Below are 57,671 nucleotides of genomic sequence, written 5' to 3'. Positions count from 1 at the left end.
CAAAGCTCTTCACGTCGATGATCGTGCGTGAAGATTCCCTGACCCTGTTTGGTTTCGCCGACGACGACGAACGCGAGGTGTTCGAGGTCCTGCTCAGCGTCAGTGGCGTCGGACCTCGACTGGCCTTGGCCGTCCTGGCCGTCCATGAGCCTGAGGCCATCCGCATGGCAGCGCACACTGGTGACAACAAGGCGTTCACCAAAGTGCCGGGAATCGGGCCCAAGGTCGCGGGCAGGATCGTCCTCGAACTTGCCGGAAAGCTGGTCCCACATGGCACCGGTGCCGTTGCGTCTCCCGCCGTGGCGGCGGGACCGGACTGGAAGCCCCAGGTAGTGGCCGCCATGACCAGCCTTGGCTGGTCGGAAAAAGACGCCACGGGAAGCATCGACAAAGCCATGGCGGATTCCCCGGAGTTGGTGGACTCCGGAAACGTCGCGCAGATCCTCCGCGCAACATTGCGCTGGCTTGGGCAGGATGGCGCGCGTGCGGGCAACCGCGTAGGCAGCCGTGGCTGAGCAGTCACTCGTCGCGGGAGGCGAGGAGCCGGAAGAACGGGTCATCGAGGCGGCCCTCCGACCCAAGAATCTTCATGATTTCGTGGGGCAGCACCGGGTCAGGAAGCAACTCTCCCTGGTTCTGGAGGCCTCCCGCTTGCGTGGGCGGAGCGCCGACCATGTGCTCCTGTCCGGTCCGCCGGGCCTGGGCAAGACCACACTGGCCATGATCATCGCGGCGGAAATGAACGCACCGCTGCGGATCAGCAGCGGGCCGGCCATCCAGCACGCCGGAGACCTTGCGGCCATTCTGTCCTCATTGTCCGAGGGCGAAGTGCTTTTCCTGGACGAGATCCACCGTATGTCACGGCCTGCGGAAGAAATGCTGTACATGGCCATGGAAGATTTCCGGGTGGACATCGTGGTCGGCAAGGGTGCCGGGGCCACAGCCATTCCACTGGAACTTCCGCCGTTCACCCTTGTGGGTGCCACCACCAGGGCAGGGTTGCTCCCCGGGCCGCTGCGGGACCGTTTCGGATTCACGGGCCACCTCGAGTTCTATGCCGTGGAGGAACTGGAACTGGTTCTTCGGCGCTCTGCCGGACTTTTGGACCTGAAGGTGAACTCGGCAGGTTTTACGGAGATCGCCGGGCGTTCCCGGGGGACGCCGCGTATCGCCAACCGGCTGCTTCGGCGGGTGAGGGACTGGGCACTGGTTCACGGCATCGACCAGATCGACGCCCGTTCCGCATCGGCGGCACTGGATATGTACGAAGTCGACGAACGCGGCCTGGACCGTTTGGACCGTTCTGTGCTGGAAGCCCTCATCACCAAATTCAATGGTGGACCGGTCGGCCTTTCCACCCTGGCGATTGCGGTGGGGGAGGAGCCCGAGACCGTGGAGACTGTGGCAGAGCCCTATTTGGTCAGGGAGGGCCTGCTGGGGAGGACTCCAAGGGGCCGCATTGCCATGGCTTCTGCCTGGACCCACTTGGGCTACGCTGTGCCGGCCGGGGTCTTCGGACAGGAAACCCTCAGCCTTTTTGACGAGGACCAGACCACGCCGATCGTTTGAATCGCTCCGGTTGACATGATGCGTTCAGCTTTACCCTCTAGACTGGTATGACGCTCGGCACGTTCGAGTCCTTGATCCATGCGTGCTTGCTGGATCGTCGGGGACGTTGCCGTGGACCAGAACGTAAGTACAGAACGGAACTTCCCTGTGGATCCAATGACCATATTGCTGTTCGTCATGCTTGGACTCTTTGTCTTCATGATGTTCCGCAAAAACAAGAAGACCCAGCAGCAGCAGGCTGAGATGCAGTCGAAGTTTGCTCCTGGTGTCGACGTCATGACCAGCTTCGGTCTCTTCGGCCGCATCGTGTCCATCGATGACGCCGAGAACAAGGTTGTTCTTGAGCTTTCTCCCGGCAACGAGGCCACGGTTCACCGCCAGGCCGTCACCAAGATCCTTGACAAGGTCGAAGAAGAAGCCCCGGTGGTTCCGAACGATGCTTCTTCCCTCACGGCCGCGGGTGCCGACGCTCCTGCAGCGAACGAGACGCCGGAGGAAACCATCGCGCGCCTCAACAAAGAGGACAAGAAGGACAACTAGCACCGTCAGTCGCGGCAACACCGCGCAAGAAAACTTCTACGGCAGCGGAGAGCCGCCGGCAGGCGCTTACAGGCGTCCGCCGGCGGCTGTCCGGCGATAACAGGAAGATCGAACATGGCACGGACCGGCCCTAAAAACTCAGCCCGCAGGGTGCTGACCTGGCTAGGCGCAATATTCGTTGTACTCACCGCCGTCCTCGGTGGCGGCGTCCTGACCGGCAACGCCAGCTGGGCGCCAAAGCTTGCACTGGACCTCGAAGGCGGGACCCAGATGATCCTGGCGCCCCGGGTTGAGGGCTCCAGCGAAATCAATGAGGAGCAGCTGAACCAGGCTGTTGCCATCATCCGCCAGCGCGTGGACGGCTCCGGTGTTGCCGAAGCCGAGATCAGCACCCAGTCCGGACGCAACGTGGTGGTCAGCCTTCCCGGAACTCCGTCCAAGGAGACCCGGGACCTGATCCAGGCCTCTGCCGACATGAACTTCCGTCCTGTCATTGCTGCGGCGGACCCCTCGGCGATTCCTGAGGAATCCCGCACGCCGGATGACCAACTGCCCAAGCCAACGGCTGAGCCGGCCAATGCCAGTGACACCAACTGGGTAACACCGGAGGTCTACAAGGAATTCGAGGCGCTGGACTGCGTCAACCCGTCCACGGAAAGGCGGGAACGGTCCGACCCCGCCAAGCCCCTGGTGACGTGCGAGGCTGCCACTGCCCAGACACCGGCCATCAAGTACATTCTTGGCCCGGTGGAAGTCAAAGGCCAGGACATCGCCGACTCCGACTTCACGCAGGTCCAGGGTGCCCAGGGTTCCGTCACGAACTCCTGGGGCGTGAACATCGTCTTCAACGGCAATGCCACCGAGAAGTTCAAGCAGGTCACCGAACGCCTCAACCAGTACTACGTAGCGGCCCAGGCACAGGGCACCGAGGATCCCAAGGCGCAGTTCGCAATTGTCCTTGACGACCAGGTGATTTCAGCTCCCCGCTCCCTGGCAGTGATCACGGACGGACGTCCCCAGATCACCGGCAACTTCACGCAGGCATCTGCCAAGGCATTGTCCGACCAGCTCCGCTACGGCGCCTTGCCGATTTCCTTCGAGATCCAGTCGCAGGAGCAAATCTCGGCAACGCTCGGCAGCGACCAGCTCCGGCTGGGCCTCCTTGCCGGCGTGATCGGCCTCCTGCTGGTAGTGGTGTACTCGTTGTTCCAGTACCGTGCCCTGGGGCTGGTCACCATCGCCTCCCTGGTGGTGGCAGGTGTTTTGACGTACTTGGCAATCGCCATTCTGGGCTGGACCGAGAACTACCGCCTGTCCCTGGCAGGTGTGGCCGGCTTGATCGTGGCCATCGGCCAGACCGCCGACTCCTTCATTGTCTACTTCGAACGCATCCGCGATGAGCTTCGCGAAGGACGTGGACTGGTCTCGGCCGTGGAGAATGGCTGGAAGCGCGCCAAGCGGACGGTCCTTGCGTCCAAGGCCGTGAACCTCCTGGCTGCGTTGGTGTTGTACTTCGTGGCAGTGGGCAACGTGCGTGGCTTCGCCTTCACCTTGGGCCTGACGGCCGTGGCGGACCTGATCGTCGTCTTCATGTTCACGCACCCCACGCTCCAGCTCCTTGCCCGGACCAAGTTCTTTGGCGAAGGCCACAGGTTCTCTGGTCTTTCACCTGACCGGCTCGGCGCCGTTCCGCTCTACCGCGGGGCAGGTCGGCTGCGTACTCCTGACGAAAAGCCCGTTCCCGTGCGGACACGAAATGCCGGTGCCTCCGCCGAGGCCGAGCGGCGCATGACCATTGCCGAACGGCGCCTTGCTGCGAAGGGCCAACTGACCGGTACTTCCCAGGGCACCAAGGAGGAGAAGTAATGACCACGAGCTTTGCCACCTTCGGTTACGAGCTTTACACAGGCAAGCGGTCCTACAACTTTGTCGGCGCCAAGAAGATCTGGTTTGTCGTCGCCGCTGTGGCCGTGGCGCTGTCCATCCTGATTCCCCTGCTCAAGGGTGGATTCAACCTGGGCATCGAGTTCCGCGGCGGTTCCGAATTCACCGTCTCCAATGTCAAGACCACGGACGCCTCGCTGGGGGAGAAGGCAGTCCATGATGTGGTTGCCGGCGCGGTACCCCGTGTTGCGAATGTAGCCGGTAACACCATGCGCATCCAGACCGACCAACTCACTGACGAGGAAACCCTCCGGATCAAAGAGGGCTTGACCAGTGCGTATGGTGTCTCCGACAACGAGGTGACGTCCACCTTTGTTGGCCCCACGTGGGGCCAGGACGTAACCCGCCAGGCGCTGATCGGCCTGGCTGTGTTCGTGGGCCTTGCGGCAGTACTGATGGCCTTGTACTTCCGGACCTGGAAAATGTCGCTGTCAGCCCTGGTGGGAATGGTGGTCACCATGTTCACCACGGCGGGTGTCTACGCCCTGAGCGATTTTGAAGTGACGCCGTCGGCCATCATCGGCTTCCTGACGGTCCTCAGCTATTCCCTGTACGACACTGTGGTGGTGTTCGACAAGATCAGGGAAAACACCTCGGACATCGCTACGTCCACCCGCCGCACGTTCGGCGAGGAAGTGAATCTGGCAGTGAACCAAACCCTGGTCCGCTCCATCAACACCATGATGGTTGCCGTGCTGCCGGTGGCCGCGATTCTCTTCATCGGTGCCGGGCTCCTCGGTGCCGGAACACTCCGCGACCTTTCCCTGGCGCTGTTCGTCGGCATCCTCATCGGTACGGCCGCCACGATCTTTATTGCTGCGCCGCTGTATGCCTGGCTGCGGCAAGGAGAACCGGAACTGGTCAAGCAGGCCAAGAGGGTCCACCACCGTCGTTCCGCGGCCGCTGTCTAAAGCGGTTCCGCAGCATTCAGCGTCCCTTGGGCCGGCCTCCGTCATCACGCGGAGGCCGGCTCTTTGACTTGCCCGGTTGCCGCTGGTGTGCTCCCCGGTTGGAGAAGCATTCGGTGACAGGAATAGACTGGGATAATTAAATCGGTCGTGAGGGGTACTTCTGTGGAAGAACGTGCGACGTCGGCACCACCGGCGGGCGGGGAAGACGGTCACGGCAGCGTGACGGTTCCGGCAACCAGCGTTGCCGGGCGGGCTCTTGGTGCTGTCCCCGTGGACGCTGCGGGCTCGCGGCCCACCTTCCCGGGGCGGCGCGAGCGGACCAGGTCCCGCCTGGCCCGCCTGACAGGACGCGGTGTCGCACCGTACTCGCCCATTCTTGAACCCTTGCTGCGCACCGTCCGAGCCAATAATCCCAAAGAGGACTTCGACCTCATCCAGCGGGCGTTTACCGTCGCCGAGCGCAGCCACCAGGGACAGAAGCGCAAGAGCGGTGACCCATACATCACCCATCCGGTAGCCGTTGCCACGATTCTTGCCGAACTCGGCATGACCGGCACCACGCTGGCTGCCGCTTTGCTCCATGACACGGTGGAGGATACGCCGTACACCTTGGCTGACCTCACCCGGGATTTCGGCCCCGAAGTGGCCATGCTGGTGGACGGTGTCACCAAGCTGGACAAGGTGAGCTTCGGCGAGGCCGCCCAGTCCGAGACCGTGCGCAAGATGGTCGTGGCCATGGCCAAGGACATCCGGGTCCTCATGATCAAGCTCGCGGACCGGCTCCACAACGCCCGGACCTGGCGTTTTGTCTCGGCAGAGTCGTCCTCGCGGAAAGCGCGGGAGACGCTGGAGATTTTCGCGCCCCTCGCGCACAGGCTGGGCATGAACACCATCAAGTGGGAACTGGAAGACCTGTCCTTCGCTGCGCTCTATCCCAAGGTCTACGAGGAAATCGTGCGGATGGTGGGGGATCGCACCCCGGAGCGCGAGAAGAGCCTCAGCGTCATCCGCAACCAGATCGCAGACGACCTCCGCACCGCGCGGATCAAGGCCACCATTACGGGCCGGCCCAAGCACTACTACTCCATCTACCAGAAGATGATCGTCCGGGACAAAGACTTCGACGACATCAACGACCTCATGGGTGTCCGCGTCCTGGTTGATTCGGTCAGGGACTGTTACGCGGCGCTCGGTACCCTCCATTCGCGATGGAACCCACTGCCAGGGCGGTTCAAGGATTACATCGCCATGCCCAAGTTCAACATGTACCAATCGCTGCACACGACAGTGATTGGTCCTGGCGGTAAACCGGTGGAAATCCAGATCCGCACCCACGAGATGCATCGCCGTGCCGAGTACGGCGTGGCTGCGCACTGGAAGTACAAGGACCAGCCCAACCGTACGGCCGTGGGTCCGGGCAGTCCCCGCGACGGCGACATGGGCTGGCTGCGGTCGCTGGTGGACTGGCAGCAGGAGACCTCCGATCCCGGCGAGTTCCTCGATTCCCTCCGCTACGAGATCAACGCCCGGGAAGTCTTCGTCTTCACGCCCAAGGGCGAGGTCATGGCCCTCCCGGCGGGTTCCACCCCGGTCGACTTTGCCTATGCCGTGCACACGGAAGTGGGGCACCGGACCATTGGCGCCCGCGTCAACGGCAAGCTCGTCCCGCTCAACAGCGAGCTGAACCACGGCGACTGGGTGGAGATTTTCACGTCCAAGGCCGAAGGTGCAGGTCCCAGCCAGGACTGGCAGCATTTCGTTAAGTCCGCCCGGGCCAGGAACAAGATCCGCCAGTGGTTCTCCAAGGAACGCCGCGAGGAAGCGATCGACCGCGGCAAGGACATGCTGACCCGCGCCATGCGGAAGCAGAACCTGCCCCTTCAGCGGCTCATGACCCACGACGCCTTGTCGACAGTGGCCGAGGACTTCCACTACGTCGACATCTCCGGCCTGTATGCCGGCGTGGGCGATGGCCATACCTCGGCCCAGTCGGTCATGGAAAAGCTCATGGAGCAATTGAGCGGCCATGAGACGCCTGATGAGGACCTCGATGAGGTCAGCATTCCTACCCAGGTGGCCAAGACCAAGTTCTCCGACTCCGGTGTCATTGTGCGTGGTGTAGGTGATGTGTGGGTCAAGCTCGCCCGATGCTGTACGCCCGTGCCACCGGATCCGATCCTTGGCTTCGTCACCCGGGGCTCCGGTGTGTCGATCCACCGGACTGACTGCACCAACGTTTCCGGGCTTCGCGACCAGCCTGACAGGATCGTGGAGGTTGAGTGGGCTCCTACGCAATCCAGTGTGTTCCTGGTGGAAATCCAGGTCGAGGCACTGGACCGCAAGTCATTGCTTTCCGACGTTACCCGCGTTTTGTCCGACAACCACGTGAACATCCTCGCCGCCTCGGTGCACACGTCCAGCGACCGCGTGGCTATCTCGAAGTTCGCGTTTGAGATGGGCGACCCCAAGTATCTGCACCATGTCCTGAACGCGGTTCGCCGGATCGATGGTGTCTTTGACGTGTACCGCACTACAGGCAACCGGCGGCGCAACTAGCAACTCGCAACCAGCAACTAGGGGGACGGCCGGCCCGCCCCGGAGGAGGCAAGCCTGCCAAGGGTAGCCAGGGCGCGCTTTTTGTGCGGAACCCGTGGCGCGGACTCGACGGCAAGGAGGAGCAGCCTCAGCCGGACCCCAAGCTCCGGGTCCTGCAGCAGGCCCCTCAAGGCCGGAATAGCCTCCCGCTGGTCCACGTGCAGGGCTATGTCCGCAGCTGTCCTCAACGGGCTGCTGACCAGCATCCCCCCGATGCTGACGACGTCCATCTGACCCAGCCGGACTTCATGGAGATTGCATCCCTTGGCGCCCCGGAGGCTGGAGATGCGGTGTTTGGCATCGACAAGCAGCGACAGGTCCTTTGGTGGGCTCGCGCAGCCATAGATCCATGCGGCCGTGAGTCTCCCGGCGACCACCTTGGTACGTATTTTCCCGGGGACAGTCAGCGACGCTGCGCGGGCGCGCAGCCGGGCTGTTAGGTCAACGCCGGGGGCGGCATAGCTTTTGCCGTAGACCGGCCGGAGGACACCGTCCACCGACATGCCCTGGAGCTCATGCCACGTAAAGATGCGCCCGGGCGAATAGAGCTCCTGAAGAGTTGGTTCCTGCAGGATTTGCACCCTGGCCGAAGCGGGGTACGCCGGGGGAGGCGGGGAGATGCGGGGAAGAGCCATTCATTGATCATTCCCTGAGCACGCAGAACGGGTACAGGCCCCGCAGCGGCTATGTGGAAAACCGTTACGGGGCCTGCGGGTGTTGCTGGACCGGCGGGGATCAGGCGAGGTCGCTGGCTGAGCGCTGGATCTGGTCCAGCCAAGCCTCGCGTGCCTCCAGTGCCTCGCGTGCTGCCTTGATGCGTCGCTGGTCGCCGGCCTTCTCGGCCTTGGCGAGATCGTCCTTGAGTCCCGCGATGGCAGACTCAAGCTGGGACAAGGCGCTGTTGGTCCGGGCCTTGGTTTCCGGGTTACTGCGGCGCCACTGATCGTCTTCGGCCTCGCGGACAGCATCCTCGACCTTGCGGAGGCCGGCTTCGATGCGGCCCATGTCGGCGCGGGGAACCTTGCCTGCGTCCTCCCAGCGGTCGCGGATGGACTGCAGGGCCTTCTTGGCGGCGTTGAGATCCGTGACAGGCAGGAGCGCCTGTGCCTCGGCGACCAATTGCTCCTTCACCGTCAGGTTCGCAGCGTACTCCTGGTCAATTTGCTCGTTGGCGGCCTGGCGGTTGGTGAAGAAGACATCCTGGGCGGCGCGGAAGCGTGCCCACAGCGCGTCGTCGTCCTTGCGGCTGGCGCGCGGGGTGGCCTTCCACTGGTCCATGAGCCGGCGGTATTCTCCGGCGGCGTAGCCCCACTCCGTGGACGAGGACAGGGCCTCGGCTTCGGCGATCAGGGCCTCCTTGGCGGCCTTCGCAGCGGAGTTGTTGCTGTCCAGCTGGGAGAAGTAGGCGCGGCGGTGGCGATCAAAGACCGTACGCGCGGAACGGAACCGCTTCCAGAGGGCATCCTCATTGCTGCGACCCAAACGGACGCCGCTCTTCTGCGCGGCTTTCCAGCTCTCGAAGAGCTCGTTCATCCGGGCGCTGGAAGTCTTCCACTGGATCTGGGCAGGATCCTGGCCGGCGATGGACTCGGCTTCAGCCACGATTGCTTCCCGGGCCGCAAGCTCGTTCGCCCGGATTGCGTCATGGGCGGCCTTCTCCGACTTTTCGAGTTCAACGATCTGCCCGGAGAGGGTGTCCAGCCGGGCTTCGGCGGAACGGATGTCTCCCACCATGTTCCGCTCTGCCAGTTGCTCGCGCAGGTGGTTGACGGTTTTCTGCATGTCGGTGGCAGGCGCCTTGGATTCCACGCGGTGCTCCAACAAGACAACCTGGGCGATGACGTCGTCGAACTTGCGCGCGAAGTAGCCCAGGGCCTCGTCAGGCGTTACGCCGGGGTATTGGCCCACGGCAATCTCTTCCCCGTCCAAGGTGAGGAAAACGTGTCCATCACCCTCGGCGCGGCCCCACTTTGCGGCTTCCGCGAGTGAGGAAGCAGACACTGCCGGCGCTGCCGGCACGACGGCGGCAGGAGTTTTGGGACGGGCAGCGAAAGCTGCGGGGGAAGGAGCCGGGCGGGGCGCGGAGGGCTTGCCGGACCCGGCAGCGGTTGCTGCCTCGGTGCCGGCGCTGCCGTTTGCCGAGGCAGCTTCCTCGTTGGCCACTACTGCTGATTCGTCGGATTTCTGACTGTCTGTCACCGCTAAAAGTCTTTCGCTTGGAGGGACTGCTAAGGTAATACGCCCCGGGCCGGGGCCCTGAGCTGGTTACTTCAGAGAAAACGAGTCTATCGTGACAGGTGCCACAGGGGCGCCGTCCGTGGTGTTTTCGCCCGGCGTGAGCCCTGCGGCAGCAATCGCTGTGACCACGTCAAGGCCGCTGGTGACCTTGCCGACCACGGTATAGCCGCCGGCGTTGTCAGCCGGGATCGTGGTGTCTTTGTAGACAATAAAGAACTGGTGCCCGTTACCGTATGCGTCGTTGCCGGTGCGGGCTACGGCAATGGTCCCCGCGGGGTAGAGATTGTCTGCAGGGGTGTTCTCGAGGGGGCCCCAACGATAGCCGGGGTCGTCGGCGCCGCTGGCATCTTTTGCCCCGCATTGCAGAAGCCCAAAGGTCTCTGCCGTGGTCAGCCGGTGGCACAACGCCCCGCTGTAGTAGTTGCTGTCTGCCAATGACTTGAAGACTGCGGCGGCCTGGGGAGCTGCGGTGCCGTTCAGCTCTACTCCCACTGCGCCACCGTTCAGGGAGAGTTCTCCCGTGAAGGTCTTGCCGGCTGCTGTTTCCGGCCCGGGAATTCCGGCGCTGTTGGACGCTGAAGGGGACGCGGATGTGGTGTTCAGGCCGGCTTCGGCGGCGGCAAACTCAGCCTCCGTGGGGTTGGAACTGAAAACGGTCAGTTGCAGCACCACCGCGAGAACCACTGCCACGCCGGCTGCACTGGCTGCAAGGACGTTGTCGCGCTTCCGGCGCTTGCCTTGCTCCTGCCGGAGTGCCCGCTTGGCTTCCATCTGCCGGATACGCCGTCTTGCTTCGCGGTCATCCCGCGACCTTGTTGCCAAGAGTCCTCCTGAAAGTGTCCACGTCCACGGCTGCCTGCAGGACCGGCGTGCTGTATTAGATGTGCACGCGCGGAAAGCATAAACTGGCTGCCGCACATAGTTTATGCATGACCTGTTGGACGCCCGCTCCCCAAACGCCGAATGGCCGGTTTGAGTCTGGTGCCGTTTCCGGTCTGCTTTCTTCAAGGAGTTCATCCACCATGGCACGTACCGCCTCCCTGTCCGGATTCCCCGAGTGGCTTCCCCAGGAACGGTTGGTGGAGCTCCATGTCCTGGACACCCTGCGGAAGACCTTCGAGCTCCACGGGTTCTCTTCCATTGAGACGCGCGCCGTGGAGACCGTCGGGCAGCTCCTCCGCAAGGGTGAAATCGACAAGGAAGTCTATGGCCTGAGCAGGCTCCAGGAAGATGACGCCGACGCAGCTTCCGGCAAGTCGGATCCGAACGCCCTTGCCCTGCACTTTGACCTCACTGTGCCGTTTGCCCGTTACGTCGTCGAGAACGCCGGGTATCTTTCCTTCCCCTTCAGGCGCTACCAGATCCAGAAGGTGTGGCGCGGTGAACGCCCGCAGGAGGGACGCGCCCGGGAATTCACCCAGGCTGACATCGACGTGGTGGGCGACGGTGAATTGCCGTTCCGCTATGACGTGGAAATCGCGCTGGTGATCGCCGAGGCCCTCAGTGCCCTTCCCATTCCTGACTTCCGGCTGAGGGTCAACAACCGCAAGCTCGCCGAGGGCTTCTACCGCGGTATCGGGCTGGATGACACTGCGGGCGTCCTTCGCAGCATCGACAAGCTCGAGAAGATCGGACCTGAAAAGGTCGCCGGGCTCTTGAAGAGCGAACTCGGGGCAAGCGATGGTCAGGCGGACCTGGCGCTGCGGCTGGCTACGATCCGGACCGAGGACACATCGTTCGTGGAAAAGGTCCGGGAGCTGGGCGTCACCCATGAGCTTCTGGAAGAGGGGCTTGATGAGCTGCGGCAGGTCATCGAGGCCGCAGTCCAGCGGGCTCCGGGCAAGGTCATCGCCGACCTCAGCATCGCCCGGGGGCTGGATTACTACACCGGGACCGTCGTGGAAACGGTGCTTGTTGGCCATGAGCAGCTTGGATCCATTTGCTCGGGCGGCCGTTACGACGCACTGGCCAGCAAGGGCAACCGGAAGTTCCCGGGCGTGGGACTTTCCATCGGCGTCACCCGCCTCGTTTCCCGCATCCTCAGCCAGGAACTCGCCACGGCAACACGCTCCGTTCCCACGGCTGTCCTCGTGGCCCTGAACCATGACGACAGCTGGTCGGCAGCCCAGGACATAGCGGCCCGGCTGCGCGGTCGCGGAATTGCCACGGAAGTGGCCGCCAAAGCCGAGAAATTCGGCAAGCAGATCAAGTTCGCGGACCGTCGCGGAATTCCGTTTGTCTGGTTCACCGACGAGGACGGCAAGCACCAGGTCAAGGACATCAGGTCGGGCGTCCAGGTGGATGCTGATCCGGAAACCTGGACTCCGGCAGAAGAAGACCTCCACGTGCGGGTCGTCACTGCCTGACCTCCCGTCATGGGAGCCGCGACCGGGGCGGGTAAACTCGGACGGGATCGTCTTTGCAGAGATCCCTCGAAAATTCATGCTGAAAGGAATGCTGTGCTGCGCACACATGACCTCGGATCACTTCGCTCCGAGCACATTGGACAGACCGTTACCCTGGCCGGCTGGGTGGGCCGCCGCCGTGATCACGGTGGCGTGGCATTCGTCGACCTGCGTGACGCGTCCGGTGTCGCACAGGTGGTCGTCCGTGAGGAAGAGGTCTTCCACGGCCTGCGGAACGAATACGTCCTGCAGGTAACGGGAACTGTCAACAAGCGCCCCGAAGGCAATGAGAATCCTGCGCTGGCCACGGGCGACATCGAGGTCATCGCGGACAAGGTGGTCATTCTCAACACGTCCGATCCGCTGCCGTTCCAGATCGACGAGCACGTGGAGGTGGGGGAGGAAGCGCGCCTCAAGCACCGTTACCTTGACCTGCGACGCCCGGGCCCGGCCCGTAACATCCGCCTTCGCTCCGAGGCCAACCGCGTGGCCCGCGACCTGCTGCACCAGCGTGGCTACGTTGAGATCGAAACACCCACGCTGACGCGGTCCACACCGGAAGGCGCCCGTGACTTCCTGGTCCCGGCACGCCTGGCCCCCGGTTCCTGGTACGCGCTGCCGCAGTCGCCGCAGCTCTTCAAGCAGCTTCTCCAGGTCGGCGGCTTCGAGAAGTACTACCAGATTGCCCGCTGTTACCGCGATGAAGACTTCCGCGCAGACCGCCAGCCCGAGTTCACTCAGTTGGATATTGAAGCCAGCTTCGTGGACCAGGACGACATCATTGAACTGGGTGAAGCGATCGTCAAGGCTCTGTGGCAGCTGATTGACGTCGAGGTTCCGACGCCGATCCGCCGCATGACCTACCTGGACGCCATGGCCAAGTACGGTTCGGACAAGCCGGACCTGCGGTTCGGCCTGGAGCTGACGGAGCTGACGGAGTTCTTCAAGGACACCAACTTCGGCGTTTTCAAGGCCCCCTACGTTGGCGCGGTTGTCATGCCCGGCGGTGCTTCCCAGGCCCGCCGCGCCCTTGACGCCTGGCAGGAATGGGCCAAGCAGCGTGGCGCCAAGGGGCTGGCGTACGTCCTGTACAAGGAGGACGGCGAACTTGCAGGCCCTGTCGCCAAGAACCTCACGGAACAGGAACGTGCCGGACTGGCCGACGCTGTCGGTGCCAAGCCCGGTGACTGCATCTTCTTCGCCGCCGGCGAGAAGAACGCCTCCCGTTCGCTGCTGGGTGCTGCCCGTGTAGAGATCGGTCACCGCACTGGCCTGATCGATCCCAAGGACTGGGCTTTCGTCTGGATTGTCGACGCTCCAATGTTCGAGCCCGCCGCCGCTGCCGTGGCGTCCGGCGATGTAGCGGTTGGTTCGGGCCAGTGGACTGCCGTGCACCACGCCTTCACCTCGCCCAAGCCTGAATTCCTGGACACGTTCGACCAGGATCCGGAGTCTGCGTTGTCCTATGCCTATGACATCGTGTGCAACGGCAATGAAATCGGTGGTGGTTCAATCCGTATCCACCAGCGTGACGTGCAGGAGCGCGTCTTCCAGCTCATGGGCCTGGACAAGGAAGATGCCCGGACCAAGTTCGGCTTCCTGCTTGAAGGCTTCAAGTACGGCGCACCTCCGCATGGCGGCATCGCGCTTGGCTGGGACCGCGTGGTCTCGTTGCTTGCGGGCGTGGACTCCATCCGGGATGTCATCGCCTTCCCGAAGTCCGGCGGTGGTTTCGATCCGCTGACGGCTGCGCCGGCTCCCATTACTCCGCAGCAGCGCAAGGAAGCCGGTGTCGACTTCAAGCCGGAAGCCAAGCCGGCCGTCAAGCCAGAGTCCGAGTAAGTGCGTTACCGAAGGCCCTCCGCGTCAAGCGGAGGGCCTTCGGTCTTTGGGAAAGGAGGGGTCCGGGTGGACCGGCAGTTGTTGGAGGGCCTGATGGACCGGGCCTGGCCTGCCTGTGACCGGGAGGACACGGGAACCTGGGTCCTGCGGGCCTCCCATGGTGTCACCCAACGGGCAAATTCGGTGTGGCCCAGGGATCCTTCCGGAGCTGATGGGGATGTTTCCGCGGCCGTCAGGGCAGCCTCTGAGTGGTACCGGCGCCGGCGGTTGCCCCTGATCTTCCAAGTGTTCGACGACGTCCGGAGCGCGGACTTGAACGCCGTGCTGGACCGCGCGCGGTTCACGCGCCAGTCCGAGACCCTGATCATGGTCCGGGGGACCCGGGACCTGCAAGGGGCGCCACCGGTCACGCCAGTGGAACTGGCGCCGGAACCGTCCAAGGAGTGGCTTCACCTGTGGTGGTCAATCGACGGCCGCGGCGGCGACCGTGAGCTTGAAATCGCACGGGCGATCCTTTCCGGCTGTCCGTCCGTGTACGCGCTGGTGAGGGACGACGACGGGCAACCGGCCGCCGTCGGGCGTCTTGCCCTGGCAGCTGGCTGGGGTGGCATCTACAGCATGGCGACGTCGGCCGCGCACCGGAGGCAGGGATATGCTTCCCGGGTGTTGGCGGCCTTGCTCACTGAAGGCCGTCGCTTGGACCTTCAGGGCTTCTGGCTGCTTGTCACGGCCGCAAACCACGGCGCGCAGGGGCTGTACCGGAGGGCCGGTTTCACCGATTCCGGCAGCTACGTCTACCGTCAGGCACCGCTGCAGAGGGCGCTGTCGGGTTGTTAGTGGCTACGTAGCCGCTACGCAGGTGCGTCGGTGACGGTGATGCGGACAGCGCAGGCGTCGGCGGCGGCCTTGGCCAGGACGGCAGTTTTGGGCTCCTGAACGTCAAGCAACGCAAGCCGGGGCCGCCTGGCCATGGAACGCATCGCCGGATGGTCCAAAACCTGCTCCACCAGGGCGCGGTCACCGCCTGGCACGATGTATTCGACGGTGTGGGCCGCGAAGATCCTGGCAGCATGTTCGGCCGCAGTGTCCACCAGGGCATCGGCCTGGTGTGTGCGCCTCCTGGCGAAACGTTGCTGGGATTGGCCTCCCGCCGCGGACCGGGACTGGACGTAGCGGTTGCCGCTCTTGGATTCCAGCACCGTCAATCCTGTGGCTGCTGCCACTGCATACCCGCCGCGGCGCACCAGGAGGATCCCCAGCCCACGCTCCTGCCTGGCCGCGGAGGCCAGGCGGTCAAGGCTGGTCTTGCCGCGGCCGGGCCTGCCATCCTCGGGCCATGGTGCCCGCAGCGCGGCAGTCGCGCCGTCGTTGGCGCAGAGAAGCAGCGCGCCGTCCCCTGTCCACTGCTCTTCGGACAGCCCTCCGTGACTTGTCGCAAAACGTTCCACCCAGCCATGCAGGCGGGAGGCCGCCACCAGGGCGTTGCGGCTGCCCGGTTTGGCGGCCCTCCGCTGCGGATTGGTGGTGGGGCGGTCCACGGCAATGCCTCCTTTGTTGGATCTATGAGTAGCCTATCCATGTGGAAGATCTCTTTGGTGCCGGGGCAGTCGACGATGAGTCGGAGGAGGTAAATGCTCCGGATGCCGGTGCCGACGCTGCGTGGCTGGCGTCCCAGCGCAGCCCTTTGGCAATACGCATGCGTCCGCGCACCCTCGACGACGTGGTGGGCCAGCAGCATCTGCTCGGTCACGGGTCTCCGTTGCGCCAACTGGCTGCGGGGGTCGAGGCCGCGGGGCCTGCCGGGCCGAGTTCGGTCATTCTGTGGGGCCCTCCCGGGACCGGCAAGACGACGCTCGCCCACGTGATTGCCCGCGGGCCGGGGCGGAAGTTCGTTGAGTTGTCCGCCATTACTGCAGGCGTCAAGGACGTCCGCCGCGTGATGGACGAGGCCCTGACCGCGAGGGACCTCTACAAGAAGACCACCGTGCTGTTCCTCGACGAGATCCACCGGTTCAACAAAGCACAACAGGATGCCTTGTTGCCCGGGGTGGAGAACCGTTGGGTCGTCCTTGTTGCAGCGACCACGGAAAACCCCTCCTTTTCGGTCGTTTCGCCCTTGCTGTCGCGGTCCTTGCTCCTGACACTGAAGCCGCTGACAGACGACGACATCGCCGGTCTGCTGCAGCGTGCCGTTGCCGATACCCGGGGGCTCGCCGGGAGGGTGGAACTCGCCCCGGAGGCCTTGGACCACCTGGTGCGGCTCTCCGGCGGCGATGCCCGCCGGGCGCTGACGGCACTGGAAGCGGCCGCGGGTGTCGCTTTCGGCGACAGCACCGCCGTCGAAACCGAAGGCAACGTTACCGACGACGGCGAACCCGGCCTTGCGGACGACGGCGCACCGGATGCTCCGGTACTGGTGGAACTGCGGCACACCGAACGGGCCCTTGACGCTGCCGCGGTCCGGTACGACCGCGCCGGGGACCAGCACTACGACGTGGCCAGCGCCTTCATCAAATCCATCAGGGGCTCGGACGTGGACGCGTCCCTGCATTACCTGGCGCGGATGCTGGAGGCGGGGGAGGACCCGCGGTTCGTGGCCCGGCGGATTGTCATCTCGGCAGCCGAAGACATCGGAATGGCCGACCCTACGGCCTTGCAGACAGCCGTGGCGGCAGCACAGGCAGTGCAGTTGATCGGCATGCCGGAAGGGCGGATCATCCTGGCCGAGGCTGTGGTCCATCTGGCTACGGCCCCCAAGTCGAACGCGGCCTACATGGGCATCAACAGCGCCATCGCCGACGTGCGGGCAGGGTACGGCGGGAGCATTCCGATGCATTTGCGTGACTCCCACTATCCGGGGGCCAAGCAGTTGGGCCACGGAAAGAGCTACAAATACGCCCACGACGAGCCGCACGGTGTGGCCACGCAGCAGTACCCGCCGGATGACCTGGTCGGCAAGGACTACTACCTGCCCACGGGCAACGGCGCGGAGCGTGACATCGCCCCCCGGTTGGAACGCCTCCGCAGGATTGTGCGGGGGCAGTAGGCGCCGGCTTGCTGCAGCACGCCGGTGCGGCATGGTCCCGTGCTAAGATGGTTCCTTGTCTGGCATGACCCGACGCACACTCCCTTCAAGGTTTTCCTTCATGGGCCATGCGCCGGGCCAGTAGCAAGAGGCAGCGGTTGGCCGATGCTCTCCCTGATGGAGGCCAGGAACACTGATACACCGCAGTAATTTGGAAGGACACAAGTGGCTAACAACACTCGTGCTCGCCGTACCGCACGCCTTTCGCGTGCACTCGGCATTGCTCTGACCCCCAAGGCCGCCAAGTACATGGAGCGCCGCCCGTACGGCCCCGGTGAGCATGGCCGTGCCCGCAAGAAGCAGGACTCCGACTACGCCGTTCGTCTGCGCGAAAAGCAGCGTCTGCGCGCCCAGTACGGCATCCGCGAAGCCCAGATGACCCGTGCCTTCGAAGAAGCACGCCGCACCAAGGGCCTCACCGGTGAAAACCTGGTGGAGCTGCTCGAAATGCGCCTGGACGCCCTGGTGCTCCGCGCCGGTTTCGCCCGCACCATCGCCCAGGCCCGCCAGCTGGTTGTGCACCGCCACATTTTGGTTGACGGTGTCCGCGTGGACCGCCCGTCCTTCCGCGTCGGCGAAGGCCAGCTCATCCACGTCCACAGCCGTTCCGAGGTCATGGCACCGTTCCAGGCAGCAGCTGCCGGTGCACACGTCCTCGCCACCACCCCGCCGTACCTGGACGTCAAGATCGACGCCCTGCAGGCAAAGCTGGTTCGCCGCCCGAAGCGCTCCGAGGTCCCCGTGATCTGCGAAGAGCAGCTCGTCGTCGAATTCTACGCACGCTAAATCTCAGCAGCGTTACAAGAAGCCCGTGGCACCTGCCACGGGCTTCTTTGTTTCCCGATAAGGTACTTGGGGAGGCCTTGGCCGCTGCAGGAAAAGCAGTGCGTGCAAGGCGCCGAATCAACCCTAGGAGATGAGTCTTATGTCCGGTGGCGACATCGCAGGCCTGATCGCAGCAGGAGTGTTCGCACTCCTGGTCCTGCTGCTGGCCGTGCCGATCCTGAAGCTTGGCGGGGTGTTCGATGAAGTGCGGACCACCATCAAGTCCCTCAGCGACGGCGCCACGCCCCTCATGGACGAGGTCACGGCAACGGTCTCCACCACCAACCAGCAATTGAAGAAGGTGGACGGCATCGCGTCCAACGTCTCAGACGCGTCGGCCAACATTTCGGCTTTGTCTTCCCTGGTGGCCGCGACGGTGGGATCTCCGCTGATCAAGGTGGCGGCCTTCAGCTATGGCGTACGTTCGGCCTTCGCAGGCCGCCGCGCCCCCTCATCCGGCCGCCGCAGCCGCTGACTTACTGGAGAAGCCCGTTATGAAGAGAATTGTATGGATGGGAATCGGCGTGGCCATCGGGGTCATCGCGTTCCGCAAATTCACCGAGGCGCAGGCGAACATCGGACCTGACGGCCTGAACCGTGCTGTAGGGCGCCTCGCTGACGGCCTCTTCGATTTTGCCGATGCCGTCCGTGCCGGGATGCACGAGCGCGAGGCCGACCTGCGCTCCGCGCTGGGCGTCGAGGCCCCCGATGCCGGTCGGAAATAGCGGACCAGGTTCGCCCCCGTGCCCGTGACAGGGCAGAATAGAAAGCTGCGGAACAGCATCAGCAGGTTCCGTGCACACCGTGTGCAGTGAATTGGAAGGGTAAGTAATCAGCTAATGAAGTCGCAGGAGATCACCAAGCGCTGGGTGGACTTTTTTGTCAGCAAGGGCCACACCGCCGTCCCCTCCGCGTCGCTCGTTTCCAGCGACCCGTCGCTCCTTTTCACTGTGGCCGGCATGGTGCCGTTCATTCCGTACCTGACCGCGCGCGAAGAGCCGCCGTACAGCCGCGCCACGAGCGTCCAGAAGTGCATCCGCACAGGGGATATCGAGGAAGTCGGCAAGACCGCCCGGCACGGCACCTTCTTCCAGATGTGCGGCAACTTCTCCTTTGGGGACTACTTCAAGGAAGATGCCATCAAGTTCGCCTTCGAACTGCTGACCCGCAGCGTGGACGACGGCGGTTACGGACTTCCAGCCGAACGCCTCTGGGTGACGGTCTATGAGGAAGACGACGAAGCCAAGGAACTCTGGCTCAAGAACACCGGCATCCCCGAAGAGCGCATCCAGCGCATGGGCAAGTCGGACAACTACTGGCACACCGGCCAGCCGGGTCCGGCCGGGCCTTGCTCGGAGATCTACTATGACCGCGGTCCGGCGTACGGTATCGAGGGCGGTCCCCTTGCCGACGAAACCCGCTACATCGAGATCTGGAACCTTGTGTTCATGCAGTACCAGATCGAGAACGTCCGGTCCAAGGTGGACTTCGACATCGTGGGTGAGCTGCCCAACAAGAACATCGACACCGGCCTCGGCATGGAGCGCCTGGCGATGATCCTCCAGGGTGTGGAAAACATGTACGAGACCGACCAGGTCCGTCCGGTGATCGACAAAGCCGCGGAGCTGTCCGGCAAGGAATACACGTCCGCGGAGTCCGACGACGACCCCCACCACACGGACGACGTGCGGATGCGCGTGGTGGCCGACCACATCCGTTCCGCACTCATGCTGATTGCCGACGGCGTGGCCCCCTCCAACGAAGGCCGGGGTTACGTCCTTCGCCGCCTGATCCGCCGCGCTGTCAGAGCGATGCGGCTGCTTGGCGTGGAAAAGGCCTGCCTGCCTGATCTGCTGCCCGTGTCCCGTGATGCCATGAAGGGTGTCTACCCGGTGGTGGAGACAGACTTCGCCCGGATCAGCCGGATCGCCTATGCCGAAGAGAAGGCATTCCTCCGGACCATCGCCTCCGGCACTGCCCGCCTGGAGGACGCTGTGGCGGAATCCAAGGCAGCCGGTGTTCCGCTGTCCGGCGCGGATGCCTTCACTCTTCACGACACCTACGGCTTCCCCATCGACCTCACGCTGGAGATGGCCGAAGAGGCCGGCCTGAAGGTTGACGAGGCGGGTTTCCGTGCCCTCATGCAGGAACAGCGCCAGCGCGCCCAGGCAGACGCCAAAGGCAAGAAGGGCGGCCATGCGGACGTCACGGCCTACCAGGAACTGCTGGGCGACGGGGAGACTGTGTTCACCGGCTACGACGAGCTCGAAGGGGAGTCCCGGGTCCGCGGGATCGTCAGCGGCGGCCACCGGGTTGCCCACGCCTCTACAGGTGACGAAATCGAAATCGTCCTGAACGAAACCCCCTTCTACGCCGAAGCCGGTGGCCAGTCCGCCGACACCGGGCTCATCACCGGTGACGGATTCGTCGTCGAGGTCCTGGACGTTCAGCGTCCCCTCAAGGGACTGAGCGTGCACAAGGCGATCGTCCGTGAAGGCGAGATTGCTTCCGACGCTTTGGTGCGCGCCGCCGTCGACCGTGAACGGCGCCATGCTGCCGAGCAGGCGCATACCGGCACGCATATCGTGCACGCCGCACTGCACCAGATCCTCGGACCGGAGGCAACGCAGAGGGGCTCCTTCAACAAGGCCGGCTACCTGCGCTTCGACTTCGCCTGGGGTGAGGGGTTGAGCTCCGCCACCCGTTCGGAGATCGAGGAAGTCTCCAACATCGCCATCCGCAACAACTTCCGGGTAGATACCAAGGTCATGGGACTCGCCGAAGCGAAGGCCCTGGGCGCCATGGCACTGTTCGGCGAGAACTACGGCAGCGAAGTGCGCGTCGTGGAGATCGACGGCGCGTGGTCCCGTGAACTGTGCGGCGGAACCCACGTGGCCAATACCTCGCTGATTGGCAGCCTGTCGCTGCTCGGCGAGCAGTCCGTTGGCTCGGGCAACCGGCGCGTGGAAGCCTTTGTCGGCCTCGACGCATTCCGGCACCTGGCCGCCGAACGGGCGCTCGTGACCGAGTTGACCGAGATGCTGAAGGTCCCCTCGGGCCAGCTGGCCGACCGCATTTCCAGCACCTTGAACAAGCTCAAGGCTGCTGAGAAGGAACTCGACCGCCTCCGCAAGGAACAGCTCGCCGCCGCAGCAGCGAACCTGGTGGGCACGGCCCGCGATGCTGGAGGCGTGCGCGTCATAGCCCACGACGCCGGCCAGGTGGGTGGCGCAGACGACCTCCGCAACCTTGCCCTGGACCTGCGCAACCGCCTCGGCTCGGAAGCTGCCACAGTCGCCGTGGCAGGTGTCAGCAATGAGCGGCCGATCATCCTCATCGCCACCAACGACGCTGCACGCGGTATGGGCGTCAAGGCAGGCGCCCTCGTCCGCCTGGCTGCCGGCATCCTCGGCGGTGGTGGCGGCGGGAAGGACGACGTCGCCCAGGGTGGCGGTACGGACGCTGGGAAGGTCGCCGAGGCCCTCACAGCGGTAGTGGACGCGATCGCCAAGCGCTGACGGTGGCTTCGGAAACAAACAGCGGCGTCTACCCCCAGGGAATTAAACTGGGGGTAGACGTTGGCACGGTCCGCGTGGGCCTGGCCGTCTGCGACCCGGACGGCATCCTTGCCACGCCACTGAAAACGCTCGGCAGGAACCCCAAAAAGAACTCCGATGTCCGCGCCTTGGCGAAACTGGTCCAGGAGCTCGGGGTTGTGCAGGTCTTCGTGGGCTTGCCACGCACCATGAAGGGTGAAGAGCGCGCCTCCGCGCAGATGGCAGGAGAGTACGCCCGGCTCCTGGCGGCGGAGCTGGCCGCCAAGGGCGTGGACGTTCCCGTCAACCTCGTGGACGAGCGGCTTTCCACCGTTTCGGCGCACCGCAACCTCCGCGAAGCTGGCATGAGCAGCAAGAACCACCGTAAAGTGGTTGATCAGGTTGCTGCTGCTGGAATACTGCAGCAAGCGATCGACATGCAAAAAGCCAGAGGAACGGACGCAGGCCGCCGCGTGCAGGCACCGGCGCCGTCCGGGATGCCAAGCAGTGCCCCAACGCTGCAGGACGCCTCTGGCAGTGAACCAGATTCTTCTACGAGGGGACTGCAACTGTGAGCCCGGTCAACAACGACCCCTCCGGTGGAACCGCTGGAGGCGGTATGCCGCTGACCCGCAAAGAGCTGCGGGCGCGCGAGCGGTTCCTCGCCACACAGAACCAGAACGTCGTACCCGTTCCTGAGGCCACCCCCGGTGAGACGCCTCCCGCGCCCGACGCCGGGCCGGCGCTGCCCCGTCCTGTGCCGGCCGTGCCCGCGGCGCCTGTCCAGGCACCGTCAGTGCCTGTCCCGCCTGTTCCCGCAGCGGCCCCCTCCGTGGTGCCGGACGCCGGTTCGACGACGCAAAAGCAGGAGCATGCTCCAGCAGACTCAGGCAATCCCGCCACGCCCGAACCGGCAGAGGCTGCGGAAACAGCACAAGCCAGGGAAGATGCAGCAACACCGGATGAGCCGATCGCTCCTGCCACTGCCGCCGTCCCCGTCCTTGCCGGGCATGGCCACGCAGACCACGGACACCACCAATCCTTCGCTGATGCCGGTGATTCCCACGCAGGCCTGGTGCAGCACCACGATGACCACCATGACGACCACCTTGGTTATGACGGGCATCCCCACCACGAGGACGACCACACGGAATTCCATGACGGGCCCCACCCGCTGCTGGCCGGGCCTGAATCGAAGGCCGCCAAGGCGGCCGCGCGGAAGGCGAGGCGCCGCCGTCGTGTGCTTGCATTGCTGATCACGCTGGGTGTTTTTGTTGCCGCGGTAGCGGTGGGTGCGCAATTCCTCAAACCGTTGCTGGGCATGGATAAAGTCAGCGATTACCCGGGCCCGGGCAGTGGTTCGGTGAGTATCACGGTTCCCGAAGGTACCGGTCCCAAGGCTGTGGCAACGGCGCTGGTGGACAACAAGGTCGTCGCCGATGCCGATTCCTTCGTCAAGGAGTTCCTCAGCCAGGGCGGTGAACTGTCGCCCGGCGAGTTCACCTTCAAGAAGGAAATGAAGAACTCGGATGCGGTGGCCGTCCTGGTCAATAAGGATGCATCCAAGGTCATTTACTTCGCCCTGAGCGCAGGGCTGCGCATCAACGAATCACTGGATGCGATTTCCAAGGGCTCAGGCATCCCGATGGCCCAGTTGAACAGCTTCAACCAGAACCCGGCCCAATTCGGGGTTCCCTCCAAGGCCAAGAACCTTGAAGGCTTCCTGGCGCCCGGTGAGTACCGCTTCCCCCTGGGTACCTCCGGCCAGGACATTATCCAGAAGCTGGTGACCACCACCCTGGATGAACTCAAGGCCCAAGGCATCACTGATCCTGCAAAACAGTACGACACCGTCACCATTGCCAGCATCGTTCAGGCAGAGGGCGGCCAGGCGGACTACGGCAACGTGGCCGGTGCCATCTACAACCGGCTCAAGCCCAACAACACCGAAACCAACGGGCTGATCCAGTCCGATGCCACGGTGACGTACGGGTTGGGGAAGAAGTCCTTCCACCTCACGGAGGAAGAGAAAGCCGACAAGTCCAACACCTACAACACCTACGCCAACGTCGGCCTCCCCGCAGGACCCATTGGCTCACCGGGCAAGACAGCCATCGACGCCGCAGCCAAGCCGACGCAAAACGACTATCTGTACTGGGTCACCATCAACCTGGACACCAAGGAGACCAAGTTCTCCAAGACGCTGGCCGAGCACAGCACCTACGTGGAGCAGTACAACGCCTGGTGCCAGGCCAATGCAGGGCGGTGCGTGTGAGCCGCCGCGCGGCGGTCCTGGGGCATCCTATCTCGCACTCGAAGTCTCCTGCGATGCACACCGCCGCGTATGCCAAGCTCGGCGTGGACATCCAGTACACAGCGATCGATGTCACGGTTGGCACGCTGCCGGCCTTCATGGAGGCCGTGCGCGCCGATGGCAGCTGGTGCGGCCTGTCCGTCACCATGCCCCTGAAGTCCGCCATGGTGGCTGAGGTTGACGAAGTCCGTGGCGCCGCCGAACCACTGGGTGTCATCAATACCGTGGCCTTTGAAGGGCAGCAGGGCGCTGTGCGCCGGGTGGGTTACAACACCGATGTGGCCGGCATCGTCGAAGCCGTCCGGTACGCGGGCCTTGATTCCACTCCTGCGGCAGCGATTCTTGGTGGCGGAGGTACGTCGGCTGCTGCACTGGCTGCCGCGGCCGCCCTCGGTGCGCGCCGCGCTGACGTTTTCGTCCGGGATACGGCCCGTGCCGCTGAAGCCACAGCTGCCGCTGCCGCCGTCGGGATTGACCTGCAGGTTCGCCCGCTGGGGGAGGCGGCCCGGACGATTGCCGGTTCCGACCTCGTGATCTCCACTTTCCCGCCCCGTGCCGCCGATGCCCTGGCCGATGAACTGGAGTCGATCCCCGTTTCCGGCACCGGTGGCGTCCTCTTGGATGTTGCGTACGATCCTTGGCCAAGCCGGATTGCCGATGTCTGGGCAGGACGCGGTGGGGCGGTGGTTCCCGGCCTTGAAATGCTGATGTACCAGGCTGCCGAACAGATCCGCCTCTTTACTGGCTGTGACGTGGATGCCGCCGTCATAGATGTGATGTGCGACTCAGTCGGGCTTCCCCGACGGGTCTTCTAGAAGCCTTACATGGCAGGATTGGTTATATGTTGCGTTGGTTGACAGCCGGTGAATCCCACGGTCCGGCACTGGTTGGAATACTTGAAGGCGTGCCCGCCGGTGTTGAACTCACCACCGGGCAGATCCGCGACGCCCTGGCGCGCCGGCGCCTGGGCTATGGCCGTGGAGCCCGCATGAAGTTCGAGCAGGACCAGGTCACCATCCTTGGGGGTGTGCGCCACGGAATCACCCAGGGTGGACCCGTTGCCATCCAGGTGGGCAATACCGAATGGCCTAAGTGGGAGCAGATCATGGCCGCCGATCCGGTGGACGAGGAGCTGCTGGCTGACCAGGCCCGCAATGCCCCGCTCACCCGGCCGCGTCCCGGCCATGCTGACTTCACCGGCATGCAGAAATACGGCTTTGATGAGGCGCGCCCCGTTCTCGAGCGGGCAAGCGCGCGTGAAACGGCCACCCGCGTTGCCCTTGGCACCGTTGCCGCGCAGCTCCTTAGGCACTTGGGTGTGGAACTCGTGAGCCACACCGTCTCCATTGCCAGCGTGTCCGTGCCGGAGGGTCGTCCGCTGCCGGGTCCCGCCGATGTAATCGCCCTCGATGCAGACCCGCTGCGTTGCTTTGACCGCGAAACATCCGATGCCATGGTGGCCGAAGTTGACGCGGCCCACAAAGAAGGTGAAACCCTGGGCGGGGTCGTCGAGGTGCTCGCGTACGGGCTTCCTCCCGGCCTTGGCAGCTACGTCCATTGGGACCGCCGCCTTGACTCACGGCTTGCCGCGGCACTCATGGGCATCCAGGCCATCAAGGGCGTGGAGGTCGGCGACGGATTCCTGACCGCGGCACGCCGCGGGTCGGCTGCCCATGACGAGATCGTCAAGGACGAAGACGGCCGGATCATCCGCAGGACCAACCGCGCCGGTGGTATCGAAGGCGGCATGAGCATTGGTGAGGTGCTCCGCGTCCGTGCCGCCATGAAGCCCATCGCCACGGTGCCACGGGCCCTGCAGACGATCGACGTCAGCACGGGCGAACCTGCCAAAGCCCACCACCAGCGTTCGGATGTCTGTGCCGTTCCGGCAGCGGGCGTTGTTGCAGAAGCCATGGTTGCCTTGGTCCTGGCCGAAGCGATCACCGAAAAATTTGGCGGCGACTCCGTCCAGGAAACTGCACGGAACCTGCAAACCTATCTGGACAACATCCCGGCTGCTTTGGACACGGTCGGCCGGTAGTGGCCCGCGCAGACATGGGCGGCCTGCCGGGCCGTCCCGTTGTGCTTGTCGGGCCGATGGCAGTGGGCAAGTCCGCCATTGGCCAGCAGCTGTCGCAGCAACTCGGCCTGGCATTCGTTGATACGGATGCCATGGTCGTGGCAGCGCACGGCAGTATCGCCGATATCTTCGCCGGCAGGGGAGAGCATGCTTTCCGGGAAATCGAAGCGAGGGCAGTGGCCCAGGCCATTGAGGCAGCAAGGACCCAGGCCAGCGTGATCTCGCTGGGCGGGGGCGCCGTACTGGACTCCGGCACCCAGCAGTTGCTGGGGGAGTGCACCGTGGTTTACCTCGAATGTGATGCCGGGACAGTGGCTGAACGCATTGCCCGGAACACCGGCAGGCCGTTGCTGCAGGGCGACGCAATGTCCCGCTGGGAGACCTTGTTCGCCGCCAGGCGACCCATCTACGAACGTCTGGCTGACATTGTCCTGGACGTGCGGTCCGGGTCTGTGGCAGAAATCGGGCTCCTCCTGGAGGAGCGGCTGCGCGAGCATGCAGCCCTGAAAGAGGAAGTTGAAAAGTGAGCACCGAAGCAACTGTCATCAAGGTGACCGGGCAGTCCGCTGCTGAAAACTACGACGTCGTGGTGGGACGGGGTCTTCTCGAGAGCCTCCCGGCCCGGCTGGGTGAGCGGGTCCGCCGGGTCCTGGTGATCCATCCCCGTGCCCTGCGGTTGACCGGCGACACCGTCCGGGATGAGCTCGAAACGGCCGGTTTCACGGCCCTGACGGCGGAAATTCCCGACGCCGAAGAAGGCAAGCACATCCAGGTCGCCGCCTTCTGTTGGCAGGTCCTGGGCCAGAACGACTTCACCCGGTCCGACGCCATTGTGGCCGTTGGCGGTGGTGCCGTGACCGACCTCGCCGGATTCGTCGCCGCCACCTGGCTCCGGGGAGTCAAGGTCATCCATATGCCCACCAGCCTCCTGGGCATGGTTGATGCGTCAGTGGGCGGCAAGACAGGCATCAACACTGCCGAGGGCAAGAACCTCGTGGGCGCCTTCCACCCGCCGGCAGCGGTGCTCGCGGACCTGGATACCTTGCAGACCCTGCCCCGGAACGAACTCGTTTCCGGCATGGCCGAAGTCATCAAGTGCGGATTCATCGCCGATCCGGCCATCCTGGACCTGATCGAGAAGAACACCGACGCTGTTACGGATCCCGGTTCCGCTGTGGTGCGGGAACTCATCGAACGCGCCATCAGCGTCAAAGCCAACGTAGTCTCCCAGGACCTCAAGGAATCCGGGCTCAGGGAGATCCTGAACTACGGTCACACGCTGGGCCACGCGATCGAGTTGGTGGAGCGATACTCCTGGCGTCATGGCGCGGCAATTTCCGTGGGCATGATGTTTGCGGCAGAGCTCTCACGCAGCGTTGGACGCCTCGCTGACGCCGACGCCGACCGGCACCGGGCAATCCTTGAAAGCCTTGGACTTCCCACTACCTACCGCAATGACCGTTGGCAGGGGCTGCTTGACGGCATGCGCAGGGACAAGAAATCCAGGGGCGACCTGCTGCGCTTCGTCGTCCTGGACGGAATTGCCAAGCCGGGCATCCTCGATGTGCCGGATACCTCATTGCTGTTCGCCGCTTACCAGGAGATCGCATCATGACGGCCACCATGACCGAAGGCATCAGCGACTGGCCAACTGCGGGTTTCCCGGGCGTGCGCATGAACCCGGATACCCTCCTTCCGGTCATCGTCAACGAAGACGCCATGGAGAACGCCCTGGAGACATCGGAGGACCCCGCCGACCGCATCATGGCCCTTCTCCTCGACAACCAGCCCAAGGAGGCCGCGGAGCTCCTGGCCGAGGCACGCTATAAGGATCCGGAGTCGTTCCGGCTCAGGATCTTTGAGGCAGAGGTCCACCGGGCCACCAACCGTACTGACCGGGCGGTGCAGTTGTTCCGCCAGCTCCTGCAGGAGGTGCAGGGAAGCTCCAAGGAAGCAGTGGTCCACCAATACCTGGGTCGCGCCTACTTCGTCAGCGGGAACGCCCTGGCCGCCTCGGAAGAGTTCGCCAAGGCGCTCGACCTCCGGGTGGCCATGGCCGCCGATGCCGCTTTGATCTACTCCTCGGCAGTGGCTCTCCAGCGTGCCCGGAACGTCCTGGAACTGGCTTCCTGATCCCGGCTCCGGGACCGGGGACGGGCCACTGCCGGTTTGCCGGTAGAATGGTTGTTGGATTTTTGATAAAGACAGCCGGCCCGCCGGCTCGGCATACACGGCTGGACGCTGCACACCGCAGCCGGACCCAGTGAGAGAAACCAGAGGATACAAGTGGCAACCACAAACGACATCAAGAACGGCACCGTACTGAAGCTCGAAGGCCAGCTCTGGAACGTCCTTGAGTTCCAGCACGTCAAGCCGGGCAAGGGCGGAGCATTCGTTCGCACCAAGATGCGCAACGTCATGTCCGGCAAGGTTGTCGACAAGACCTTCAACGCCGGCCTGAAGATCGAAACCGCCACGGTGGACCGCCGCGACTACCAGTACCTGTACCAGGACGGCGAGGATTTCGTCTTCATGGACACCACGGACTACGACCAGATCCACGTCTCCGGTGCCACTGTTGGCGACGCAACCAACTTCATGCTTGAGAACCAGATGGTCAACATCGCGATCCACGAGGGCACTCCGCTCTACATCGAACTGCCGCCGAGCGTTGTCCTCGAAATCACCTACACTGAGCCGGGCCTGCAGGGCGACCGCTCTTCTGCCGGCACCAAGCCTGCAACCGTGGAGACCGGTTACGAAATCCAGGTGCCGCTCTTTGTCGAGCAGGGCACGAAGGTCAAGGTCGACACCCGCGACGGCAGCTACCTGGGCCGGGTCAACGACTAGTGAGTGCCCGCGGTAAGGCCCGTAACAGGGCCCTTGAAGTTCTTTTCGAAGCTGAACAGCGTTCGGTTTCGGCTTTCGATGCCCTGTCAGCCCGTCGTGAGAAGACTGACCTGGTCGTCAACCCCTACACGGTGGAAATCGTTGAGGGCGTAGTTTCGATGCAGCCCACCATCGATGAATTCCTGCAGACGTACGCCCAAGGGTGGACCCTGGAACGGATGCCGGCCGTGGACCGGATTATCCTGCGGATCGGGGCGTGGGAACTGCTGTACAACGACGACGTCCCGGATGGTGTTGCGGTGAGCGAGGCTGTGGCCCTGGCCAAGACGATGTCCACTGACGAATCACCCGCCTTCGTCAACGGACTGTTGGGCAGGTTGCAGAAGCTGAAGCCGTCGCTTCTGGCCTAGCGCGCAGATCGTGGAAATGCCCCCGGGAGCTTGACGTGTTCAAGTTCCCGGGGCATTTTCTGTCTCCGGGCCTACTGCAGTACTGCTGCTCGAAGGGCAGGGATGGTCCTGAGGTGTTCCAGCTCGTCATGCTGGTGATGCTGGACGTCCCGCCCGCTGAGGATCCGTTGGCGCGAAAAGGCCAGTGCCGTTGCCTCCTTGATGAGAGCACGCATCTGGGCAGCCCTGCCACGGGACCCCGCCCACCGGATAGCCTGGCGGCGGCCCGCGGACGTGGCCAGCATGTCGACCTCGGCGGGGGTGAACCACCCCGCACGGGCATATTCCATGAGCCGCTGGCGCGTGAGCTTCCCTTCCGCGACGCGCAGGAGGATGATTCCGACCGCGGCCAGGATGAAGATGGGCACCTGGACAACGAAGTACTCCACCAGGAAGTCCTGTCCCATGCTGTTCCAGCGGTTGTGGAGGAACATCGCGGGGAGCAGCCCAATGATGAAAGCAAGGACTGCGTAGCCCGCGTGCCACTTGCGTGCCGCGAATCCCATGACCAAGCCTGTGGTGCCCGTGAAGATGGCATGGGCGAACGGCGACATGAGGCCGCGAAGGATGAAGATCCGCACGAAGTCCGCCCCCGGATCCGTGGAAGAGGCAATCTCACGGCCGAAGTACAGGATGTTTTCCGTGAATGCGAAGCCCGCAGCGATGGTGAAGGCGAAAACCACGCCATCCACCGGTCCGTCAAAGTACTTTCGCGCGGCCAGCAGCAGCACCAGGAGGCCCAGCGATTTGGTGAATTCCTCAACAATCGGGGCTTGGACCGTGGCCATGAAATAGGTGAAGGCCTCCTCGCTGGTGGTCGGTGCGGCCACGGCGAACAGCGGTTGGATCAGCAGTGTGCCGGCGATGGAGACGGCGGCACCCCAGGTAAAGGCGAACCACAGCAGGCGTGGCGGTTCCGGTTCCCAGCGGTCTATGAGGCGGACCGTCAACAGGACCACACCCAGGGGGATCAAGGACGCGATGAATCCCACCACGAAGCCGGTGACACCGGTGTTCCCCAGCAGGAAAGGCACCACCAGCAACAGGCTGCCCATGACCAGTACGGCTCCTGTGAGCAGGAGGGGCAGCAGGCCCGGGGAGCGTCGTGGGCGGGACACCGGCGGGAGCATCCAGTCCTGCTGCGGGTGCCGGCCGGGGTTCCCCGGGGCGGGCTGGTAGTTCACTGGCTGGACGCGCCCGATCCACGTGGGATTCGTCGCCGGGTCCAAGGAGGGGCGATGGTAGGGGTTGTGGCCGCCGGGACTGCCAGGATGGTTGCTGCTCATGGATAAGACCCTATTCCACCGGCCGGAATGTGAGCTTAAACTCACCGGTGTCCTGCCTGGCCGGTGAGGCCGGGGCGAGGGCCTGTGGTAGTTTTGAAGCGCAAATATTCCTTTTTTAATTCCGTCCTGTGAGGCGGGGAAAGGGGAGACGAGCGAATGTCTGATATTGCTTCAGCACAGGTTCCGCCGCGGGTTGTCCTCAACCAGGCGGACATTGACCGTGCGCTCACTCGTATCGCCCACGAGATCCTCGAGGCCAACAAGGGCTCCCAGGACCTGGTCCTGCTGGGCATCCCCAGTCGCGGCTATCCTCTGGCAGTGCGCCTCGCCAACAAGATCGCTGCCGCCGATCCCGCAGTCAACGCCGAGACCATAGTCGGCCAGCTGGACGTCACCATGTTCCGTGACGATCTTTCCCACCAGCCCACGCGCCCTCCCCACCACACACGCCTTCCGTTGTCCGGCATCGACAACAAAGTGGTCGTCCTGATTGACGATGTCCTTTACTCCGGCCGCACCATCCGCGCCGCCCTCGATGCCTTGGTGGACCTGGGCCGTCCCCGCATCGTCCGGCTGGCGGTCCTGGTGGACAGGGGCCACCGTGAGCTCCCCATCCGTGCAGACCACGTAGGAAAGAACCTGCCCACGTCCTCGGCCGAAAAAGTCCGCGTGCGCCTTGAAGAGACAGATGCAGTGAACGGTGAACCCATCAACGAAGTAGTGATCGAGGCGGGTAAGTGAAGCACCTACTTTCCACCGAAAACCTCAGCGCCGCGGACGCTATCCGCATCCTTGATACCGCCGAGGAAATGTCAGCGGTGGGGGACCGCGAGGTCAAGAAGCTGCCGGCCCTCCGCGGCCGCACCGTGGTGAACCTCTTCTTCGAGGACTCCACGAGGACCCGCATCTCCTTCGAAGCCGCGGCCAAGCGCTTGTCGGCCGATGTCATCAACTTTGCCGCCAAGGGCTCCTCGGTGTCCAAGGGTGAGTCGCTCAAAGACACTGCCCAGACGCTGGCCGCCATGGGCGCCGACGCTGTGGTGATCCGGCACTGGGCTTCGGGGGCTCCCCATCGGTTGGCGGCCACGGACTGGATCGATGCCGCAGTGGTCAACGCCGGAGACGGAACCCATGAGCACCCCACCCAGGCCCTGCTGGACGCCTTCACCATGCGCCGGCACTGGTCCCGGGTCAACGGAACCGCCTCCACCGGCGCCAACCTGGGTGGCATGCGGGTGGCGATCGCAGGGGACGTCCTGCACTCCCGCGTGGCCCGTTCCAATGTGTGGCTTCTCCGGACCCTCGGGGCGGAAGTCACCCTGGTGGCGCCTCCCACCTTGCTGCCGATCGGCGTCGAACACTGGCCCTGCAAGGTCAGCTACAACCTGGACGAGACCCTCGAATCGGGAGTTGACGCCATGATGATGCTGCGCGTCCAGGGTGAGCGCATGAACGCTTCCTTCTTCCCGTCCACCCGGGAGTATTCCCGCCGCTGGGGCTTTGACGATGCCCGCCTGCGGACACTGGACGACCTCGGCATGAAGGACACGATCATCATGCACCCGGGCCCCATGAACCGCGGCCTGGAAATTTCGTCTGCTGCCGCCGATTCACCGCGGTCCACCGTCCTGGCACAGGTCCGGAACGGTGTCTCCGTGCGGATGGCGGCCCTCTACCTGCTGCTGTCCGGCGACACCCGCGACACCGCATCCACCGCTTCGCACCAGTCCACCAAGGAGAGCAACTGATGGCCGAAAACACGTACCTGATCCGTGGCGCCGCCATTCTTGGTGGCGACTCCGAGGACCTGCTGATCCGTGACGGCATCATCGCCGGGCGGGGAAAGGACCTTAGGGACGACGACGCTACCGTTATCGACGCTGCCGGCCTGGTTGCCCTTCCGGGCATGGTTGATGTGCACACCCACCTGCGTGAACCGGGTCGCGAAGACGCAGAAACGGTGGAGACCGGAACCCGTGCCGCCGCCTTGGGCGGATTCACTGCCGTCCACGCCATGGCCAACAGCAACCCGGTGGCGGACACCGCCGGCGTTGTGGAGCAGGTCCACAGCCTGGGTCGCGCTTCCGGGTGGGTGGATGTCCGGCCGGTTGGCGCAGTGACCGTGGGGCTCGCAGGCGAGCAGCTCGCCGAGCTGGGTGCCATGGCTGATTCACGCGCCCAGGTCCGGATGTTCTCCGACGACGGTATCTGCGTCCACGACCCGGTCCTCATGCGCCGTGCCTTGGAATACGTCAAAGCGTTCGACGGCGTGGTGGCCCAGCACGCGCAGGAACCCCGCCTTACCGCCGGGGCACAGATGAACGAAGGTGCCGTTTCCGCGGTCCTGGGACTTGCCGGTTGGCCGGCGGTCGCCGAAGAAAGCATCATCGCCCGGGACGTGTTGCTGGCACAGCATGTTGGTTCCCGCCTGCACGTCTGCCACGTCTCCACGGCAGGTTCGGTGGAGATCATCCGCTGGGCCAAGGCCAGGGGCATCAACGTCACGGCAGAGGTGACCCCGCACCACCTGATCCTGACCGACGAACTGGTCCGCAGCTACGACCCCGTCTACAAGGTCAACCCGCCCCTGCGCACCAACCACGATGTCCAGGCACTCCGCGAAGGGCTTGCCGACGGCACGATCGACGTCGTTGGAACGGACCATGCGCCGCACCCGAGCGAGCACAAGGAATGCGAGTGGGCACAGGCGGCCATGGGCATGACCGGCCTTGAGACCGCCTTGTCCGTGGTCCAGGAGACCATGATCGAGACGGGCCTCATGACGTGGGCCGACTTCGCAAGGGTCACGTCCTTCAGCCCGGCAACGATCGGCCGGCTGGCCGACCAGGGACGTCCCCTCGAATCAGGAGAGCCCGCCAACGTCATCCTGGTCGACCCGGCTGCGCGCTGGACCGTGGACCCCCATAAGATGGCCACCATGGGCCGCAATTCACCGTTCAAGGGCAAAGAGCTGCCCGGATCTGTGGTGGCTACCTTCTTCAAGGGACACCCCACAGTGCTCAACGGCCAGCTGAACACCCCATACCGATACACCGACGACGCAACCCCGGCCGCCGGGGCAGTCAGCGGTACGTGATGGACAGCACCCAAACATTGACGGCTGTCATCACGGCCGTGCTGGTCATCGCCGTCCTGGCGATGATCTGGTTTGGTTGGCGCAGCAGGCTGAGGCGGCAGGCCGGCGTCGAACGCCTTCCGCAGGTGCCGGGCGAACTGACTCCGGCCTCACTGGTGGCCGACGGCCAGTATGTCGCCACCACAACCGCCGGTGACTGGCTGGACCGCATCGCCGTGCAGGGACTGGGCATCAGGACCACCGCGGAGCTGAGCGTCCACGCCGAAGGCATCCTGTTCGACAGGGCAGGTGTTGCGCCGGTGTTCATCCCCCGGGAAGCCTTGGTGGAAACCCGGGAAACCAGCGGCATGGCAGGAAAGTTCGTCGAAAAGGACGGCCTTTTGGTCATCAGCTGGAAGCTGGGCCAACAGGAACTCGACACCGGCTTCCGGTCCAGGCACAGCGCCGACAGACAGCCCTTGCTCCAAGCCATCCAGGAATTGATCTCCGCAGCCCCCCAGGCAGATGCCGATAGTGGAAAGAAATAAAGTGACGGACAGTAACGCAGCCACCGCAACCTCATCCTCAGCAGCAGTACTGGTGCTCGAAGACGGCCGCATGTTCCGCGGCCGCAGCTACGGCGCCCAGGGAACTGCCCTTGGTGAGGCCGTCTTCGCTACCGGCATGACCGGTTACCAGGAGACCATCACCGACCCCTCCTACGCCCGCCAGCTCGTGGTTCAGACCGCTCCGCACATCGGCAACACGGGCGTCAACAGCGAAGACGCTGAGTCCCGCCGCATCTGGGTGGCAGGCTACATCGTCCGCGACGCCGCACGCCGCCCCTCCAACTGGCGCTCGGAACGAAGCCTCGACGACGAACTGGTCGAACAGGGCATCGTGGGCATCCAGGGCGTGGACACCCGCGCCATTACCCGGCACCTGCGTGAACACAAGACCATGCGCGCCGGGATCTTCTCCGGCGAGGCTGCCCAGGCATCCGATAAGGAACTTCTGGACATCGTCCTGGCCAGCGCACCGATGGAAGGCGCAGCACTGGCCGAAGAGGTCAGCATCGACGAAGCCTATGTCGTGGATCCCAAGGACCACGGTTGGGAGGGCGAACCGCGGTTCTCCATCGCCGCCGTCGACCTCGGCATCAAGGCCATGACGCCTGTCCGTTTCGCCGAGCGCGGCGTTCGGGTCCACGTCCTTCCGGCTACCTCCACGGTCGAGGACGTCAACGCCGTGAAGCCGGACGGGTTCTTCATGTCCAACGGACCGGGCGACCCTGCCACGGCTGACCACCAGGTGACGCTGCTGCGCTCCGTACTGGACGAGAAGCTGCCGTACTTCGGCATCTGCTTCGGCAACCAGATCCTGGGCCGTGCCCTCGGCTTCGGCACATACAAGCTGCGCTACGGCCACCGCGGCATCAACCAGCCGGTCATGGACCGCCGCACCGGCAAGGTGGAAATCACCTCCCAGAACCACGGCTTCGCCGTCGACGCGCCGCTGAACGGTGCCACTGTGGCGCCGGAGGAACGTTACGGACGCGTCGAGGTGAGCCACGTTTCGTTGAACGACGACGTCGTCGAAGGCCTTGCGTGCCTCGACATCCCTGCCTTCTCGGTCCAGTACCACCCGGAGGCTGCCGCGGGCCCGCACGACGCTGCCTACCTCTTCGACCGCTTCATCGACCTCATGGCCGATGCCAAGGCAGCCAACCACAACTCCACCGAATCCAAGACTGAGGACAAGAAGTAATGCCCAAGCGTACAGATCTCAAGAGCGTCCTTGTCATCGGTTCGGGTCCGATCGTCATTGGCCAGGCGGCCGAGTTCGACTACTCCGGGACCCAGGCGCTGCGCGTCCTCAAGGACGAAGGCCTGCGCGTCATCCTGGTGAACTCCAACCCGGCCACCATCATGACGGATCCCGAATTCGCCGATGCCACTTACGTCGAACCCATCACGCCGGAAGTGGTCGAAAAGATCATCGCCAAGGAGCGTCCTGACGCCGTGCTGCCCACCCTGGGCGGACAGACGGCGCTGAACACGGCGATCGCCCTGGACAAGAACGGTGTGCTGGAGAAGTACAACGTCGAGCTCATCGGCGCCAACATCGCTGCGATCGAACTTGGTGAAGACCGGGAGAAGTTCAAGGGCGTGGTGGAACGCTGCGGTGCGGAGTCGGCACGCAGCCACATCATCCACACCATGGACGAGGCCTTCAAGGCTGCCGAGGACCTGGGCTACCCCATGGTGGTCCGTCCGTCCTTCACCATGGGTGGCCTGGGCTCCGGCCTGGCGTACAACGAGGACGACCTGCGCCGTATTGTCGGCCAGGGCCTGCAATACAGTCCCACCACCGAGGTCCTTCTCGAGGAAAGCATCCTCGGCTGGAAGGAATACGAACTCGAGATGATGCGCGACAAGAACGACAACGTCGTTGTTGTCTGCTCCATCGAGAACTTCGACCCCGTGGGTGTGCACACCGGCGACTCCATCACCGTTGCGCCGGCCCTGACCCTGACGGACCGCGAATACCAGAAGCTGCGTGACGTCGCCATCGCCGTCATCCGCGAAGTCGGCGTGGACACGGGCGGTTGCAACATCCAGTTCGCCATCAACCCGGACACCGGACGCGTGGTGGTCATCGAGATGAACCCGCGCGTCTCCCGGTCATCGGCATTGGCATCCAAGGCCACCGGCTTCGCGATCGCCAAGATCGCCACCAAGCTGTCCCTGGGCTACACGCTGGACGAAATCCCCAACGACATCACGCAGAAGACGCCGGCATCCTTCGAGCCGACCCTCGACTACGTGGTGGTCAAGGTCCCGCGCTTCGCCTTCGAGAAGTTCCCCGCAGCCGACAACACCCTGACCACCACCATGAAGTCGGTGGGCGAGGCCATGGCGATGGGCCGCAACTTCACCGAAGCCCTGCAGAAAGCCCTGCGCTCCCTGGAACAGAAGGGTTCGCAGCTGGACTTCACGCCGGTGCCGGAATACGACGTTGCCGGCCTCATCGAAAAGGCCAAGCGTCCCACCACGGAACGCCTGTACCAGGTGCAGCGCGCCCTCCTCGGAGGTGCCACCGTGGAGGACCTCTACGAAGCCACCAAGATCGATCCGTGGTTCCTGGACCAGCTCCAGCTGCTGAACGAAACCGCCCAGGAAATCCGCAAGGCCGGCGTCCTGAGCGAAGACATGCTGCGCAACGCCAAGCGCCATGGCTTCTCGGATGAGCAGATCGGTGCCCTGACCCATAATTCCGAAGCCGTGGTGCGCGGTGTCCGCCAGGCACTGGGCATCCGCCCCGTGTACAAGACCGTGGACACCTGCGCTGCCGAGTTCGCGGCCTACACGCCGTACCACTACTCGGCCTACGACGAGGAAGACGAAGTGGGCCTGCACGCCAAGCCGTCGGTCATCATCCTCGGATCCGGCCCCAACCGCATCGGCCAGGGCATCGAGTTCGATTACTCCTGCGTCCACGCCTCCATGGCGCTCCGCAAGGCCGGCTACGAGACCGTCATGGTCAACTGCAACCCGGAGACGGTTTCCACCGACTACGACATCTCCACGCGCCTCTACTTCGAGCCGCTGACCCTCGAAGACGTCCTGGAAGTCATCGCTGCCGAAGAGCGCACCGGTGGCGTGATGGGTGTCTTCGTACAGCTGGGCGGCCAGACTCCGCTCAAGCTCGCCCAGCAGCTGGCCGATGCCGGTGTTCCGATCCTCGGTACCTCGCCGGAAGCCATCGACCTCGCCGAACACCGTGGTGCGTTCGCCCGCGTGCTGGATGAAGCTGGCCTGACCTCGCCCAAGAACGGTACGGCCGTTTCCTTCGAGGACGCCAAGAAGATTGCCGACGAGATCGGTTACCCGGTCCTGGTCCGCCCGTCCTACGTGCTGGGCGGTCGCGGCATGGAGATCGTTTATGACGAGGCCAACCTTTCCCGGTACATCGCCAACGCGACGGAAATCACGCCGGACCACCCGGTGCTGATCGACCGCTTCCTCGAAGATGCGGTGGAGATCGATGTTGACGCGCTGTTCGACGGCAACGACATGTACCTGGGCGGCATCATGGAGCACATCGAGGAGGCCGGTATCCACTCCGGTGACTCGGCCTGTGTCCTGCCGCCGATCACGCTGGGCAACAACGTGATCGAACGCGTGCGCACGGCTACCCGTGCCATCGCCGAGGGCGTAGGCGTTCGAGGGCTCATCAACATCCAGTTCGCCCTGGCCTCCGACGTCCTGTACGTCCTGGAAGCCAACCCGCGTGCCTCCCGCACCGTCCCGTTCGTCTCCAAGGCAACGGGCGTCCAGATGGCCAAGGCTGCCGCGCTGATCGGCACTGGCGTGACCATCAACCAACTCCGCACTGCCTACAAGATGCTGCCGGAAACCGGTGACGGCTCCACTCTTCCGCTGGATGCTCCTGTGGCCGTGAAGGAAGCAGTCCTGCCGTTCAGCCGGTTCCGTACTCCGGAAGGCAAGGTGGTGGACTCGCTGCTCGGCCCGGAGATGCGCTCCACGGGTGAGGTCATGGGCATCGACAAGCACTTCGATACCGCGTTCGCCAAGAGCCAGTCCGGGGCCAACAACGCGCTGCCCACCGGTGGCAAAATCTTCGTCTCGGTAGCCAACCGGGACAAGCGTTCTGTCATCATGGGCGTCAAGCGCCTGTCCGACCTCGGCTTCGAGATTGTCTCCACCGGCGGCACGGCGGATGTCCTGCGCCGCAACGGCATCCAGGCAACTCCCGTTCGGAAGGTTGCCGAGGGCAGCAGCGCCGAAGGCGAAGGCACCATTGCCGACCTCGTGGTCGCGGGTGAAATCGACATGGTGTTCAACACCCCGTCCGGTGGCGAGGCCCGCAGCGACGGTTACGAACTGCGCGCTGCCGCGACATCGATCGGCATCCCCTGCATCACCACCGTGGCCGAGTTCAATGCCGCAGTGCAGGCCATCGAGGCCCTGCGGACCTACGAATGGTCGGTCACCAGCCTGCAGGAGCACTCAGCAAACCTGACTGCATCGCTGGAAGCAGCGAATGCCTGAGGCACAGGAAGTCCAGCAGCCGGTCCGGGAGTCTTTCGGCTCCCGGCTGGCTGCGGCCATGGCTGACAGGGGTCCGCTGTGCGTTGGGATCGACCCGCACCCGCAGTTGCTGGCGGACTGGGGACTGAACGACGACGCCGCCGGGTTGGAGCGCTTTTCCCTCACCGTGGTCGAGACGGTGGCTTCCCTCGCTGCCGCCGTCAAGCCGCAGGTGGCCCTCTACGAGCGTCACGGGTCTGCCGGCATGGCTGTCCTGGAGCGCACTTTGGCTGCTGCTGCGGATGCAGGCGTGCTGAGCATCGCAGACGCCAAGCGAGGAGACATTGGTTCAACGATGGCCGCCTACGCAGATGCATGGCTCAGGGACGGTTCGGCGTTGGCGGCCGATTCGGTGACACTGAGCCCCTATCTCGGTTTTGAGTCCCTGCGTCCTGCCCTGGACCTTGCCGCGGAGTATGGCAGGGGAGTATTTGTCCTCGCGCTGACATCCAACCCTGAGGGCAAAAGCGTCCAGCACGTTGGCGGCGACGATTCAGTGGCCCGGCAGATTGTCGCGGCAACCGCCAGGGAAAACCAGCGGTATTCCGGTGCCTTGGGATCGGTGGGCCTGGTTGTTGGGGCCACCATCGGTTCGGCACTGGAGGACCTGGCCATTGACCTCGCCCCGGTGCGGGGTGCGATCCTGGCCCCGGGCCTGGGCGCCCAGGGCGCTACTCCGGCCGACCTTCGGGCTACTTTTGGTGCTGCTTATCCGACTGTCCTGGCGACCTCCAGCCGTGGCATCCTGGCCGCAGGTCCCACTGTGGCAGGTCTGCGTGAGGCAACGCGCCAAACGCTGGACGGACTGCTGGCTGACTGATTGCGCAAGCGCATTGCGCTCCGCAGTGGCTGCAGGTAGGTTCAGGAACAGTTCTCTCATGATCTGGATCACACATCGGAGCTGACAGGGGTTTGGCAGTGGGCCTTAAAGAGCTGACACCGAAGGAGCGGTCCGACGCGTTGGAGAAGGCCGCCAAGGCGCGTGCCGTCAGGGCCGCGGCCAAGGAAAAGCTGAAGCGTGGCGAGGTCAGCGTCGCCGAACTCATAGCCAGTGGCGGCTCGGATGACGCGATAGCCCGCATGCGCGTCGTCGAGTTGCTGGAAGCGCTTCCGGGCATTGGTCCGGTGCGTGCTGCCGGGATCATGGCGGAAATCGGCATCGCCGGTTCCCGCCGTATCCGCGGCCTGGGCGTACACCAGGCCAAGGCGCTGGTAGATTTTATGGGAAACCAGCCAAGCGCATAAAAGCAACTCTCCTAAGGAATCCGTGAGCAAGAAACCTGGACTGACTGTCCTTGCAGGCCCTACTGCTGTAGGCAAGGGAACCGTATCCACCTACATCAGGGACAACTATCCGGAGGTTTGGCTTTCAGTTTCCGCCACCACCCGTGCCGCCCGGCCAGGGGAGAAGGACGGCGTCCACTACTTCTTCAAGTCCGCCGAGGAATTCGATTCCCTGGTTGAGGACGGCGAACTTCTGGAATGGGCTGTTGTCCACGGCCATAACCGTTACGGGACACTCCGCAGCACGGTCAATGCCGCGATTGCCGAGGGAAAGTCCGTCCTGCTGGAAATCGACCTGCAGGGAGCCCGCCAGGTCAAGGCAGCCGTTCCGGATGCCCAGTTCGTCTTCCTCGCCCCGCCGAGCTGGGACGAAATGGTGCGGAGGCTGGTGGGCCGCGGCACGGAAACTGCCGAGGAACAGCAGCGGAGGCTGGAAACCGCTAAACTTGAACTTGCTGCTGAACCGGAGTTTGACCACACCGTCATCAATGACGACGTTCGCCGGGCAGCGGACGAGCTTGTTTCACTCATGGGGCTTACCCCGCACGGGCGCTAAGCGCTTGCATTGTCGGCCCGCTAGAATTTGGAGAATTCGTGTCCACCAACCTTGAAGGCATCATCAACCCGCCGATCGATTCGCTGCTTGAGGCTGCCGATTCCAAGTACGGCCTGGTGATCTTCGGCGCCAAGCGTGCCCGCCAGATCAACGCGTACTACGCCCAGCTGCACGAGGGCCTTTTCGAATATGTCGGACCGCTCGTCGACACCAAGCTGAACGAGAAGTCCCTTTCCATCGCCCTGCGCGAGATCAACGAAGGCCTGCTCGTTTCCACGCCGATCGAGCCTGCAGAATAAAACACGACTGCCTGTTGACGGAGGTCACGTGCGCATAGTCCTCGGAGTCGGGGGAGGGATCGCAGCCTACAAGGTTGCATCGCTCCTCCGGCTTTTTACTGAAGCCGGACACAAGGTCACGGTCATTCCCACTGAGGCCGCCACCCGTTTTGTCGGTGTAGCCACGTGGGAAGCCCTGTCCGGGAACCCCGTGAGCAACAGCGTTTTCGATGACGTTGAGAAGGTCAACCATGTCCGTCTGGGGCACGAGGCCGACCTCATGGTCGTAGCTCCGGCCACTGCGGACCTCCTGGCCAAAGCGGCTACGGGACAGGCCGGGGATTTGCTCACGAACACCCTCCTGATGGCTCACGGGCCGGTGCTGTTCGCACCTGCCATGCACACGGAGATGTGGCAGCACGCCGCCACGCGGGCCAACGTGGCCACCCTTCGCGAGCGGGGAGTGGCAGTGCTGGAACCGGCTTCGGGCCGCCTCACCGGCGCCGACTCAGGCCCCGGCCGCCTTCCCGACCCCGAGGAGATCTTCGAGGCCGCCATGGCTCTGGTAACCGGAGCCGGCCGGGAACGCCCTTTGGCCGGCCGTACCGTCACGATTTCAGCTGGCGGCACGCGCGAAGCCCTGGATCCAGTGAGGTTCCTCGGAAACCGCTCCTCCGGCAAGCAAGGCGCCGCCCTGGCTGCTGCCGCGTTGGCGGCGGGTGCCGAGGTCCGCCTCCTGGCAGCCCATATGGACGTCGAGCCGCCGGCCGGCGTCGAACTCGTCCGTGTCGAATCTGCGCTGGAACTGCGGGAAGCTGCGCTGAAAGCGGCAGTGGACTCCGACGTCGTGATTATGGCCGCCGCCGTTGCCGATTTCCGTCCGGCGGAGGTTTCCGACACCAAAATCAAGAAGGTCGACGGCGAAGACGCTCCCGTCGTGCACCTGGTCCGCAACCCGGACATCCTGCGGGAGTTGGTTGAACAGCGCGATGCCGGTGGGGCCCAACAGTTGATTGTGGGATTCGCTGCCGAAACAGGCGATGAGGAGGGAGACGTCCTGGAGCACGCGGCCGCCAAGCTGAAGCGCAAAGGCTGCGACCTGCTGGTGGTCAACCATGTGGGTGTCGGCAGGGTCTTCGGCCAGGACGAAAATTCCGTGGTGATCCTGTCCGGGCGCGGGGCTGAACCTGAGCAGGCTTCGGGATCAAAGGCGGAGGTTGCCGATGCGGTGATCGTTCGGGTGGCCAGCGAACTGCCGTTGGTTTCCCCGGCCCCGTAGCCGCGTGGCGGTTGGAATTCTTAGCAATCGGACACACGGCGAAAGCCGCCGTCCCGCAACACAGTAAGGTGGTCTAGTGACTTTACCGCTGCACCATGAACACCACGGCACCCCGTCCAAGCTCCGGCTCTTCACCTCCGAGTCGGTGACTGAGGGGCATCCGGACAAGATCTGCGACCAAATCAGCGATGCCATCCTTGATGCCCTGCTGGCTGCCGACCCCGAATCCCGGGTCGCGGTCGAAACCATGGCCACCACGGGTCTGGTGCACGTGGCCGGTGAAGTCACCACGGACGCCTACGTTGAAATCCCGCAAATTGTGCGCGAAACGATCCTGGGTATCGGCTATGACTCGTCGGCCAACGGATTCGATGGCGCCCGCTGTGGCGTTTCCGTGTCCATCGGCCAGCAGTCGAATGACATCGCCGGGGGCGTCTTCAATTCCCTGGAAGCCCGTGAAGGCCGCCAGGAGGACGATTACGACCTCCAGGGCGCCGGTGACCAGGGCATCATGTTCGGCTATGCCAGTGATGAGACCCCGTCTTACATGCCCACGCCCATCTGGTTGGCCCACCGCTTGTCGGAGCGGCTCACCGAGGTGCGGAAGAACGGCGAGCTTGCGTACCTGCGTCCGGACGGCAAGACCCAGGTCACGGTCGGGTACGACGGCGATCGCCCGGTTTCCGTCCAGACGGTCGTCATTTCCAGCCAGCACGCAGAAGAAACCGGCTTGGAGCAGTTGCGGGCGGATCTTGCCAGCCACGTGATCGATCCGGTCCTCGCGGCTTCCAATCTGGATATTTCCAGGGTTTCCAACATCCTCAACCCTGCCGGTGCCTTCGTGATCGGTGGTCCGGTAGGTGACGCCGGACTCACCGGCCGCAAGATTATTGTCGACACCTACGGTGGTTTCTCCCGCCACGGCGGCGGTGCGTTCTCCGGCAAGGATCCGTCCAAGGTGGACCGTTCGGCGGCCTACGCCATGCGCTGGGTGGCCAAGAACGTGGTAGCAGCAGGGCTTGCCAAGCGTGCTGAAATCCAGATCGCCTACGCCATCGGACAGGCCCGCCCCGTGGGCACGTACGTGGAGACTTTCGGTACGGAAACCGTGGATCCAGCCCGCATCAGCGAGGCCATCAACGAGATCTTCGACCTCCGCCCCCGTGCCATCATCGATGCCCTGGACCTGAAGCGCCCGATCTACGCCAAGACCGCAGCCCACGGGCACTTTGGCCGGGACGAGCCCGACTTCACCTGGGAACGGCTTGACCGGGTCGCCGACCTGAAGGAATTCTTCAACGCCTGACCGCCGGCGACCGGGCAATATTGTCAGTGGCGCACGGTCTACTTGTTCCGGAGGTGCCCGCAGCGGTTTGGTGCCGCTGCGGGCACCTTTCGTTTGTTGGCGCCTCCCGGCCGGTGAGGCGCCGGGACCATCAGTACGAGTCGGAGGTGGAGCAGTGGCAGCACACGAGACGCAGCCTGCGTTGCTTCAGCCCTCCCTGCTTCAGGGATTTCCGGCCAAGCCGGCTACCGGCGGGCCGCCGCTTGCGGCTTCCGACCCCGTAGCAAGGGTGGTGCTGGACTCTCCCTTGCCGCATCTGGACAGGCCGTTTGACTACAGCGTGCCCCGGGACCTGGAAGACCTCGCCGTGCCGGGTGTCCGGGTCAAGGTGAAGTTCAACGGCCAGGACCTCAATGGCTTTGTGGTCGGCAGGCAGGCAGACTCCGATGCCGGACATCCATTGATCCCCCTGCACAAGGTCGTTTCCGCTGTTCCGGTCTTAACGCCCGCGGTGTTGGAACTTGCTGGTGCCGTGGCCGCACGGTACGCAGGAACACTCAGCGATGTCCTCAGGACAGCCGTTCCGCCCCGGGTGGCCAAAGTGGAGAAGGAGTTCGCTTCCAGCGAGGCCACCGGCCTGGCCGGCCGTCCGGGCACAACGGACGGAGCCTTGGATCCCACGGCATGGTCGTCCTATGTCAACGGTCCGGCATTCCTGCAGCACGTGGCAGGGGGAGGAGCACCCAAGGCAGTCCTGACCGCCTTGCAGGGCTTTGGGTCGGAGGGCTGGCCCGCGGTCGTCGCCGCGGCGGTTGCCGCAGTACGGGCATCAGGCCGCGGAGCCGTGGTGGTGGTTCCCGACTACCGCGACCTTGCACGCCTGGAGGCGGCGCTTGGCGAACTCCTGCCCGCCAGTGACATCGCCCGGCTGACAGCAGACGACGGCCAGACACCGCGGTACCGGAGCTTCATGCGGTTGCTCACGGGCGAAGCGTCGGTGGCCATCGGAACCCGCTCCGCAGCGTTCGCACCCGTCAGGAACCTGGGGTTGGTGGTTTGCTGGGACGACGCCGATGACCTGCATCTGGACCAACGTGCACCCTATGCCCACTCCCGGGAGGTTCTGCTGCTGCGCGCATCGCAGGAGAATGCTGCCTGCCTTTTGGCATCGCACAGCCGCAGCACCGAGCTGCAGCGGCTCGTGGAGGTGCAGTGGGCCGTGCCGATCGAAGCGCCGCGGCAAGTGATCCGATCCACCATGCCCCGGGTGGTGAACTCAGCGGACAGCTATGAGCAGGAACGTGATCCCCTGGCCGGCATCGCCCGCTTGCCCGGCGTAGCCTGGCGTGCAGCCAAAGAGGGGCTGGAGCGTGGCCCGGTCCTCGTACAGGTGGCACGAGCCGGATACGCCCCGTCCCTGGTGTGCGGGACGTGCAGGGAACCGGCCCGGTGCAATGCCTGCCAAGGTCCCTTGGCGTTGGCAGCCAGCTCTGCGATTCCTGCCTGCCGGTGGTGTTCCACACCGGCGCCGCAGTGGCAGTGCCGGAACTGCCGTGGCACACGTCTCGGCCGGGGAACAGCGGGGGCGGTACGTACCGCTGAAGAGCTTGGGCGTGCGTTTCCCGGTACCGCGGTGATCACGTCATCCGGGGACAACATCAAAGCGTCGGTCACCGATGCCCCGGCCCTGGTGGTGGCCACCGTAGGTGCTGAGCCGGTGGCCGACGGCGGTTACGCTGCGGCACTGCTGCTGGATGGGAATTCACTGCTGCGGCGGGAAAACCTGCGGGCGGGGGAGGACACCCTCAGACGCTGGTTCAATGCCGCCGCACTGGTCCGCCCTTCCGGCCAGGGAGGGCTGGTGGTCGTCACAGCGGACGACACCACGGCCACTGGAGCCCTTGTCCGCTGGGATGCGCCAGGCTACGCATCCCGCGAACTGGCGCTTCGCAAAGAGTTGCAGTTGCCACCCGCGGTCCGGGTAGCTTCGGTCACAGGTCCGCGGGCCGACGTCGTGGCCTTCACGGCGGCCTTGGAGGCGGCAGTCCCCTCCGATCGGAGGCTGCGCAGCGTGGGTCCGGCTCCGCTGCAGCTTGCTGCCGTGCCGAGTGCTGCCGCACCCGCCTCCGCCGCTTCTCCCGAAGCTGACACCGAGGCCCGCACGCTCTTCTTCCTTCCGTATGCAGAAGCTGCGGACGCTACCAGGACCATGCGTGCGGTCAAGGCAGCCCAAGCGGCCAAGCGGTTGTCCGGTCCCGTGCAACTGCGGCTGGACGGCGTGGACGTCCTCTAGCGCTGCCTGCTGTGGAGGGCCACGGCTTCTTCGGCTGCGGCAAGGAGTTGCCGGGCAGATTCATTCCAATCGAAGCCTGAGGCCCGTTCCACCGAACGGCGGCTCCGTTCCTGCCACAGCGCCTCGTCGCTCAGTTCCATGACGGCTGCGGCGAACGCTTCCGGCGAGCCGGGATCGACGTAACTCACGGCATCACCGCCGACCTCCCGGAAGATGGGGATGTCGCTGGCGATGACGGGGGTTCCGAGTGCCATGGCTTCCACCAGGGGAAGACCGTAGCCTTCGGCCCGGGAGAGACTGATCAGCGCGGTGGCGCGGTTGAGGAGCTTTTCGTACTCCTCATCGGAGACGCCGTTGTGGAACTCCACCCTGGCGCCGGGGGGCACCAGTGCTTCGAGTTCAGCCCGGCGCTCCGGCGTAATCCTGCTCAGCAGGTGCAGCGTGTGGTCCGGCAAACCGTCCATGCCCCGGATCATGGTTTCCACATTCTTGTAGGGCATGAAGGATCCCATGTACAACAGCGTCTTGTCGGTACCGCTTGCAGGATCGCGCGGAGTTTGACCCGGCTGTGGTGCATTGCCCACAATCCGCACCGGGCGGCGGGTCAGTCGGTACTTGGCCATGAGCGCTTCAGTGGTCCGGCTGATGGTGGCCACCACGTCCGCACGGTTCAGGAGCACCCTTTGCGGCCAGAAAGCCTTGTGGTACAGGCGCCAGAGCAACCGCACCGGAGCCGGCAAAAAGCCCGGGGGAGTGGGGTGTTCGTAGTAGATGAGGTCATGGAGGGTCAGGATCAAGCCGTACTTGCGTCCGATGGTTCCCATGGTCTGCATGGGGCAAACCACCACGTCGGCACCCAATGAGTTGACCTTCCGGGCCACAAAGAGTTCCAGCGGGGACAAGGGACTGTTGACCATCACCCAAGGGACATCGGGGAGCAGGGCGAGCTGCCTCTTGTCGTTGATGAGCATGGTGACGTCGGCAATCTTTGCCGTCGCAGCAATGAGGCTCGAACCATAGCGGCTGATGCCATCGTGGTGGTCCGTTCGGGTAAAGCGGGCATCGATGACAATTTTCACGCCGGGTGGTCCTCCAGGAAGGTGCGGATGGCGGCAGCGGCCGGTGCCGGTGTCTCGTAATGGATGAGGTGTCCGACGCCGGAAATCACTTCCAGCCTCGCGTCCGGCAGGCGCTGCATGAGTTTGTATTGGTTGGGAAGGGTCGCGATTTCGTCCTTTTCACCGGCCACCAGAAGCACAGGCAGCCGGAGTTCCCCGGCAACGTCGGCCACGGTCCCTGAAACGGAGGCTTTGAAGGATTCCAGGAGGCTGTTCCTGTTGGCGAAGGCGCTGAAGTAGGCATCGTGCTGGCCGTGGATGAAGCGGCGCAGCTCCCTGTCCTTGGTCTTTGCCATGGTGACGCTCATGACGCGGACGATCAGCCGGTTCCTGAGGATGGCCAGCCCCAGTGCCCTGGGCAACCGGGCAGATGCCTGGTAGTAGAAGACGGCCAGTTTGGTCATGATGCCCTTGGGGCCCTCCAACGCCGGTGCCGCGATGGGGTTGATGAGGATCAGCGGGAAGACCTTCCCTGGGTTCGCGGCGGCAAAGTGGCTCGCCACGATGGATCCGAAGGAATGACCCAACAGGACCGTGCTTGGGCCGAGGTCCAGGGCTTCCATGAACCCGGAGATGAACCGGCCGTAACCGGCAACGGAGTGCTCGTGGTCCGTGAAAGGTTCTGAGCTCCCGAACCCGGGCAGGTCCGGCATGATGATGCGCATGTCCGGTAGCTGGTCCGCAACGCGCAGCAACCCGTGGTGGTCACCACGGAACCCGTGGATGACCAGGATGGTCCGCGTGTCCGCGGTTGCTTTGACGGGTTCGTAGGTCCAGTACGCAACTGCGCCGCCGTTGATTTCCACGGTGGACGCAGAGGTTCTTGCGGCAAGGCCCGGGCTGAAGAATCGTCCGCCGGACTCGGCGCCGGGATTGTGCGTGGTGTCCACGGTTTCCATCCACAACTCCTAGTTCACGTTGTCAGGGTGCGAACCCGTACGGTGGTGGCGTTCCAGGGCGGCCAGGCCGTCCATGTCTTCCGGGGTGAGCTGGAAGCCTGAGACGCCGAAGTTTTCCTTGATGCGCCCGGGTGAGCTGGCCTTGGGAATGACCAGGTTGCCCAGCTGGAGGTGCCAACGCAGGATGACCTGGGCAGGTGTGCGCCCATGCTTTTCCGCGATCAGGGCTATCGCAGGGTCCGCCAGAACCTGTCCGCGCCCCAGGGGGCTCCATGCCTCGGTGCGGATACCGAGCTGGTCGTGCAAGGTCCGCAGCCTGGTCTGCTGCAGCCAGGGGTGCAGTTCGATCTGGTTGACGGCAGGGACAACCTCGGCTTTCTCCATGAGCTGCTCCAGGTGGCCGGGCTGGAAGTTGGACACGCCGATCGCACGCACCTTGCCCTCCCGGTAGAGGGTTTCCATGGCTTTGTACGTTTCCAGGAAGAGGCCCCGCCCGGCGCAAGGCCAGTGGATGAGGTAGAGGTCCAGATAATCCAGGCCGAGGTTGGCCATGGACGAGTCGAACGCGCGGAGGGTGGCATCGTAGCCGTGGTCGTCATTCCAGACCTTGGTGGTGACAAAGACGTCTTCGCGGGTCAGTACATGCGAGGATTCACCGGATCCGCCGGTACCCGCATTGGCCTCGCTGGCGTCCCCGATTGCTCCTCCGATGGCCCGCCCCACGCCGGTCTCGTTGCCGTACATGGCTGCGGTGTCGAACCGCCGGTAGCCTTCACCCAGCGCTGTGCGGACCAGGGCCTCTGCGTCCCGGGGCGGCACCTTATAGAGTCCAAACCCCAGTTGGTCCATTAATACGCCGTTGTTCAGGGTCAGCCGGGCTGGGAAAGTCATAGCAACGACTCTACCCATTCCCCGGCAGAATCCTTCAGGGTTGGCTGGTGAAACTCACCAGGCGGCGTGCCGAAGCCTCGTCGAGGATGAGATCGGTGGCCAACCCCGCGGCCAAGGCACCCTGGAGTCCATTGATTTTGGAGGCGCCGGAGACCACGCAGATCCGCCGGCGTACCTGGCGCAGCTGCTCGTGGCTGGGACCGGTGGACCTTTCGTTCAGGGTGATGCCGTCGGAGGATCCGTCGCTGCGGAAGAAGACTGTCGCAACGTCGCCCACCACATCGTCGGCCGCCAACAGGCTGAGGTCGTGCTCATCGAGGTACCCGCCTGCATAGACGTGGCTGGGATAGTCCGAGTCGACCGACCCGACGCCGAAGATGGCGATGCTCATCCTGGCCTGCAGGTCCAGAATGCGTTGCACACTGCGTTCCTTCCACATGGCCGTCTTGGTGGAGGCATGGTCGAAGAACGCCGGCACGGGAAACTGTTCAACCCTCGCCCCGTAGGCATTGCCGAAACGCCGCATGATGTCGCTGGCATAGGTGATGCCGGTGGTCTGCATGTTCCCTGCTCCGTTGAGCTGGACAACGATGCTGTCGTGCGTCAGTTTCCGGGTGAGGTGCCGGCTCACGGCGCTGAGCGTGGCGCCCCAGGCGACCCCGATAATGGCATTCGAGTCGACCAGCGGGGCGATGGTCCGGGCCGCCTGCATGGCCACACGGTCCAGCGTTTCGGCTTCGTTGAGGGTATCCAGCACGGGAACCACATGGACGTCGACGCCGAACTTGTCCCGGATCTGGCCTTCCAACTCAGGAGCAGTATCCAGTGGACTTCGGATTTGTACCTGGACCAGTCCGGTCTCCCTTGCAGAGGACAAGAGACGCGAAACCGTTGAGCGCGAGGTCCTGAGTTCGCGGGCGATGGCATCCATGGTCAGGTCCTGCAAGTAATACATTTGTGCGGCCCTGAGCGCGTCTGAGTGACGTGAGCGTCCCATCTCACTTCCTTCCTGCACGTTTGTGCAAATAGCTTGACTCCATTTTCCACCTTCGCCAGATTAGGTGGTGAAAGGTGCACCGGCGGCCAGCGCCGCGCACAAACCAAGCCCAAAGGAGCAGTTTTGGGACACAACAGGCATTCCGTTAATCCAGGTGCTGCACAGCCGCGTGAATCCGCGGCTGCTTTGCGCAACCGGCCTTCAGCGCAGGTGCTGATCATCGGGGGCGGGATCAACGGTGTCGGGACTTTCCGCGACCTCGCACTGCAGGGCATCGACGTCGCCCTCGTGGAGCGTGGTGATTACTGCCAAGGTGCCAGCGGCGCTTCCTCCCACATGATCCACGGCGGTATCCGCTATTTGGAAAATGGAGAATTCCGGCTCGTCCAGGAATCGGTGGTTGAACGCAACCGCCTCCTGCGCATAGCCCCGCACTACGTCAAGCCCCTGCAGACCACGATTCCGATTTTCAGCACGTTCTCCGGGATCCTGTCCGCACCGATGCGTTTCCTGACCCACAAGCAGGGCAAGCCCAAGGAACGCGGCGCCTTCCTCATCAAGGCCGGCCTGACCATGTACGACTTCTTCTCGCGTGACGGCGGCACCGTGCCACGGCACCAATTCCGCAGGCGTGACAAGGCCCTGGCCGAACTTCCGCGCCTGCATCCCGGAATCAAGTACGCCGCAACCTATTTCGACGCCTCGGTCCACAATCCGGAGCGGCTGACCCTTGACGTACTCCAGGACGGTGAAAAGGCCGGACGCAGCGGCAGCCTTCCGGGCGGCAGTGCCCGTGCCGGCAACTACGTCTCCCTGGTCTCCATGGGGCCCAACGGTGCGCGCCTCCGGGATGAACTGACGGGTGAAGAATTCGATTTTGCCGCCGATGTCATCGTCAACACCACCGGTGCATGGGTCGACCTCACCAACCAGGCCATGGGCTCCGCCAGCCGCTTCATGGGCGGCACCAAGGGTTCCCACATCGTCCTCGACCACCCCGAACTCCTGGCCGCCTGCAATGGACGCGAAATCTTTTTTGAGCACACGGACGGCCGGATCGTGCTGATCTACCCGATGGGCGACAGGGTCCTGGTAGGCACCACGGATGTGGATGCCGACATGGCAGAAGACGCAGTCTGCACCGAGGCTGAGATCGACTACTTCTTCGACCTGGTTGGACATGTCTTTCCCACGATCAGCGTGAACCGGGACCACATCGTCTACACCTTCTCCGGTGTCCGTCCGCTGCCGCGCCACGACGCTACCCAACCGGGCTTTGTATCCAGGGACTACAGGATCGAACGCAGTGTCCGCACCGGTGAAGGTGCGGTTGCGACCCCCGGCGGCAAGGCCGCCGTCGTGCTCAGCCTGGTGGGCGGCAAGTGGACCACGTTCCGGGCGCTGGCTGAACACATGACCAACGACGTCCTGCGCGAGCTCGGCAAGGAACGCAAGGTCTCGACGGCGAAGCTCGCCATCGGGGGCGGCGCCGGCTTCCCTGCTACCCCCCACGGTGAACAGGAATGGATCAAGAAGCACATGGGTCCCGGCCTGGATGCTGACCGCGTCGCTGGTCTCCTGACCCGATATGGGACAAGGGCCGGTGCCGTTATCGAGTACCTCAACGCAGGAACGGACAGTCCGCTGCGTTCCACCCGTGAACTCAGCGTCAGGGAACTCCAGTTCATGGCCGCACATGAGCAGGTTGGACACCTGGTGGACGTCCTGATCCGCCGCACGTCACTGGCGTTCCGGGGACTGGTGACCGGTGAACTGCTCAATGAGGCCGCAGCCGTTTTGGCCGGCCCAATGGGCTGGGACGCCGCGGCAACGGAAGCCGAGATCCGTCACGCCCAGGAGGTGCTGAAGCGGTTCCACAAGGTTGAGGTCCATAGCCTCGTCGCCTGACCCGGCGACCCTGATCCCGTTCGTCCCGGCAACGGGAGGACAAGGGATGGCCGGTCCCCACCGGACCGGCCACCAGGAACGGCACCGGCGCCCGGTGCCGTTCCAACGGTTCCTTCACGCAGGAGGGAACTGACAACAGAACAATGAGGAGTCAAAGATGTCTCTTGGAATAGTTTTCCTTTCCGAAGTATTCGGAACCGCGATGCTGACCCTTTTGGGCTGCGGCGTCGTGGCCAACGTTGCGCTCAAAGGCACCAAGGGCAACAACGGTGGGTTCCTGATGGTGACGTGGGGCTGGGGCGTTGCAGTTTTCGCGGGCGTTTTCGTGGCTGCCAAGTCAGGCGCACACCTCAACCCGGCCGTGACGCTGGGCCTGCTCGTCAACGGGAAGCCTGAATACGCACCCGGAGTAGCTGTGGACTTCGCTTCCACCCTGGTCTATTTCGGCGGCGAACTCCTCGGTGCATTCCTTGGCGCCGTTGCCTGCTGGCTCGCTTACAAGCAGCACTTCGATGCCGAGCCCCTGGCAGCCAACAAACTGGGTACCTTCTCCACCGGTCCCGCCATCCGGTCCACCCCCTGGAACCTGGTCACCGAAGTCATCGGCACCTTCGTCCTGGTTTTCGTGATCCTGACCTTCGGCGGCACCCCTTCCGGTCTGGGGCCGTTGGCTGTAGCCCTTCTGGTGGTCGGCATCGGCGTTTCGCTCGGTGGTCCCACCGGTTACGCCATCAACCCTGCCCGAGACCTCGGGCCGCGGATCGCCCACGCAGTCCTGCCCATCAAGGGCAAGGGCTCCAGCGACTGGGCATACTCGTGGATTCCTGTCGTCGGGCCCCTGGTGGGCGGCGCCCTCGCCGGTCTCATCGCCCTGTGGGTCCCGGACATCATGCCCGCCATTGCGGGCTGACACGCACCACCCTTTCCAGCACAACAAACTCAACAGCAAAACATCCAGGACAAAGACAAGGACGTCACCGTGAACCAATACGTCATCGCCATCGACCAAGGCACCACCAGCACGCGCGCCATCGTGTTCGACCACTCCGGGAGCATTGTCTCCTCGGGCCAGATGGAACATGAGCAGATCTTCCCGCAGGCCGGCTGGGTGGAACACAACGCCGTCGAAATTTGGGACAACACCCGCGAGGTCATCGCCTCCGCCCTGTCCAAGGCGAACCTGACGCGCCACGATATTGCCGCCGTCGGCATCACCAACCAGCGTGAAACGGCCGTGGTGTGGGACAAGAACACCGGCGAGCCGGTCTACAACGCGATCGTCTGGCAGGACACCCGTACCCAGCCCATCGTCGATGAACTCGCCAGGGACGGCGGGGGAGACCGGTTCAAACAAAAAGTCGGGCTCCCCCTGGCCACCTATTTCTCCGGCACCAAGATCAAGTGGATCCTGGACAACGTGGACGGGGCCCGCGAACGTGCCGAGGCAGGTGACCTCCTGTTCGGCAACACCGACGCCTGGGTTCTCTGGAACCTCACCGGCGGTACCGACGGCGGTGTCCACGCCACGGACGTCACCAATGCCTCCCGCACGCTGTTCATGGACCTCGAAACCCTGCAGTGGGACCAGGAAATCCTTGACATCTTTGGTGTTCCTGCGTCCATGATGCCCGCCATCAAGTCCTCCTCGGAGGTTTATGGAAACGTGCATACGTCGCAGTTGCTGCGTGAGACTCCCGTGGCCGGCATCCTGGGTGACCAGCAGGCAGCAACCTTCGGCCAGGCTGCCTTCCAGCCGGGTGAGGCGAAGAACACCTACGGCACCGGCTGCTTCCTGATCTTCAACACCGGCGAAGAAATCGTCCACTCGAAGAACGGGCTGCTGACCACCCTCGGGTACAAGCTGGGCGACGACAAGCCGCACTACGCACTGGAGGGTTCCATCGCCGTCACCGGCTCGCTGATCCAGTGGCTGCGTGACAACCTGGGAATGATCAGCTCCGCGCCCCAGGTGGAGGAACTCGCAGCCGGTGTGGAGGACAACGGCGGCGTGTACATCGTTCCGGCCTTCTCCGGCCTCTTTGCACCGTACTGGCGTGCCGATGCCCGCGGTGCGATCGTTGGCCTCACCCGGTATGCCAACAAGGGCCACATTGCCCGTGCCGCGCTCGAGGCAACGGCGTTCCAGACCCGCGAGGTGCTGGACGCCGTCAACGCCGACTCCGGCGTCCCGCTCACCGAGTTGAAGGTCGACGGCGGCATGGTCGCCAACGATGCGCTCATGCAGTTCCAGGCTGACATCCTCGGCGTACCCGTGGTCCGGCCCAAAGTCATCGAAACGACGGCGCTGGGTGCCGCCTATGCGGCCGGCCTCGCCGTGGGATTCTGGAACGACCTCGGCGAGCTCAGCGCCAACTGGGGCGAGGACAAGCGCTGGGAACCGCAATTGCCTGCAGAAGAGCAGGACCGCCAACTGCGGCTCTGGAAGAAGGCCGTGACCAAGTCCATGGACTGGGTGGACGAGGACGTTAAGTAGTCCAGGGTAACCATGCCTTAGCCGATAAGGGGGCCCCGCCCGCTCCGCGGACGCCCGAAGCCGCTCCCGGGCCCCCTTATCGGCACGGCATCTCTGTTTGCCGGCCTGCTCAAGCCGCTCGTGGCGACTGGAGAGTTAGTAAGGTGCGCTATTGTAGATCTATGCGTGCGATCCTTCTGCTTAGCTAGCCGCCCGGCACCTACAGCCGTGCGGCCGCCCCTCCATTGTCGAGGGGCTTTTGTGTGTCCGGGGTGTACCGGGCCATAGCAGGAGCAACCGCCATCAGAGAACAGAAGAGGGCAGCAGTGAGCGTTCAGCCGGAGACAGAGACCGGAACAGCACAGGCAGCCGCAGCTGGAGCGCCTGAAGAAGGCGTCTACAGTTTTGCTGCGTTGGAAGCGAAGTGGCCGCAGGTCTGGGAAGACCTCAAGGTCTTCACCCCTGCGGATGACGGCTCCCGGGAGCGCCGCTACGTGCTGGACATGTTTCCCTACCCTTCCGGCGACCTTCACATGGGCCACGCCGAGGCCTTCGCCATGGGCGATGTTGTTGCGCGGTATCTCCGCCAGAAGGGCTTTGATGTCCTGCACCCCATCGGCTGGGACTCGTTTGGCCTGCCCGCAGAAAACGCGGCCATCAAGCGCAACGCCCACCCCAGTGAGTGGACTTACGCAAACATCGACACCCAGGCCGCATCCTTCAAGCGCTATGCCATCTCCGCCGACTGGTCGCGCCGGCTCCACACCTCCGACCCGGAGTATTACCGCTGGACGCAGTGGCTGTTCAAGCGCTTCTACGAGCGCGGCCTGGCCTACCGCAAGGACTCGCCCGTCAACTGGTGCCCCAAGGACCTCACCGTTCTGGCCAACGAGCAGGTAGTCAACGGCGCCTGTGAACGCTGTGGCACCGCTGTGACCAAGAAGTCCCTGAACCAGTGGTACTTCAAGATCACCGACTACGCGGATCGCCTGCTGGATGACATGGACCAGCTGCAGGGACACTGGCCGGAACGTGTCCTGGCCATGCAACGGAACTGGATCGGTCGCTCCGAAGGTGCTCACGTCAGGTTCGTCATCGAGGCAACGGAAGACCGCCCCGAGCGCGAAGTCACCGTCTTCACCACCCGCCCCGACACCCTGTACGGTGCAACGTTCTTCGTGGTGGCCGCCGACGCACACCTGGCCCTTGACCTGGTGACGCCCGAACAGCATGACCAACTCATGGCATACCGGGAAAAGGTCAAGGCGCTCTCCGAGATCGAGCGCCAGTCCACGGAACGTGAAAAGACCGGTGTCTTCACCGGTCGCTACGCCATCAACCCGCTCAATGGCGAAAAACTGCCGGTGTGGGCTGCTGACTATGTCCTGGCCGACTATGGGACGGGCGCCATCATGGCCGTTCCGGCCCATGACCAGCGCGACCTCGACTTTGCGAAGGCCTTCGGGCTTCCCGTGCGTGCCGTACTCGAAACCGGCGACGACGACCCGGCAGAAAGCGGTACCGCCACCGCAGGCGAGGGCATCCTCAAGAACTCCGGCGAACTGGATGGCCTCAGCAAGGCCGAGGCAATTCCCGCAGCCATCAGCATCCTGGAGAAGCTGGGCACGGGCGAAAAGTTCGTCAATTTCCGGCTCCGCGACTGGCTGCTGAGCCGCCAGAGGTTCTGGGGCACGCCCATTCCCATCATCCACTGCGCCGAATGCGGCGAAGTTCCGGTTCCTGATGAGCAACTGCCTGTCCGGCTCCCGGACGACCTGCGGGGCGAAGCCCTGGCTCCCAAGGGCACCTCACCGCTGGCGGCCGCCGTCGAGTGGGTCAACGTCGAATGCCCCAACTGCGGGCGCGCTGCGCAGCGCGACACCGACACCATGGACACCTTCGTCGACTCATCGTGGTATTTCCTGCGCTTCGTTTCCCCGGACTACACGGAGGGACCGTTCGATCCGGAGAAGATCAACGACTGGATGCCCGTCGGCCAATATGTTGGCGGCGTGGAACACGCCATCCTGCACCTGCTCTACGCCCGCTTCTTTACCAAGGTCATCAAGGACCTCGGCCTGATCGAGGCCAACGAGCCGTTCAGCGCGCTCCTCAACCAAGGCCAGGTCCTCAATGGCGGCAAGGCCATGAGCAAATCCCTAGGCAACGGTGTGGACCTCGGCGAGCAGCTGGACAAGTTCGGCGTCGACGCCGTCCGCCTCACCATGGTCTTTGCCTCCCCGCCGGAAGACGACGTCGACTGGGCGGATGTATCGCCGTCCGGCTCCGCCAAGTTCCTGGCGCGGGCGTGGCGCCTGGGCCAGGACGTCACCAGCGAACCCGGTATTGATCCGGCCACCGGTGACCGGGCGCTGCGGACGGTCACGCACAAGACCATCGCCGACTCTGCCGAACTGCTGGACAACAACAAGTTCAACGTCGTTGTGGCCAGACTGATGGAACTCGTCAACGCCACGCGCAAGGCCATCGACTCCGGTGCGGGGGCAGCCGACCCCGCTGTGCGCGAGGCCGTCGAAGCCGTGGCAGTGATCCTGAGCCTCTTCGCGCCGTACACGGCAGAGGACCTTTGGAGCGCCCTGGGCCATCCCGCATCGGTGGCCAACGCAGGATGGCCGTCGCACGACGAAGCGCTCCTGGTCCAGGAGACGGTGACCGCCGTTGTCCAGGTCCAGGGCAAGGTCCGTGATCGCTTGGAGGTGTCCCCGGACATCGCCGAAGACGAGCTCCGCGAACTCGCTTTGGCTTCGGAGAACGTCCAGCGCGCCCTGGACGGCCGTGGCATCCGCACCGTGATCGTGCGGGCACCTAAACTGGTGAACATCGTCCCTGCCTAGCAGGGATTGCACGGCCGCCGGCACTGTGCCGGCGGCCGGCCATCGTCTTTGGAGGTTGCGTGCCTGAGCGAGAACCACCCGCCTGGATGTGGCTCAAGGAAAGGGTGGCGCGCCTTCGGCAACCAGCGGCGCCGGTTCCTGTCGCTGACGAGCCGCTTGCCGCCGTCGTCAAGACTGCTGTGGTCACCGATTCGGCCGCGGCACTGCCCGCTGAGTGGGTATCCGCTTTTACAGCCGACGGTCGTTTGGCCGTTGTTCCCATGCCCGTGATGGTGGGGAACGAGATCTATGGCGAAGGTGAAGACGACATCACCCGGACGTTGTCGCTGGCACTCGCTTCGGGCGCCTCGGTGAAGACATCGCGTCCCTCACCCGGGCAATTTGAACAGGCGTACCTGGCCGCCCAACGCCGTGGATTTGAGGCCGTCGTCTCCATCCATATCTCGTCTGAACTTTCCGGAACCGCCGACGCCGCCCGCCTCGCTGCTGCCCGCGTGACGATTCCCGTGGAAGTCGTTGATTCCCGCACCGTGGGGATGGCGCAGGGGATGGGTGTCCAAGGGGCCGTGGTTGCCGCGGCGGCCGGACAGGCTGCGCCTGAAGTCCGTGACTATGCGCAGCAGCAAATGGACAAGACCAAGGTCTACTTCTACGTGCCGAGCCTCGAACAGCTCCGGCGCGGTGGCCGGATCGGCGCCGCCGCGTCGCTTATGGGGACCGTCCTGTCCATCAAACCGATCCTGGCGGTCGACGGCGGCAGGATCGTGCCGCTGGAAAAGGTCCGGTCCGCGGTACGGGCAGTCGCGCGGCTCGAGGAAATCGTCGCTGCTGAGGTCCGTTCCCGGCCGGACGGCCGGGCCCGGCTCGCGGTGCATCATTTTGGAAACCCGGGGGAA

General features: G+C 64.2%; 50 protein-coding genes (2 of these 50 running past the window's edge). 41 read left to right on the top strand and 9 right to left on the bottom strand.

Annotated elements, in window-relative coordinates; genetic code table 11:
* From ruvA to ACPFL9_RS11835, 6 genes are all read left to right on the top strand, one after another.
* Positions 1–515, top strand: the 3' portion of a protein-coding gene (gene ruvA / locus ACPFL9_RS11860) for a Holliday junction branch migration protein RuvA (protein ID WP_426002863.1). It extends 130 nt beyond the left edge of the window; only the last 515 of its 645 coding nucleotides appear in the window; its start codon lies beyond the left edge, outside the window; the stop codon is at positions 513–515.
* A complete protein-coding gene (gene ruvB / locus ACPFL9_RS11855; protein ID WP_426002861.1) occupies positions 508–1,569 on the top strand; it encodes a Holliday junction branch migration DNA helicase RuvB in 1,062 nt (353 codons plus the stop codon). Before ruvA ends, ruvB begins: the two co-directional genes overlap by 8 nt.
* A gap of 156 nt (positions 1,570–1,725) precedes the next feature.
* Positions 1,726–2,109 carry a preprotein translocase subunit YajC gene (gene yajC / locus ACPFL9_RS11850; RefSeq protein WP_426002859.1) on the top strand — a complete coding sequence of 128 codons (384 nt, stop codon included), beginning with the start codon at positions 1,726–1,728 and terminating at the stop codon, positions 2,107–2,109.
* A gap of 114 nt (positions 2,110–2,223) precedes the next feature.
* Positions 2,224–3,975: a protein translocase subunit SecD gene (secD, locus tag ACPFL9_RS11845; protein WP_426002857.1), complete on the top strand. Its 1,752-nt coding sequence runs from the start codon at positions 2,224–2,226 to the stop codon at positions 3,973–3,975.
* Complete coding sequence (gene secF, locus ACPFL9_RS11840) at positions 3,975–4,964, top strand: protein translocase subunit SecF (RefSeq protein WP_426002856.1); 990 nt, start codon at positions 3,975–3,977, stop codon at positions 4,962–4,964. Before secD ends, secF begins: the two co-directional genes overlap by 1 nt.
* 162 nt (positions 4,965–5,126) lie before the next feature.
* Positions 5,127–7,520, top strand: a complete 2,394-nt coding sequence (locus ACPFL9_RS11835; RefSeq protein ID WP_426002854.1) for a RelA/SpoT family protein — start codon at positions 5,127–5,129, stop codon at positions 7,518–7,520.
* A gap of 17 nt (positions 7,521–7,537) precedes the next feature.
* Here the strand turns inward: ACPFL9_RS11835 and ACPFL9_RS11830 are convergent, their stop codons facing one another.
* The 3 genes from ACPFL9_RS11830 to ACPFL9_RS11820 all read right to left on the bottom strand — a co-directional run bounded on the left by ACPFL9_RS11830 (position 7,538) and on the right by ACPFL9_RS11820 (position 10,619).
* Positions 7,538–8,194 (bottom strand): hypothetical protein, encoded by a 657-nt coding sequence (locus ACPFL9_RS11830; RefSeq protein ID WP_426002853.1) that lies wholly within the window; start codon positions 8,192–8,194, stop codon positions 7,538–7,540.
* Positions 8,195–8,294: 100 nt separating this feature from the next.
* Positions 8,295–9,758, bottom strand: coding sequence for a DUF349 domain-containing protein (locus tag ACPFL9_RS11825; protein ID WP_426002851.1), 1,464 nt, complete (start codon positions 9,756–9,758; stop codon positions 8,295–8,297).
* A gap of 66 nt (positions 9,759–9,824) precedes the next feature.
* Positions 9,825–10,619 (bottom strand): peptidylprolyl isomerase, encoded by a 795-nt coding sequence (locus ACPFL9_RS11820; protein WP_426002850.1) that lies wholly within the window; start codon positions 10,617–10,619, stop codon positions 9,825–9,827.
* A gap of 200 nt (positions 10,620–10,819) precedes the next feature.
* Between ACPFL9_RS11820 and hisS the strand changes: the two genes are divergently transcribed.
* From hisS to ACPFL9_RS11805, 3 genes are all read left to right on the top strand, one after another.
* Complete coding sequence (gene hisS / locus ACPFL9_RS11815; protein WP_426002849.1) at positions 10,820–12,163, top strand: histidine--tRNA ligase; 1,344 nt, start codon at positions 10,820–10,822, stop codon at positions 12,161–12,163.
* Positions 12,164–12,256: 93 nt separating this feature from the next.
* Positions 12,257–14,044: an aspartate--tRNA ligase gene (aspS, locus tag ACPFL9_RS11810; RefSeq protein ID WP_426002848.1), complete on the top strand. Its 1,788-nt coding sequence runs from the start codon at positions 12,257–12,259 to the stop codon at positions 14,042–14,044.
* Between the two features lie 93 nt (positions 14,045–14,137).
* Positions 14,138–14,881: a GNAT family N-acetyltransferase gene (locus tag ACPFL9_RS11805; protein WP_426007544.1), complete on the top strand. Its 744-nt coding sequence runs from the start codon at positions 14,138–14,140 to the stop codon at positions 14,879–14,881.
* Positions 14,882–14,895: 14 nt separating this feature from the next.
* On the opposite strand, the gene ACPFL9_RS11800 is transcribed toward ACPFL9_RS11805, so the two are convergent.
* Positions 14,896–15,582: an acVLRF1 family peptidyl-tRNA hydrolase gene (locus tag ACPFL9_RS11800; protein WP_426002846.1), complete on the bottom strand. Its 687-nt coding sequence runs from the start codon at positions 15,580–15,582 to the stop codon at positions 14,896–14,898.
* A 41-nt stretch (positions 15,583–15,623) separates the two neighbouring features.
* On the opposite strand from ACPFL9_RS11800, the gene ACPFL9_RS11795 reads away from it, so the two are divergent.
* From ACPFL9_RS11795 to nusB, 14 genes are all read left to right on the top strand, one after another.
* Entirely contained in the window at positions 15,624–17,090 is a 1,467-nt protein-coding gene (locus ACPFL9_RS11795) for a replication-associated recombination protein A (RefSeq protein ID WP_426002845.1), read from the top strand.
* Between the two features lie 204 nt (positions 17,091–17,294).
* Positions 17,295–17,915: a 30S ribosomal protein S4 gene (gene rpsD, locus ACPFL9_RS11790; RefSeq protein WP_426002844.1), complete on the top strand. Its 621-nt coding sequence runs from the start codon at positions 17,295–17,297 to the stop codon at positions 17,913–17,915.
* A gap of 139 nt (positions 17,916–18,054) precedes the next feature.
* Positions 18,055–18,429: a DUF948 domain-containing protein gene (locus ACPFL9_RS11785; RefSeq protein ID WP_426007542.1), complete on the top strand. Its 375-nt coding sequence runs from the start codon at positions 18,055–18,057 to the stop codon at positions 18,427–18,429.
* Positions 18,430–18,448: 19 nt separating this feature from the next.
* Positions 18,449–18,679, top strand: a complete 231-nt coding sequence (locus ACPFL9_RS11780; RefSeq protein ID WP_426002842.1) for a DUF6167 family protein — start codon at positions 18,449–18,451, stop codon at positions 18,677–18,679.
* 114 nt (positions 18,680–18,793) lie between these two features.
* The gene (gene alaS / locus ACPFL9_RS11775) at positions 18,794–21,472 is read left to right on the top strand and encodes an alanine--tRNA ligase (RefSeq protein ID WP_426002841.1); all 2,679 of its coding nucleotides are present in this window, start codon (positions 18,794–18,796) and stop codon (positions 21,470–21,472) included.
* Between the two features lie 2 nt (positions 21,473–21,474).
* A complete protein-coding gene (ruvX, locus tag ACPFL9_RS11770; protein WP_426002840.1) occupies positions 21,475–22,065 on the top strand; it encodes a Holliday junction resolvase RuvX in 591 nt (196 codons plus the stop codon).
* The gene (gene mltG / locus ACPFL9_RS11765) at positions 22,062–23,765 is read left to right on the top strand and encodes an endolytic transglycosylase MltG (RefSeq protein ID WP_426002839.1); all 1,704 of its coding nucleotides are present in this window, start codon (positions 22,062–22,064) and stop codon (positions 23,763–23,765) included. Before ruvX ends, mltG begins: the two co-directional genes overlap by 4 nt.
* On the top strand, positions 23,762–24,619 hold the full coding sequence (locus ACPFL9_RS11760; RefSeq protein ID WP_426002837.1) for a shikimate dehydrogenase family protein: 858 nt from the start codon (positions 23,762–23,764) through the stop codon (positions 24,617–24,619). Before mltG ends, ACPFL9_RS11760 begins: the two co-directional genes overlap by 4 nt.
* Positions 24,620–24,645: 26 nt before the next feature.
* Positions 24,646–25,845 carry a chorismate synthase gene (gene aroC, locus ACPFL9_RS11755; RefSeq protein WP_426002835.1) on the top strand — a complete coding sequence of 400 codons (1,200 nt, stop codon included), beginning with the start codon at positions 24,646–24,648 and terminating at the stop codon, positions 25,843–25,845.
* A gap of 14 nt (positions 25,846–25,859) precedes the next feature.
* On the top strand, positions 25,860–26,411 hold the full coding sequence (locus ACPFL9_RS11750) for a shikimate kinase (RefSeq protein WP_426007541.1): 552 nt from the start codon (positions 25,860–25,862) through the stop codon (positions 26,409–26,411).
* Positions 26,408–27,499, top strand: coding sequence for a 3-dehydroquinate synthase (gene aroB / locus ACPFL9_RS11745; protein ID WP_426002833.1), 1,092 nt, complete (start codon positions 26,408–26,410; stop codon positions 27,497–27,499). Before ACPFL9_RS11750 ends, aroB begins: the two co-directional genes overlap by 4 nt.
* Positions 27,496–28,017, top strand: a complete 522-nt coding sequence (locus ACPFL9_RS11740) for a tetratricopeptide repeat protein (RefSeq protein ID WP_426002832.1) — start codon at positions 27,496–27,498, stop codon at positions 28,015–28,017. Before aroB ends, ACPFL9_RS11740 begins: the two co-directional genes overlap by 4 nt.
* 153 nt (positions 28,018–28,170) lie before the next feature.
* A complete protein-coding gene (efp, locus tag ACPFL9_RS11735; RefSeq protein ID WP_364157627.1) occupies positions 28,171–28,734 on the top strand; it encodes an elongation factor P in 564 nt (187 codons plus the stop codon).
* Positions 28,734–29,144: a transcription antitermination factor NusB gene (gene nusB, locus ACPFL9_RS11730; RefSeq protein WP_426002830.1), complete on the top strand. Its 411-nt coding sequence runs from the start codon at positions 28,734–28,736 to the stop codon at positions 29,142–29,144. Before efp ends, nusB begins: the two co-directional genes overlap by 1 nt.
* Positions 29,145–29,215: 71 nt before the next feature.
* On the opposite strand, the gene ACPFL9_RS11725 is transcribed toward nusB, so the two are convergent.
* Complete coding sequence (locus ACPFL9_RS11725; RefSeq protein WP_426002829.1) at positions 29,216–30,469, bottom strand: PrsW family intramembrane metalloprotease; 1,254 nt, start codon at positions 30,467–30,469, stop codon at positions 29,216–29,218.
* 156 nt (positions 30,470–30,625) lie between these two features.
* Here ACPFL9_RS11725 and pyrR point away from each other — a divergent pair, with 156 nt between their 5' ends.
* The 13 genes from pyrR to ACPFL9_RS11660 all read left to right on the top strand — a co-directional run bounded on the left by pyrR (position 30,626) and on the right by ACPFL9_RS11660 (position 45,634).
* Positions 30,626–31,210 (top strand): bifunctional pyr operon transcriptional regulator/uracil phosphoribosyltransferase PyrR, encoded by a 585-nt coding sequence (gene pyrR / locus ACPFL9_RS11720; protein WP_426002827.1) that lies wholly within the window; start codon positions 30,626–30,628, stop codon positions 31,208–31,210.
* A complete protein-coding gene (locus ACPFL9_RS11715; RefSeq protein WP_426002826.1) occupies positions 31,207–32,217 on the top strand; it encodes an aspartate carbamoyltransferase catalytic subunit in 1,011 nt (336 codons plus the stop codon). The genes pyrR and ACPFL9_RS11715 overlap by 4 nt, the downstream gene beginning before the upstream one ends.
* Positions 32,217–33,566, top strand: a complete 1,350-nt coding sequence (locus ACPFL9_RS11710) for a dihydroorotase (RefSeq protein WP_426002825.1) — start codon at positions 32,217–32,219, stop codon at positions 33,564–33,566. The genes ACPFL9_RS11715 and ACPFL9_RS11710 overlap by 1 nt, the downstream gene beginning before the upstream one ends.
* Positions 33,566–34,093 (top strand): hypothetical protein, encoded by a 528-nt coding sequence (locus ACPFL9_RS11705; RefSeq protein WP_426002824.1) that lies wholly within the window; start codon positions 33,566–33,568, stop codon positions 34,091–34,093. The genes ACPFL9_RS11710 and ACPFL9_RS11705 overlap by 1 nt, the downstream gene beginning before the upstream one ends.
* Positions 34,071–35,312: a glutamine-hydrolyzing carbamoyl-phosphate synthase small subunit gene (gene carA, locus ACPFL9_RS11700; protein WP_426002822.1), complete on the top strand. Its 1,242-nt coding sequence runs from the start codon at positions 34,071–34,073 to the stop codon at positions 35,310–35,312. The genes ACPFL9_RS11705 and carA overlap by 23 nt, the downstream gene beginning before the upstream one ends.
* Complete coding sequence (gene carB / locus ACPFL9_RS11695; protein ID WP_426002821.1) at positions 35,312–38,620, top strand: carbamoyl-phosphate synthase large subunit; 3,309 nt, start codon at positions 35,312–35,314, stop codon at positions 38,618–38,620. Before carA ends, carB begins: the two co-directional genes overlap by 1 nt.
* Complete coding sequence (pyrF, locus tag ACPFL9_RS11690) at positions 38,613–39,479, top strand: orotidine-5'-phosphate decarboxylase (RefSeq protein WP_426002820.1); 867 nt, start codon at positions 38,613–38,615, stop codon at positions 39,477–39,479. The genes carB and pyrF overlap by 8 nt, the downstream gene beginning before the upstream one ends.
* 98 nt (positions 39,480–39,577) lie before the next feature.
* A complete protein-coding gene (mihF, locus tag ACPFL9_RS11685) occupies positions 39,578–39,904 on the top strand; it encodes an integration host factor, actinobacterial type (protein WP_426002819.1) in 327 nt (108 codons plus the stop codon).
* Positions 39,905–39,926: 22 nt separating this feature from the next.
* Entirely contained in the window at positions 39,927–40,499 is a 573-nt protein-coding gene (gene gmk, locus ACPFL9_RS11680) for a guanylate kinase (protein WP_426002817.1), read from the top strand.
* A gap of 38 nt (positions 40,500–40,537) precedes the next feature.
* Positions 40,538–40,798, top strand: coding sequence for a DNA-directed RNA polymerase subunit omega (gene rpoZ, locus ACPFL9_RS11675; protein WP_017197559.1), 261 nt, complete (start codon positions 40,538–40,540; stop codon positions 40,796–40,798).
* 28 nt (positions 40,799–40,826) lie between these two features.
* The gene (gene coaBC, locus ACPFL9_RS11670) at positions 40,827–42,056 is read left to right on the top strand and encodes a bifunctional phosphopantothenoylcysteine decarboxylase/phosphopantothenate--cysteine ligase CoaBC (RefSeq protein WP_426002815.1); all 1,230 of its coding nucleotides are present in this window, start codon (positions 40,827–40,829) and stop codon (positions 42,054–42,056) included.
* Between the two features lie 76 nt (positions 42,057–42,132).
* Positions 42,133–43,362, top strand: a complete 1,230-nt coding sequence (metK, locus tag ACPFL9_RS11665) for a methionine adenosyltransferase (protein ID WP_426002813.1) — start codon at positions 42,133–42,135, stop codon at positions 43,360–43,362.
* Between the two features lie 154 nt (positions 43,363–43,516).
* Positions 43,517–45,634, top strand: coding sequence for a primosomal protein N' (locus tag ACPFL9_RS11660; protein ID WP_426002811.1), 2,118 nt, complete (start codon positions 43,517–43,519; stop codon positions 45,632–45,634).
* Here the strand turns inward: ACPFL9_RS11660 and ACPFL9_RS11655 are convergent.
* The 4 genes from ACPFL9_RS11655 to ACPFL9_RS11640 are packed head-to-tail and all read right to left on the bottom strand — an operon-like array spanning position 45,631 to position 49,539.
* On the bottom strand, positions 45,631–46,713 hold the full coding sequence (locus ACPFL9_RS11655) for a glycosyltransferase family 4 protein (protein ID WP_426002810.1): 1,083 nt from the start codon (positions 46,711–46,713) through the stop codon (positions 45,631–45,633). The two genes, ACPFL9_RS11660 and ACPFL9_RS11655, sit on opposite strands and share 4 nt — an antisense overlap.
* Entirely contained in the window at positions 46,710–47,651 is a 942-nt protein-coding gene (locus ACPFL9_RS11650; RefSeq protein WP_426002809.1) for an alpha/beta fold hydrolase, read from the bottom strand. Before ACPFL9_RS11650 ends, ACPFL9_RS11655 begins: the two co-directional genes overlap by 4 nt.
* 9 nt (positions 47,652–47,660) lie before the next feature.
* Positions 47,661–48,542 carry an aldo/keto reductase gene (locus ACPFL9_RS11645; protein ID WP_426002807.1) on the bottom strand — a complete coding sequence of 294 codons (882 nt, stop codon included), beginning with the start codon at positions 48,540–48,542 and terminating at the stop codon, positions 47,661–47,663.
* 34 nt (positions 48,543–48,576) lie between these two features.
* Positions 48,577–49,539 (bottom strand): sugar-binding transcriptional regulator, encoded by a 963-nt coding sequence (locus ACPFL9_RS11640; RefSeq protein ID WP_426002805.1) that lies wholly within the window; start codon positions 49,537–49,539, stop codon positions 48,577–48,579.
* Between the two features lie 123 nt (positions 49,540–49,662).
* On the opposite strand from ACPFL9_RS11640, the gene ACPFL9_RS11635 reads away from it, so the two are divergent.
* The 5 genes from ACPFL9_RS11635 to ACPFL9_RS11615 all read left to right on the top strand — a co-directional run.
* Complete coding sequence (locus tag ACPFL9_RS11635; protein ID WP_426002804.1) at positions 49,663–51,447, top strand: glycerol-3-phosphate dehydrogenase/oxidase; 1,785 nt, start codon at positions 49,663–49,665, stop codon at positions 51,445–51,447.
* A 157-nt stretch (positions 51,448–51,604) separates the two neighbouring features.
* Positions 51,605–52,357, top strand: a complete 753-nt coding sequence (locus ACPFL9_RS11630; RefSeq protein ID WP_426002802.1) for an MIP/aquaporin family protein — start codon at positions 51,605–51,607, stop codon at positions 52,355–52,357.
* Positions 52,358–52,426: 69 nt separating this feature from the next.
* Entirely contained in the window at positions 52,427–53,941 is a 1,515-nt protein-coding gene (gene glpK / locus ACPFL9_RS11625) for a glycerol kinase GlpK (protein WP_426002801.1), read from the top strand.
* Positions 53,942–54,246: 305 nt separating this feature from the next.
* Positions 54,247–56,775, top strand: coding sequence for a leucine--tRNA ligase (leuS, locus tag ACPFL9_RS11620; RefSeq protein ID WP_426002799.1), 2,529 nt, complete (start codon positions 54,247–54,249; stop codon positions 56,773–56,775).
* A gap of 59 nt (positions 56,776–56,834) precedes the next feature.
* Positions 56,835–57,671 carry the 5' portion of a DegV family protein gene (locus ACPFL9_RS11615; RefSeq protein WP_426002797.1) on the top strand. 150 nt of this gene lie beyond the right edge of the window, so only the first 837 of its 987 coding nucleotides appear in the window; its start codon is at positions 56,835–56,837; its stop codon lies off the right edge, out of view.

It is taken from the genome of Paenarthrobacter sp. NyZ202, from assembly GCF_049860755.1.
Taxonomy (GTDB): Bacteria; Actinomycetota; Actinomycetes; order Actinomycetales; family Micrococcaceae; genus Arthrobacter.
The sequence above is the reverse complement of the archived record's forward strand: the minus strand, read 5'-3'. Positions and strand labels throughout refer to the sequence as shown.

Coding starts and splice junctions, on each gene's coding strand:
- yajC (WP_426002859.1), top strand. CDS start 1,726: ATGACCATATTGCTGTTCGTCATGCTTGGACTCTTTGTCTTCATGATG.
- secD (WP_426002857.1), top strand. CDS start 2,224: ATGGCACGGACCGGCCCTAAAAACTCAGCCCGCAGGGTGCTGACCTGG.
- secF (WP_426002856.1), top strand. CDS start 3,975: ATGACCACGAGCTTTGCCACCTTCGGTTACGAGCTTTACACAGGCAAG.
- ACPFL9_RS11830 (WP_426002853.1), bottom strand. CDS start 8,194: ATGGCTCTTCCCCGCATCTCCCCGCCTCCCCCGGCGTACCCCGCTTCG.
- hisS (WP_426002849.1), top strand. CDS start 10,820: ATGGCACGTACCGCCTCCCTGTCCGGATTCCCCGAGTGGCTTCCCCAG.
- ACPFL9_RS11805 (WP_426007544.1), top strand. CDS start 14,138: ATGGACCGGGCCTGGCCTGCCTGTGACCGGGAGGACACGGGAACCTGG.
- ACPFL9_RS11785 (WP_426007542.1), top strand. CDS start 18,055: ATGTCCGGTGGCGACATCGCAGGCCTGATCGCAGCAGGAGTGTTCGCA.
- ACPFL9_RS11780 (WP_426002842.1), top strand. CDS start 18,449: ATGAAGAGAATTGTATGGATGGGAATCGGCGTGGCCATCGGGGTCATC.
- alaS (WP_426002841.1), top strand. CDS start 18,794: ATGAAGTCGCAGGAGATCACCAAGCGCTGGGTGGACTTTTTTGTCAGC.
- aroC (WP_426002835.1), top strand. CDS start 24,646: ATGTTGCGTTGGTTGACAGCCGGTGAATCCCACGGTCCGGCACTGGTT.
- ACPFL9_RS11750 (WP_426007541.1), top strand. CDS start 25,860: ATGGGCGGCCTGCCGGGCCGTCCCGTTGTGCTTGTCGGGCCGATGGCA.
- ACPFL9_RS11740 (WP_426002832.1), top strand. CDS start 27,496: ATGACGGCCACCATGACCGAAGGCATCAGCGACTGGCCAACTGCGGGT.
- ACPFL9_RS11725 (WP_426002829.1), bottom strand. CDS start 30,469: ATGAGCAGCAACCATCCTGGCAGTCCCGGCGGCCACAACCCCTACCAT.
- pyrR (WP_426002827.1), top strand. CDS start 30,626: ATGTCTGATATTGCTTCAGCACAGGTTCCGCCGCGGGTTGTCCTCAAC.
- ACPFL9_RS11710 (WP_426002825.1), top strand. CDS start 32,217: ATGGCCGAAAACACGTACCTGATCCGTGGCGCCGCCATTCTTGGTGGC.
- ACPFL9_RS11705 (WP_426002824.1), top strand. CDS start 33,566: ATGGACAGCACCCAAACATTGACGGCTGTCATCACGGCCGTGCTGGTC.
- carA (WP_426002822.1), top strand. CDS start 34,071: ATGCCGATAGTGGAAAGAAATAAAGTGACGGACAGTAACGCAGCCACC.
- carB (WP_426002821.1), top strand. CDS start 35,312: ATGCCCAAGCGTACAGATCTCAAGAGCGTCCTTGTCATCGGTTCGGGT.
- pyrF (WP_426002820.1), top strand. CDS start 38,613: ATGCCTGAGGCACAGGAAGTCCAGCAGCCGGTCCGGGAGTCTTTCGGC.
- ACPFL9_RS11650 (WP_426002809.1), bottom strand. CDS start 47,651: ATGGAAACCGTGGACACCACGCACAATCCCGGCGCCGAGTCCGGCGGA.
- ACPFL9_RS11645 (WP_426002807.1), bottom strand. CDS start 48,542: ATGACTTTCCCAGCCCGGCTGACCCTGAACAACGGCGTATTAATGGAC.
- ACPFL9_RS11640 (WP_426002805.1), bottom strand. CDS start 49,539: ATGGGACGCTCACGTCACTCAGACGCGCTCAGGGCCGCACAAATGTAT.
- ACPFL9_RS11630 (WP_426002802.1), top strand. CDS start 51,605: ATGTCTCTTGGAATAGTTTTCCTTTCCGAAGTATTCGGAACCGCGATG.